General features: G+C 55.2%; 54 protein-coding genes and 1 pseudogene (2 of these 55 only partly in view). 13 read left to right on the top strand and 42 right to left on the bottom strand.

All coding sequences use genetic code 11. From position 1 onward, the window contains the following. From ABIE48_RS08085 to ABIE48_RS08060, 6 genes are all read right to left on the bottom strand, one after another. Positions 1-219, bottom strand: partial view of a LacI family DNA-binding transcriptional regulator gene (locus ABIE48_RS08085; RefSeq protein WP_192714821.1) — the 5' portion only. 819 nt of this gene lie to the left of the window's left edge; only the first 219 of its 1,038 coding nucleotides appear in the window; its start codon is at positions 217-219; its stop codon lies beyond the left edge, outside the window. A gap of 184 nt (positions 220-403) precedes the next feature. Beyond that, positions 404-1,117, bottom strand: coding sequence for a GntR family transcriptional regulator (locus ABIE48_RS08080; protein ID WP_076168559.1), 714 nt, complete (start codon positions 1,115-1,117; stop codon positions 404-406). A 10-nt stretch (positions 1,118-1,127) separates the two neighbouring features. Continuing rightward, positions 1,128-2,144 (bottom strand): sugar kinase, encoded by a 1,017-nt coding sequence (locus ABIE48_RS08075; RefSeq protein WP_192714822.1) that lies wholly within the window; start codon positions 2,142-2,144, stop codon positions 1,128-1,130. After that, entirely contained in the window at positions 2,137-2,892 is a 756-nt protein-coding gene (gene dagF, locus ABIE48_RS08070; protein WP_116231360.1) for a 2-dehydro-3-deoxy-phosphogluconate aldolase, read from the bottom strand. The genes ABIE48_RS08075 and dagF overlap by 8 nt, the downstream gene beginning before the upstream one ends. Before the next feature lies 1 nt (position 2,893). Further along, a complete protein-coding gene (locus ABIE48_RS08065) occupies positions 2,894-3,997 on the bottom strand; it encodes a DgaE family pyridoxal phosphate-dependent ammonia lyase (protein WP_192714823.1) in 1,104 nt (367 codons plus the stop codon). Then, complete coding sequence (locus tag ABIE48_RS08060) at positions 3,975-5,075, bottom strand: amidohydrolase/deacetylase family metallohydrolase (RefSeq protein WP_192714824.1); 1,101 nt, start codon at positions 5,073-5,075, stop codon at positions 3,975-3,977. The genes ABIE48_RS08065 and ABIE48_RS08060 overlap by 23 nt, the downstream gene beginning before the upstream one ends. 243 nt (positions 5,076-5,318) lie before the next feature. Here ABIE48_RS08060 and ABIE48_RS08055 point away from each other — a divergent pair, with 243 nt between their 5' ends. Further along, positions 5,319-5,816, top strand: coding sequence for an RDD family protein (locus ABIE48_RS08055; protein WP_192714825.1), 498 nt, complete (start codon positions 5,319-5,321; stop codon positions 5,814-5,816). An 87-nt stretch (positions 5,817-5,903) separates the two neighbouring features. Here the strand turns inward: ABIE48_RS08055 and ABIE48_RS08050 are convergent, their stop codons facing one another. Together ABIE48_RS08050 and ABIE48_RS08045 are read right to left on the bottom strand one after the other, a co-directional pair. Next, positions 5,904-6,557 carry a deoxynucleoside kinase gene (locus tag ABIE48_RS08050; RefSeq protein WP_192714826.1) on the bottom strand — a complete coding sequence of 218 codons (654 nt, stop codon included), beginning with the start codon at positions 6,555-6,557 and terminating at the stop codon, positions 5,904-5,906. Next, entirely contained in the window at positions 6,544-7,182 is a 639-nt protein-coding gene (locus ABIE48_RS08045; protein WP_145022203.1) for a deoxynucleoside kinase, read from the bottom strand. The genes ABIE48_RS08050 and ABIE48_RS08045 overlap by 14 nt, the downstream gene beginning before the upstream one ends. Positions 7,183-7,399: 217 nt before the next feature. Between ABIE48_RS08045 and ABIE48_RS08040 the strand changes: the two genes are divergently transcribed. The 3 genes from ABIE48_RS08040 (at position 7,400) to ABIE48_RS08030 (ending at position 9,314) form a co-directional block, all read left to right on the top strand. Then, positions 7,400-7,816 carry a BlaI/MecI/CopY family transcriptional regulator gene (locus ABIE48_RS08040; RefSeq protein ID WP_089546433.1) on the top strand — a complete coding sequence of 139 codons (417 nt, stop codon included), beginning with the start codon at positions 7,400-7,402 and terminating at the stop codon, positions 7,814-7,816. Positions 7,817-7,819: 3 nt separating this feature from the next. Beyond that, a complete protein-coding gene (locus ABIE48_RS08035) occupies positions 7,820-8,656 on the top strand; it encodes a M56 family metallopeptidase (RefSeq protein ID WP_192714827.1) in 837 nt (278 codons plus the stop codon). A gap of 103 nt (positions 8,657-8,759) precedes the next feature. Then, entirely contained in the window at positions 8,760-9,314 is a 555-nt protein-coding gene (locus ABIE48_RS08030) for a DUF2231 domain-containing protein (RefSeq protein ID WP_192714828.1), read from the top strand. A gap of 114 nt (positions 9,315-9,428) precedes the next feature. On the opposite strand, the gene ABIE48_RS08025 is transcribed toward ABIE48_RS08030, so the two are convergent. From ABIE48_RS08025 to ABIE48_RS07960, 14 genes are all read right to left on the bottom strand, one after another. Next, positions 9,429-11,057: a sulfatase-like hydrolase/transferase gene (locus tag ABIE48_RS08025; RefSeq protein WP_354518670.1), complete on the bottom strand. Its 1,629-nt coding sequence runs from the start codon at positions 11,055-11,057 to the stop codon at positions 9,429-9,431. A 166-nt stretch (positions 11,058-11,223) separates the two neighbouring features. Further along, a complete protein-coding gene (locus ABIE48_RS08020; protein WP_145022215.1) occupies positions 11,224-11,565 on the bottom strand; it encodes a DUF1801 domain-containing protein in 342 nt (113 codons plus the stop codon). A 37-nt stretch (positions 11,566-11,602) separates the two neighbouring features. Continuing rightward, positions 11,603-12,049: a YciI family protein gene (locus ABIE48_RS08015; RefSeq protein WP_192714830.1), complete on the bottom strand. Its 447-nt coding sequence runs from the start codon at positions 12,047-12,049 to the stop codon at positions 11,603-11,605. A gap of 119 nt (positions 12,050-12,168) precedes the next feature. Next, the gene (locus ABIE48_RS08010; RefSeq protein WP_192714831.1) at positions 12,169-13,431 is read right to left on the bottom strand and encodes an RNA polymerase sigma factor; all 1,263 of its coding nucleotides are present in this window, start codon (positions 13,429-13,431) and stop codon (positions 12,169-12,171) included. Then, positions 13,428-13,862: a YciI family protein gene (locus tag ABIE48_RS08005; protein ID WP_089546426.1), complete on the bottom strand. Its 435-nt coding sequence runs from the start codon at positions 13,860-13,862 to the stop codon at positions 13,428-13,430. Before ABIE48_RS08005 ends, ABIE48_RS08010 begins: the two co-directional genes overlap by 4 nt. Positions 13,863-14,026: 164 nt before the next feature. Beyond that, positions 14,027-14,854, bottom strand: coding sequence for an alpha/beta fold hydrolase (locus ABIE48_RS08000; protein ID WP_192714832.1), 828 nt, complete (start codon positions 14,852-14,854; stop codon positions 14,027-14,029). Positions 14,855-15,186: 332 nt separating this feature from the next. Next, entirely contained in the window at positions 15,187-15,774 is a 588-nt protein-coding gene (locus tag ABIE48_RS07995; RefSeq protein ID WP_192714833.1) for a hypothetical protein, read from the bottom strand. Positions 15,775-15,776: 2 nt separating this feature from the next. Next, complete coding sequence (locus ABIE48_RS07990) at positions 15,777-17,522, bottom strand: sensor histidine kinase (RefSeq protein WP_192714834.1); 1,746 nt, start codon at positions 17,520-17,522, stop codon at positions 15,777-15,779. After that, positions 17,519-18,199 carry a response regulator transcription factor gene (locus tag ABIE48_RS07985; protein ID WP_192714835.1) on the bottom strand — a complete coding sequence of 227 codons (681 nt, stop codon included), beginning with the start codon at positions 18,197-18,199 and terminating at the stop codon, positions 17,519-17,521. The genes ABIE48_RS07990 and ABIE48_RS07985 overlap by 4 nt, the downstream gene beginning before the upstream one ends. Before the next feature lie 280 nt (positions 18,200-18,479). Beyond that, positions 18,480-19,757, bottom strand: a complete 1,278-nt coding sequence (locus tag ABIE48_RS07980) for an erythromycin esterase family protein (RefSeq protein WP_192714836.1) — start codon at positions 19,755-19,757, stop codon at positions 18,480-18,482. An 83-nt stretch (positions 19,758-19,840) separates the two neighbouring features. After that, positions 19,841-20,932, bottom strand: coding sequence for a GerAB/ArcD/ProY family transporter (locus ABIE48_RS07975; protein WP_192714837.1), 1,092 nt, complete (start codon positions 20,930-20,932; stop codon positions 19,841-19,843). A gap of 51 nt (positions 20,933-20,983) precedes the next feature. Next, positions 20,984-22,201, bottom strand: coding sequence for a Ger(x)C family spore germination protein (locus tag ABIE48_RS07970; protein ID WP_192714838.1), 1,218 nt, complete (start codon positions 22,199-22,201; stop codon positions 20,984-20,986). 14 nt (positions 22,202-22,215) lie between these two features. Further along, the gene (locus tag ABIE48_RS07965) at positions 22,216-23,820 is read right to left on the bottom strand and encodes a spore germination protein (RefSeq protein ID WP_354518665.1); all 1,605 of its coding nucleotides are present in this window, start codon (positions 23,818-23,820) and stop codon (positions 22,216-22,218) included. A 275-nt stretch (positions 23,821-24,095) separates the two neighbouring features. Further along, a complete protein-coding gene (locus ABIE48_RS07960) occupies positions 24,096-24,482 on the bottom strand; it encodes a DUF5684 domain-containing protein (protein ID WP_076168600.1) in 387 nt (128 codons plus the stop codon). Between the two features lie 228 nt (positions 24,483-24,710). Here ABIE48_RS07960 and ABIE48_RS07955 point away from each other — a divergent pair, with 228 nt between their 5' ends. Continuing rightward, positions 24,711-25,337, top strand: coding sequence for a hypothetical protein (locus ABIE48_RS07955; protein ID WP_354518662.1), 627 nt, complete (start codon positions 24,711-24,713; stop codon positions 25,335-25,337). 12 nt (positions 25,338-25,349) lie between these two features. Continuing rightward, positions 25,350-25,568: pseudogene (locus ABIE48_RS07950) on the top strand (DUF4261 domain-containing protein); the annotation flags it as partial. Between the two features lie 96 nt (positions 25,569-25,664). On the opposite strand, the gene ABIE48_RS07945 reads toward ABIE48_RS07950, so the two are convergent. From ABIE48_RS07945 to ABIE48_RS07915, 7 genes are all read right to left on the bottom strand, one after another. After that, positions 25,665-26,294 carry a ferric reductase-like transmembrane domain-containing protein gene (locus ABIE48_RS07945; protein ID WP_192714839.1) on the bottom strand — a complete coding sequence of 210 codons (630 nt, stop codon included), beginning with the start codon at positions 26,292-26,294 and terminating at the stop codon, positions 25,665-25,667. Further along, the gene (locus ABIE48_RS07940; RefSeq protein WP_192714840.1) at positions 26,294-27,244 is read right to left on the bottom strand and encodes an FAD:protein FMN transferase; all 951 of its coding nucleotides are present in this window, start codon (positions 27,242-27,244) and stop codon (positions 26,294-26,296) included. Before ABIE48_RS07940 ends, ABIE48_RS07945 begins: the two co-directional genes overlap by 1 nt. Before the next feature lie 29 nt (positions 27,245-27,273). Then, the gene (locus ABIE48_RS07935) at positions 27,274-27,597 is read right to left on the bottom strand and encodes a hypothetical protein (RefSeq protein ID WP_145022252.1); all 324 of its coding nucleotides are present in this window, start codon (positions 27,595-27,597) and stop codon (positions 27,274-27,276) included. A 237-nt stretch (positions 27,598-27,834) separates the two neighbouring features. After that, positions 27,835-28,776 (bottom strand): ring-cleaving dioxygenase, encoded by a 942-nt coding sequence (locus ABIE48_RS07930; RefSeq protein ID WP_192714841.1) that lies wholly within the window; start codon positions 28,774-28,776, stop codon positions 27,835-27,837. Between the two features lie 198 nt (positions 28,777-28,974). After that, positions 28,975-29,973, bottom strand: a complete 999-nt coding sequence (locus ABIE48_RS07925; protein ID WP_145022258.1) for a type I glyceraldehyde-3-phosphate dehydrogenase — start codon at positions 29,971-29,973, stop codon at positions 28,975-28,977. Positions 29,974-30,000: 27 nt separating this feature from the next. Continuing rightward, positions 30,001-30,567, bottom strand: coding sequence for an NADPH-dependent FMN reductase (locus ABIE48_RS07920; protein WP_145022261.1), 567 nt, complete (start codon positions 30,565-30,567; stop codon positions 30,001-30,003). A gap of 21 nt (positions 30,568-30,588) precedes the next feature. Next, entirely contained in the window at positions 30,589-31,530 is a 942-nt protein-coding gene (locus tag ABIE48_RS07915; protein WP_192714842.1) for an alpha/beta hydrolase, read from the bottom strand. A 469-nt stretch (positions 31,531-31,999) separates the two neighbouring features. Between ABIE48_RS07915 and ABIE48_RS07910 the strand changes: the two genes are divergently transcribed. The 3 genes from ABIE48_RS07910 to ABIE48_RS07900 all read left to right on the top strand — a co-directional run bounded on the left by ABIE48_RS07910 (position 32,000) and on the right by ABIE48_RS07900 (position 35,547). Beyond that, complete coding sequence (locus tag ABIE48_RS07910; RefSeq protein ID WP_145022267.1) at positions 32,000-33,088, top strand: low temperature requirement protein A; 1,089 nt, start codon at positions 32,000-32,002, stop codon at positions 33,086-33,088. 391 nt (positions 33,089-33,479) lie between these two features. Next, on the top strand, positions 33,480-34,151 hold the full coding sequence (locus ABIE48_RS07905) for a response regulator transcription factor (RefSeq protein ID WP_192714843.1): 672 nt from the start codon (positions 33,480-33,482) through the stop codon (positions 34,149-34,151). Then, positions 34,141-35,547 (top strand): sensor histidine kinase, encoded by a 1,407-nt coding sequence (locus ABIE48_RS07900; RefSeq protein ID WP_192714844.1) that lies wholly within the window; start codon positions 34,141-34,143, stop codon positions 35,545-35,547. Before ABIE48_RS07905 ends, ABIE48_RS07900 begins: the two co-directional genes overlap by 11 nt. Before the next feature lie 89 nt (positions 35,548-35,636). On the opposite strand, the gene ABIE48_RS07895 is transcribed toward ABIE48_RS07900, so the two are convergent. From ABIE48_RS07895 to ABIE48_RS07880, 4 genes are all read right to left on the bottom strand, one after another. Beyond that, complete coding sequence (locus ABIE48_RS07895) at positions 35,637-36,092, bottom strand: GNAT family N-acetyltransferase (protein WP_145022276.1); 456 nt, start codon at positions 36,090-36,092, stop codon at positions 35,637-35,639. A gap of 158 nt (positions 36,093-36,250) precedes the next feature. Then, positions 36,251-38,050, bottom strand: coding sequence for an ABC transporter substrate-binding protein (locus tag ABIE48_RS07890; protein ID WP_192714845.1), 1,800 nt, complete (start codon positions 38,048-38,050; stop codon positions 36,251-36,253). Between the two features lie 180 nt (positions 38,051-38,230). Next, positions 38,231-39,688 carry a DUF4179 domain-containing protein gene (locus tag ABIE48_RS07885; RefSeq protein ID WP_192714846.1) on the bottom strand — a complete coding sequence of 486 codons (1,458 nt, stop codon included), beginning with the start codon at positions 39,686-39,688 and terminating at the stop codon, positions 38,231-38,233. Positions 39,689-39,715: 27 nt separating this feature from the next. After that, positions 39,716-40,195, bottom strand: coding sequence for a sigma-70 family RNA polymerase sigma factor (locus ABIE48_RS07880; protein WP_076168631.1), 480 nt, complete (start codon positions 40,193-40,195; stop codon positions 39,716-39,718). Between the two features lie 295 nt (positions 40,196-40,490). On the opposite strand from ABIE48_RS07880, the gene ABIE48_RS07875 reads away from it, so the two are divergent. After that, a complete protein-coding gene (locus ABIE48_RS07875; protein ID WP_192714847.1) occupies positions 40,491-41,294 on the top strand; it encodes a MerR family transcriptional regulator in 804 nt (267 codons plus the stop codon). Further along, a complete protein-coding gene (locus tag ABIE48_RS07870; protein WP_192714848.1) occupies positions 41,284-42,804 on the top strand; it encodes an alpha-L-fucosidase in 1,521 nt (506 codons plus the stop codon). Before ABIE48_RS07875 ends, ABIE48_RS07870 begins: the two co-directional genes overlap by 11 nt. Positions 42,805-42,940: 136 nt before the next feature. Here ABIE48_RS07870 and ABIE48_RS07865 read toward each other — a convergent pair whose 3' ends face one another. The 9 genes from ABIE48_RS07865 to ABIE48_RS07825 form a co-directional block, all read right to left on the bottom strand. Continuing rightward, entirely contained in the window at positions 42,941-43,393 is a 453-nt protein-coding gene (locus ABIE48_RS07865; RefSeq protein WP_192714849.1) for a VOC family protein, read from the bottom strand. A 172-nt stretch (positions 43,394-43,565) separates the two neighbouring features. Beyond that, positions 43,566-44,030: a MarR family winged helix-turn-helix transcriptional regulator gene (locus ABIE48_RS07860; protein ID WP_306433644.1), complete on the bottom strand. Its 465-nt coding sequence runs from the start codon at positions 44,028-44,030 to the stop codon at positions 43,566-43,568. Positions 44,031-44,120: 90 nt separating this feature from the next. Next, the gene (locus ABIE48_RS07855; protein ID WP_145022294.1) at positions 44,121-44,870 is read right to left on the bottom strand and encodes an SDR family NAD(P)-dependent oxidoreductase; all 750 of its coding nucleotides are present in this window, start codon (positions 44,868-44,870) and stop codon (positions 44,121-44,123) included. 335 nt (positions 44,871-45,205) lie between these two features. Beyond that, positions 45,206-49,036: a GH32 C-terminal domain-containing protein gene (locus ABIE48_RS07850; protein ID WP_483312649.1), complete on the bottom strand. Its 3,831-nt coding sequence runs from the start codon at positions 49,034-49,036 to the stop codon at positions 45,206-45,208. A 517-nt stretch (positions 49,037-49,553) separates the two neighbouring features. Next, the gene (locus ABIE48_RS07845) at positions 49,554-50,441 is read right to left on the bottom strand and encodes an ROK family protein (protein ID WP_192714850.1); all 888 of its coding nucleotides are present in this window, start codon (positions 50,439-50,441) and stop codon (positions 49,554-49,556) included. 101 nt (positions 50,442-50,542) lie between these two features. After that, a complete protein-coding gene (locus ABIE48_RS07840; protein ID WP_192714851.1) occupies positions 50,543-52,006 on the bottom strand; it encodes a glycoside hydrolase family 32 protein in 1,464 nt (487 codons plus the stop codon). Positions 52,007-52,159: 153 nt separating this feature from the next. Next, positions 52,160-53,758 carry an ABC transporter substrate-binding protein gene (locus tag ABIE48_RS07835; protein ID WP_145022303.1) on the bottom strand — a complete coding sequence of 533 codons (1,599 nt, stop codon included), beginning with the start codon at positions 53,756-53,758 and terminating at the stop codon, positions 52,160-52,162. 56 nt (positions 53,759-53,814) lie between these two features. Continuing rightward, positions 53,815-54,696 carry a carbohydrate ABC transporter permease gene (locus ABIE48_RS07830; protein ID WP_076168655.1) on the bottom strand — a complete coding sequence of 294 codons (882 nt, stop codon included), beginning with the start codon at positions 54,694-54,696 and terminating at the stop codon, positions 53,815-53,817. Between the two features lie 17 nt (positions 54,697-54,713). Next, entirely contained in the window at positions 54,714-55,610 is an 897-nt protein-coding gene (locus ABIE48_RS07825; RefSeq protein ID WP_354520600.1) for an ABC transporter permease, read from the bottom strand. A gap of 548 nt (positions 55,611-56,158) precedes the next feature. Between ABIE48_RS07825 and ABIE48_RS07820 the strand changes: the two genes are divergently transcribed. Both ABIE48_RS07820 and ABIE48_RS07815 read left to right on the top strand, forming a co-directional pair. Then, positions 56,159-57,199 carry a LacI family DNA-binding transcriptional regulator gene (locus tag ABIE48_RS07820; RefSeq protein WP_192715344.1) on the top strand — a complete coding sequence of 347 codons (1,041 nt, stop codon included), beginning with the start codon at positions 56,159-56,161 and terminating at the stop codon, positions 57,197-57,199. Positions 57,200-57,485: 286 nt separating this feature from the next. Beyond that, a protein-coding gene (locus ABIE48_RS07815) for a C45 family autoproteolytic acyltransferase/hydrolase (protein WP_192714853.1) crosses the window boundary here: on the top strand, positions 57,486-57,671 show its 5' portion. Its footprint extends 777 nt past the window's final position; 186 of the gene's 963 nt are visible here — the first part of the coding sequence; it begins with the start codon at positions 57,486-57,488; its stop codon lies off the right edge, out of view.

Genomic DNA, 57,671 nt, shown 5'->3' with positions numbered 1-57,671 from the left:
ATGCTGGGGAACGATACAGGCGATCCGCTTGGTCTCGACAGCCTGCTGCGGCGCGCCTTTCGGCGATCCGTGCCATTTGTACCCCAGCTCTTGGGCCGCTTCCCGGATCTTCTGCTTCGTTTCCTCACTGACCGGCCGGCTGGTGTCATTGCTGATCGCCCGGGAGACGGTGGAAATGGACACGCCCACCCGTTCGGCAATATCTTTTAGCTTCGCCAATCCAAGTCCCTCCTCTGCAAATTTTGGCTCCAAATTTTACAACTGCAAACTGATCATATCATAAACCCACAAATGCGTGGCGTCAAAATTCTACGCGGCGGTGTCTCCCCCAAAAATGAACCAAATGCAAAAAAGCTGTTCCGAAAAACGGATGAATCCGCTTCGAGAACAGCCCGTACTGCCGCTATCTGTCGTAGGTGACCACATAATTTTGAAGGCCGGTATGATAGTAACCGATGCTGTATTCGATCACCTGGCCCAGCTCGTCATAGGAGTAACGCAGCCTTTTGAGGACCGGGGTACCCCCGTCCAGGCCGAGCGTCTTCTGCACATGTTCCGGAGGGACGGCCACCGTAAACTCATCCCTCAGATTGCCGAGGGGAATATCCCGCCCTTCGAGCCATTCATACAGGGACATGGCGTTCAGGTCGTCCATATCCACCTCGCCGGCATCCGGGGTCACATAATGCGTGTAATAAATGTACGGCCGGTCATCCAGAAAATACACCCGTTCCAGCAGTAAGCTGGTCTCGCCCAGCAGCCGCCAAGCTTCCGACGATTCGTCATTGGTCACGCGCTTGACCTGAAGCCACAGCTTCCGGATCTGATGCCCTTCCTCCACCAGCACTTCCGTGAAATGCTTCCACTTGGCCAGCTTGGATACCGATGTATTGCGGATAACCTTCGTTCCCCGGCCGCTGCCCTTCTCCAGAAAGCCCTCGCTGACCAGCTCCGAAACGGCGGCCCGGATCGTAATTTTGCTGACCGCAAATTCCTTCTCCAGCTGCGGCTCCGAAGGGATATTTTCGCCTTTGGGGTACACGCCGTGCAAAATCCGTTCCTTCAAAATATGCTTGATTTGTATGTACAACGGCCTATCTTTGCGGGATAAGCTCACAGCAGCTCCACTACCTTTCTACGTCACCTGCGGATGCCGTCATCGCCTTGAGAATGTCCTGCGCGGTGGACATCGGCGTATCGCCCGCCACCGTATGGGCCAGCATGCCGGCGGCTGCCGCATAACGCACCGTCGTCTCCGGCGGCAGGCCTTCCAGCTCGCCATGGATGATTCCGCTGGCAAAAGCATCTCCAGCCCCTATTCTATCATAGACGGCAAACGTCAGCAGGTCCGAATACGCAAATTGTCCGCTGGTGAACATAAATCCTTGCAGCGAATGGGAATTGTCGCCGTTCACAAAGCGGTGGGTCCCGGCGACCGTGCGGATGCCGAACGTCCGCGAGGCCTGGGGGATCAGCTCTTCCAGCTGCTCCCGGCGCGCCTCCTTCTCCGTATGGAGGCCAAGCGTCAGCATGGCATCCCGCTCGTTCATCAGGACGACGTCCGACAGGCGGAGCATCTCCTCATAATGCGGTCGTGCCCGGTCATATCCATCTTCCCCCCACAGGGAAGGACGGTAGTTGCAGTCAAATATGACCGTGCCGCCCTGCTGCTTCACCGCACGGGCGAGCGCCTTCATATGCGCGCGCACCCCGTCGTTCATAGCCAGGGCGATCCCGCAGAAGTGAACGGCGTCCACCCGGCCCGCAATATCGGCGAAATCGTACGTTCCCACCGGAGCGGTGTTAAAGCTGCTCTCCAGCCGGTTCGTATACGTGACCCGGCTCGGCCGGGCACCAAAGCCATTCTCGAGAAAGTACATCCCGAGGTACTTGCCGCCGCGGCCGGCAAAGGAGAGGCCGATGCCGAGCTTGCGGAGATAGGCCGCCGCCGCATCGCCCAGCGGATTGTCCGGCAGGCGGGTCACGAGCATGCCTTCGTGGCCCATGCGTGACAGCGCGGAAGCCACGTTGACTCCGGTGCCGGAGAACGTGTAATGCAGCGTCCCGGACTGGGACAGCAGTTCAACTCCCGGAACCGTCAGGCGCATCATCACTTCCCCGAAAGCCGCGATGCGCTTAGGCATAATCGTCCGCCAGCTTCTTCATGATTCCGGTCAGCGTCCGGACATGCATGATGTTGGTATTGCCCGTATCTTTGTCGATGATGGAAGAATACACATGCGGAATGACCTGCGGCACGCCGCCTTCCAGCGCGATGCGGAGAATGGCTTCGAAATTGTCCATGTCGATGCCGCCGGTCGGCTCCAGGGCAAAGCCTTCCGCGGCGCATGCCTTCACGACTTCACGGTACTCATCCTCGCGCGAAAGCCCCTGCATCGGGAAATACTTGAGCGCATTCCCGCCCATATCGCGCACCAGCGCGATCGCTGCCGCTACAGGAATGATGGCGGGCTCGGACTGCGCCGCGCTGAATGGACCGGTCGAAATGTTAACATAGCCCGGACGGCCGCATGGCGATACAAGGCTGTTGATCCAGCTGTCCTTCGCCCCGAGGTTCGCCCGGGTCGCGCCGACCGCCGGGAAAACCTGATTGATGTGGCTGCCGGGATAATGCTTGGCGATCTCTGCCACGACCGCAGCCTGGCGGTTGTCCCCGGCCCCAAGCCCGATCGACACCGCCTCGTCGATCGCCTCGCCGTACTGCTTCATCGCCGCCACAGCTTCTTCCACGCTGGCGTAGTTCTTCGACAGGACGCCGACAAGCACATGGCCTTCGGCCGCTTCAAAAATCTCCTTGGCGTTCGCGATATCCTTCGCCAGCACGTTCAGGGCGACGCGGCCCTTATACCATCTCTTCTCTATGTGGGACATTTTATTTTCCTCCTGTCAATTCACGGATTCGCGATTCAATCACCGTCATGTCATCACCCATCAACGGCCTTGGATCGATGTCAAAATACCCCTGTCTTACGCCGTAATCCCGGGTATATATCGCAATGGCGCCCTGCCTCAAGCCGTCGTTCACATCCTTGGCGGTCGTTCCCGCCTGCTGCGGATCGATCTGCACCCGCGCCCGGTAAATGGCCCGGCCGGCCTCATCCTGCACGATCGTTACCCGGACCCCGGGAATGTCGTTCAGCGGCATCAGCACCTGCAGCGAAGCCTTCTCCTCCTCGCTCCGGTCGACTTTGACCATATATTCGTCCAGCGCCTGCAGCAGGCCGAACGACGTTTCCTTGCCCACCTTCATGCTTCGTCCGATACCGTGCAGCTGGACCTTCACCCACTCGATATATTCCCGTTTGCCCGCCACAATGCCGGAGGTCGGTCCTTCGATCGCCTTGGAGCCGCTGTAGATGGCCAGATCCGAGCACTTCACGTACTTTTGGAGGTCTTCTTCCGCCGCAGCGTCGACAATCAGCGGTACGCCTGCCCGCTTGGCGGCTTCCCACGCTTCTTCAACGGAGATCATGTTCTTTTGTACGGCATGATGTGATTTGACGTACAAAATGGCAGCCGTCTTGTCCGTGACCGCGTCTTCGATATGCTCCGCGCGTCCCTCATTGGCATATCCGACCTCGACCAGCTTGCCGCCGCCGAGGTAGACCATCGTTTCCACCGGAGCGCCGTACTGCACGTTATGACCTTTAAGAATGATAATTTCGTTTTTCGCGATCGGCTCCTTATGCAGCTGTTCACTCCGGCGGCGGTTTCCCTGCGTAACGATACCGGCCACCGACAAGGCGATGCCGCTGGACGCCGAGTTGACGATGACCGCCGCCTCCGAGCCGAGAACTCCGGCAATGTAATCGCCAGCCTTATCCACCAGGTCGGCGATTTCCACATAGCTCTGCCCGCCCTGCTTCATCGCTTCCATGACCGTGTCCGTCGGCGCGGATACGCCGAGAATGCTCATCCGTCCGCTGGCATTGATGACCCGCTTGAGCCCATACTTAGAAAACAATGAATTCCCCATGAATGACCACTCCTTTGGTAGTAATGACTTGCTTGGCCGTTCTGTGCACACCCTCGGAATCTACAAGCTGAGCGGATTCGCCGCTCACCGTAAAGAGGCTCAAATTCGCCGCATCCCCGACCTGTATCCGCCCGAGCTCGGGTCTGCCAAGCCACTGCGCCGCACGGACCGTGACCCTGCTGATCGTTTCCTCTAGAGAATACCCCAGGCTGAGGAACTTGGAAAGTACATTTGCCAAGCTGTACACGGGACCGTTCAGCCGGTTGCCCCGGTAAATATCCGTGCTGATCGTATCCGGATGAATGCCGTGCCGTTTCGCGTCTTCAGCCACCCGGAAGGAAAAGCTTGCCGTCCCATGCCCAACATCCAGATGGACGCCGCGCCGCACGGCATCGGTGAGCACTTTCAGCGGACTGCCGTCTGCGTCAAACAGATTGTTGCTCTTGCCGTTTAAATAGTGGGTGATGATGTCGCCCTTCTCCAGAAGGGGAATCACGTCCCGGATATCCGGCGGCGCCGAACCGATATGCACCATCAGCGGCAGGCCGGTATCGGCCGACAAGCCCCGGGCAAGGCGCAGCGGCTCGAGCCCGCTCTCCTTGACGACGCTCCGGCTGATGCGCGCCTTCAGCCCGACGATCAGCTCCGGATACGCCTGCACCGCCTCGACTGCTTTGCCGCGGTCGATCCATTCCAGCCGTGACAGCTCATCCACCCGCTGCAAGCCGATCCGCGAAATGTTCAAGAAGGCGAGCAGATTCGTCTTGGCTGCACGTCCGCTGGCGGCCAGATCGGCAATCCGGTCGGCCCCGCAGCTTCCCGCGTCGACGATCGTCGTGACGCCCTGCTTGACGCCGATTTCGTCAATGTCATCGCCGTAAGGGTCAAATTCGGGAAAGGCGTGCACGTGCATATCGATCCAGCCGCTCGACACGTAAGTGCCCCGGCCGTCCCATACCGCTTCGCCTTTTCCCTCGCCGGCAGCCGTTATGCCGGAGATGACGCCCTTGGTTATGACGATGTCGATTTCTTCTCCGCTCACAAGCTTCACTTGGCGGAGTACGGTAGTTTGCTCCATGTCATCACCTGTCTTTTTATTATAACGTTATAATGTTTAAGATAGCATGGAACCACCCACAAGTAAATATAACGTTATAATGTTTAAAGGAGGCGACGTTATCCAAAAAAATCAGAATGAAAGGTTGTAGATCCACAGCCCGCCGTCATAGATAATAGGATTAGACAAACCGCGTTCGACGTACATTGGAAGAAGCAGGACCGCCATCATCAGCTCCGTACGATACGGAAAGGGGAAACGGCCATGAAGCTGACCTTGGTAAGACTTACCGCCTACGGGCTGGATTTTATCATGCTTGCGCTTGTGCTCGTCGGTCTCCAGCTGGCGGCCTATCATCTGACCGGAGGATTCCCGTTTGACAGGCTGGTCAAGGGCTATCAGATCGAATGCTGGGTGCTCGCCACCATGTCCTTCCCCGTGTGGATGTATTTTATCGTGTCGGAGTATTTTTTCGGCGCGACGTTAGGCAAAAAGCTGCTGCGGCTCTCGGTGACCCGCAGGGACGGAGGGCGCATTTCCTTCATCCAGGCCGCCGGCCGGACCTGCCTCAAGCTGCTGCCGTGGGAGCTGACCCATCTGATCGTCTTGGTTCCGGACCCATGGTGGAACGTCCAGGAGCCGCCGTATCCCGCATGGATCCTGATCCCGAACGGGATGATCCTGTTGTATATCGTGTTCCTGCTGCTTAACCGTGGGAGACGCGCGCTTCATGATGTTCCCGCCGGTACTTTCGTCCGTTAACCGTTGACAGAGCTGGACAGCTCCGCTGATCGTTTATAATCTAAAAAACGGACCACGCCCACTGGCATGATCCGTCTTCCTTTATAACTATAATTTTGCCGGCGTGCCTGCAATCGTTCGGCCCACTTGCGTCAAGATGTCGGACATGGACCGCTCGTCGTGCACATCATAATCCTCGATGTTCAGGCGCAGCACCGGGCAGGCATGAAATCCGTTAATCCAGACGGTATACCGTTCATGCATTTCTTCCCAATAAGACACGTCTGTCTGGATTTCCATCTCACGGCCGCGTTCCCGGATTCGGGACAGAATGGACGGCAGGCTCCCTTCGATATAGATCAGGACGTCCGGATGCGGAAAATAAGGCGTCATTACCATCGCCTCGAAGAGGCTGGTATATGTACGGAAATCCGTTTCGGACATCGTCCCTTTATCCGAATGCATTTTGGCGAAAATCCCGGTATCCTCATAGATGGAACGGTCCTGGACAAAGCCACCGCCGAGTTCGAACATGCGCTTCTGCTCTTTAAACCGCTCGGCCAGGAAATAGATTTGAAGATGGAAGCTCCAGCGCTCAAAATCGTGATAGAACTTCTCCAGGTATGGATTGTCGTCCACCTGCTCCAGCGAGGTTTTAAAGCCGAGCGAACCGGCCAGCGCCGCCGTCAGCGTCGATTTGCCGACACCCACCGTGCCCGCCACCGTAATGACCGCATTATCCGGGATATTATATGGATTCATACACAAGCTCCTTTATTTGTGAGGCTATCGTTTCAAATTGTTCCTCATTCTTGACGAAATCAACTTCGTCCCCATTAATCGTCAGCAGCACCGTCGATGCACCGTCTGTGCCGGCACTGAGTTTGCCCATCGCGGCATCATAGTCTTCGATCAGCTGCTTGAGATAGGCGGGATCCATTCCTTCTTCAAAAGGGCGGCCCCGCCGGGCGATCCGTTGCAGCAGCGTATCCAGGCTGGCCCGGATATAGATAATGACGTTCGGCTTCGGCAGATCGCCGGTCAGCACCTGATAGATTTGCCGGTACTTCTCCCGCTCGACGCCGTGCAGCGTTCTTTCGCTGAAAATTAAATTTTTATACATATGATAATCGGAGATAACCGGCTGTCCCTTGCCGATATAGCCGTTCACCGTATGGGTGAGCTGCTTGTACCGGCTGCACAAAAAGAACATTTCGAGCTGAAAGCTCCAGTCCTCCATATTCTCGTAAAATGACTCGATGAACGGATTTTCCTCCACAATTTCCTTCACCACCGGAAAGCCCAATCTGTTAGCCAGCATCGCAGCCAGCGTGGTTTTCCCCGCTCCAATGGGCCCTTCCACGGCGATAAACGGCACCTGTTTCATGAATGGTGTGACTCCCTCCCTACGGTATGCCAAAAAAAACGACTTACCTATTGTATCACAGCAGCGTCCGTTTGCTAGAAGAACTTTTCTTGAAATCATATCCTTTAACTGCACAGGTTATGCAGGCGTTGAAGGCCTGGAGAGCCAGTGCTCCGGTCCTGGTTGACGGGCATGCCAACATAACACTATAATTTGTAGTGTAAAGGGAGTGCGCTGTATGAAGATGAACAAGTTCAATTATCAAGGACGGGGATTGGAGCGATTCTTCGGCCCGCTTGAAGCCAAGGTCATGGACGTGATCTGGAGCCGCCTGGAGGCGGTGACCATCAAGGAAGTGAACGCCAAGATCAGCGAAGACAAGCCCATGAGCTTCAACACGATCATGACAGTCATGAACCGGCTTGTTGACAAGGGAATTCTGCAGAAGAAGCTTCAGGGGAAATCTTACGTGTACAGCCCCGTTCTGACGAAGGAGCAGTTTCTGGAGGAACAATCGAAAGAGCTGTCCTACGATCTGGTTAAGGAGTTCGGTTCCCGGGCCGTCGCCCATATGATCGATGCGATGGAACAGGTGGACCCTGACCTGCTCGACCAGCTGGAGAAGCAAATCAAACAATGGAAAAAGGATCGGTAAGCCATGTGGGAAAAGCGATCGAAAGGGATGCTCGCCTTTGTCATGCTGACGGCCGGCTTGGTCTACGCGCAGATGACGCTGTTTGTGGTTCAGTTTATTTTCCATGTCCGCATGCCGGCGAACCTCTTTAATGTCTGCATTGAATTTTTGCGATTCATCGGGTTCCCGGTCCGGATCAATGTCATGCTGTTTTTGCTGCTTACCTCGCTCCTGCTGTCGCTTGCCGTCTGGCTCCGGGAAGGCATCGCTTCGTTCCGCTGGAGGAAGCTTCTGCACCGCTGCCTGGATCCCGACTTATCGCAGGCGATCGGCGAAGAGCACGGTCTTGGTCCCCAAGCTTTAACTGTGATCGATCATCCGGATCAGGTAGCCATGACGGTGGGACTGCTGCGGCCCCGCATCGTCCTGTCGACAGGCCTCATATGCGAGCTGAGCGAGAGCGAACTCGCGGCCGTCATAGCTCACGAGAAGTACCATTTGAGCGAGAGGCATCCGCTTAAAATTTTTCTGCTGACGCTGGTCGGCACCACGTTCTGGTACATACCGATCTACCGCTGGCTGATCGGCAAATACAAAATGCTGATCGAGCTGATGGCCGACCGGCAGGCCGTTCGCGCCACCGGAAGCGTCGCCGATCTTGGCAGTGCCCTGCTCGTGATGCTGAAGCGGGGGACATCCGCCACGCTGGTACCGAGCAGCGCGTCGTTTGCCGACAACGCGATCAATCTGCGCTTGAAGCTGCTGGTGGATCCGCACTTTAAGCCGCCGCTGCGTCCGCCGCTCATCCCCTGCATCGTCTCACTGATCGCATTCGTATTCGTCGTATTTGGCATCGGATAATGCGGTGAAACAACGCCTTGCCGTTTCATATCAGGCAGCGGCGTTTTTTCGGAAACTTGAAACTACATTATGTAGTGTTAGTTGAAATTGAGGAGGAATGGTGATGAATTATTTATGGGATAACAAGCATTTTATCATTACGCATTTTCCGATCGTGCTCCTGCTGTTCAGCTTGCTGTTTGATCTGGCTGCACTGATCTGGAAAAAACGGGAGTGGCATTCCGCAGCCCTCATCTGCCTCATCATCGGCACGGTCAGCACGGTCGCTGCGGTATTGACCGGACCGAAAATGATGCGCAATCCGAACGTAGAAACTCATGCAATGTACGGCGTCTATACAATGTATTTGGCGATCGCGCTGTGCATCGTCCGCGGAGCGATTGGGCTCTGGAAGAAGCGGGACGTCGGCAGAAACCCGCTGTACCTCGTGGTGACCCTCGCAGCCGTCGTCCTGGTGATGTATACCGCCCATCTCGGAGGAGAGATGGTGCACCGTCCATTCGAGCCCGGGCAGTTCCCTCAAGGGCAGATGGGCGGCGGTCAAGGCCAAGGAGCCTCGGCCGGGATGCCGGGCGGGCAGGGTGTGCCCGGGGACCAAGGCGGCGAGCCGCCGGCAGCCGGAAGCGCCAGCGCTTCCGGATCAGATTCGGCGGAGTAAGTTCCTATTTCCGCCAGGCTGCACTCCCCTTAACGGCAAAACAGCGGTCCCCGGTGCATCCGGTTGGGGCCGCTGTTTTTTGGTACGACGAATCCATGCCGTTGAATGTTCCGCTCACCGTGCCGGATGATCCGCTGCAGGCTGCTTGATCTGCTCTTTGCTTCCATCCTTCCCCGCTTTTCCGTTTGAACTCGGCTTGGCACGGGGGCCGGCTGGCCCATCATTGCCTGCCTGCTTTTCACCCGGCTTTGCTCCCGGCTTGGTTTCCGCTTTAGGCGGCGCTTTGGCCCCCGCGGGCTCCTGCTTCGACTGTGATTCCAGCTTGACGCCGGGTCTGGCAGGCAGACGCTTCACGTACCGGTCCGACAGCCCCATCCGCTTTTGAATAAATTCAAAGTCCGGTCGATACCGCTCGACGTTCTGCACCGGCAGCAGCGTTCGGAGATCGTATGCTTTTCCGTCCTCAAATCCGTTTTTTCCAGCGACAAACACGATGTCGTCATTAAAAAAGGAGCCGGCCGGCATGTAATACCGCGATCCGACAATATTGTGACCGACGTTGGCCAAATCGTGGCCGAATGCGGTAAATTTCTCCTGTTTCAAATCAATGCCCATCACATTGGCCACTGTGGGCAAAATATCGATCTGCCCTCCGGTCCGCTCGATCCTCTTTCCTTCGTGCTGGCCGGGCAGGTGGATGATCAGCGGCACATTGTACGTGCTGATGTGCTTATGGTACGGAATGCCGAGCGCTTTGCTGACGGTGGCGGGGCGATGATACCTTTTATGAAGGCCGAAATGGTCTCCATAGATCACGACTACGCTTGTATCCCAGAGCCCCGATCTTTTCAGCTTGTCGATAAAAGTCCCCAAGGCATAATCGGTATAGTTGACGGCCGTCAAGTAGTCCCCTAGGCGCCGATCGGCGAAGTCGTCGGGAAGATGAAGACGCTTGTCGGCTTCTTTAATTTTATAAGGGGAATGGCTCGTCACGGTGACGAATTGGGCGTAGAACCGCTTGTCCAGCTTTCGCATCGTTTTCATTTTTCGGATACCGACCCGGAACAATTCCTCATCCGATGCCCCGAACCGGCTGAATTTGACCTTGCTGAAATAGGGCTTGTCATAATAGGCGTGAAACCCCAGCGCCGGATACATTTGGTCCCGGTTCCAGAAGGTCACGTCATTGACATGGAACGTCGCCGTAACGTAATTATTCCTGCCCAACAGCTTGGCGAGGCTCGGCAGCTTTCGGTCGGCATACGTTGTAGACATGGCTGAGAACCCGATGGGGTAGATCGACGTGCTGGCGGCAAACTCGGCGTCTGACGTATTGCCTACTCCGATTTGCTGGAATATGTATGGAAAATACAAGCTTTCTTTGGACAGCTGTTTCAATACCGGCGCTACCTTCTGCCCCTGAACCGACGCATTCAGCACAAAATTTTGAAAGGATTCCAGCTGAACGACAATGAGATTTTTGCCCTTTCCGGCCCCCCAATAGGATCTGGCACTGCCCTCGGGAGGCTCCCCAAACGGATAAGTCCGGTCGAGCTCTTCGAGTTTTTCGGGAATCGTTTTTTCGCGCTGGGGCTTAACCTCTTTTTGTGTCAACGAATGCGGCTTGGTTTCGGGCTGCAGCTTGGCCGGAAGGTTCCGGTAGAGCAGGACCGCGCCTGCAATCAATGCAGTCGACAGGGCGGCGGCAATATAACGGGCATAACGAGACTTGAATCGGTTCATCAGCTCTTTAACCACTCCAAGAAGCAAAATATGGCGGTCAATCCTGGACCTGTTATAGGGTGTCCCATCCTGCCCGAATGAATCCCGGTTCTGCGAAAAAAAACAAAAAAACCCTTGGCATTCAAGGGTTTGGATTTCCATACCGCGTCGGGTCTAAGGATAACATTTACAGCGTTTCGGCAGCCTGGCTGAGCCAAGCCGACAGCTGACCGGCATCAAACGAGTCCCCTTTGCGCAGCTTCATCGTTTTTCTTTCCGCCGGTCCCTCAAACATGCCTTCCGGAAGGTCCAGCCCGTCCGCATTAAAGATCGTAAAGCTGACCGCATCCTTCGAGGCGGAGATGACGGCAGCGTATTTTCCGTTTTTCAAAAAATGGGGTTTCTTGTACTGGATGCGCTCGCTCACGTCCGGCAAGGCCTGATGGACCACTTCACGCAGACGGGTGGACAGCTCGTTTTGCCACGGTTCTTTCAACGCTTCAATATAATCGACGACTTCCTGACTCATTTATGATTCGCTCCTTTGTCAACGATGAATGGGTTGCTTATAAAAATTTCTGCATCTGATTCAGCATACGGACCTGCTCCTGCAGGTCGGCTTCCAGGGCCAACACCCTAGGATTCCGGTCTTCCTGAGCCCATTCCCTGAGCTCGCGGACATCTACTTCGCTGCCCTCACAGCCTTCGGGTACCGGCATCTTCATAGCCCATTCCACCGCCTCGTCCGCCGTTTCCGCCTCGATGACTACGTATCCCGCGATGAGCCGATGATCCACCGGGAATGGACCGGGGCAGACCTCCGGAATTCCGTCACGGCCCGTAAGCCTGATTCGGACCCCGCTTGAACTGGGCTGGAGCTCCTCGGCAGCGAGGAGCTTGCCTGCCTGTGCCAACGCCTTGCGAAATTCGGCCATCCCTTCCTCGAACCGGCGCGTGTGTAAAATACCGGCTTCCGACAACCCGTTTGCCCTAACGATCAACATAAATCTCATGAACGTTTCCCTCCTTGTTGGAGGAAGACTGAAGGCCACGATTTCCTGCCCTTCTTATTCTTCCACCTGCTATAACGACGAATGGGAACGTCCTTCATCGACATGCAGCAGCAAAATAATTAATTTGCTGAACCGCCGCACTCCGCGGCCCGCTTCAAGAGCAGCTGCTGCTCACGGCTATTGCGGGTCATGGCGGCCGCCCGTTCGAATTCGGAGCGGGCTTCGTCCATCCTTCCGAGCTTGGCCAAAAGGTCGCCGCGGACGCTCGGCAGCAGGTGATACTCTTTCAGGGCAGGTTCGTGCATCAGTTCATCGACAAGCTGCAGTCCGAATGCCGGACCGAAGGCCATCGAAATGGCCACCGCCCGGTTCAGCTCGACGATCGGAGAGGGCGCCACCCTGGACAGCGCCTCGAAGAGGGCAGCGATGCGGGCCCAATCCGTGTCCGCTGCAGCAGGCGCCTGCGCATGACAGGCGGATATCGCCGCCTGAAGCGCGTAAGGACCGAGCGGGCGGCCAAGCTTCCGGCACCGCTCCAGCGCCGCCAGCCCGCGGCGGATAAGCAGCCTGTCCCACTGCGCCCGATTCTGGTCCATCAGCAGCACCGGCTCGCCGGAAGAACTGACCCGGGTCTTGAAACGGGAGGACTGGATTTCCATCAAAGCCACCAATCCGTGAACCTCCGGTTCCTCCGGGGCAATCTCGGCTAGAACGCGTCCAAGCCGCAGCGCTTCCTGGCAGAGCAGCGGGCGGAGCCAATGGTCTCCGGTCGTCGCCGAGTATCCTTCATTAAACATCAGGTAGATGACCTCAAGTACGGCGCTCAAGCGCTCCTGCAGCTCCTCTCCTGCCGGAACCTCAAAAGGAACCTTCCGGCTGCTTAAGGTTCGTTTGGCGCGGACGATCCGCTGGGCGATGGTCGACTCTGCGGTCAGAAAGGAACGGGCGATTTCATCCGTGGTCAGGCCGCATAACAGGCGAAGCGTCAGCGCAACCCTGGCATCCTGAGACAGCACCGGATGGCAGGTCATAAAGATCAGACGGAGGAGATCGTCGCCGATCTCCCCGTCCATATTCCGCTCCAGGTCATCTTCGGTATACAATTCCGTTGTCTGTGCCATCTCCGCGTATTTCTCGTCCCGAAGCTTGTTTCTGCGCAGCAGATCGATGGCCCGCCGTTTGGCCGCCGTCATCAGCCAGGCGCCGGGATTGTCGGGAATGCCGCTTTCCGGCCACCGCTGAAGGGCGATCACCAGGGCGTCCTGGGCCAAATCTTCGGCCAGGCCCACATCCCGGACCATTCGCGTAAGACCGGCGATCAGCTTCGGGGATTCAATCCGCCAGATGGCGTCAATGGTCCGGTGCGTTTGGGATGAAGTCACGCTTTTCTTTGCTCCTCCAGCTGTTGTCTGAGCGCGTTCTCCTTGGCGATCGCTTCCGGATTATCCGTCAGGTCCTCCACCTCAAACACCTGTCTCAGCTCAATTTGACCCTGGCCAAAACCGTGGGGATCCGGCATCCGCAGCGCCCACTCGATCGCTTCCTCTCTCGATTTGACTTCGATCAGGGTGTATCCCGCGATCATCTCCTTAGCTTCGGTGAACGGACCGTCAACCACTTTCGGTTTGCCGCCGGGCTCCGGATAAGAAATGCGGATTGCACTGGAGCTCGGATGCAGGCCATCGCCTCCCAGCAGGACGCCGGCTCTGGCCAGCTCCTCGTTGTAGCGGTGCATGGCTTCGATTAACTCCGGACTTGGCAGAACTCCCGCCTCGGAATCCGTTGTAGCTTTGACGATCATCATAAATCTCATGTTTAATTCCTCCTTGGATTGGATGAAGCCGCCGCCGTGCTCTTCACAGCTTCCCTATTTCAGCTTCTATCATTTCGACGAACGGGAGAGACTGAAATCGACATCAGCGCTTCACTTTTTATTAATTTTTTAATTCTTTTGGTATGGAGCGTTCAAACATGCCTTTACATGCCGGATGCCTGCGCCTTGTCTGCAAAAAATGCGGACAGCTCCGCCGCAATTTTGGGAGCATCCAGTTTTTTCGTATGGCCGAGCCCTTTCTTACTCAGCAGGATGGCGTTAGGCAGCCCTTGAGCCAGCGCACCAGCGGTATGGCGGAGGGAGAGCGGACTGTCCGGCCCTTCCAGAACAAGCGTCGGCATCGTCACGCGGCTCCACTGTTCAACAGGCAGCGGTTTGCCGTCCCAGTAACCGTCAAGCAGCGCGGCATCATAGGGCAGCGTGTGGGCCACCGCCATCAGGTTCGCCCACACCTTCGGCATCATTCGCATCATGCTGACGACGAACCCGGGGGCTCCCATCCCTTTGGTCATAAAATACTTGATCGCCTCGGCGCGCCGCCCGCTGCGGATCAGCTCCGTCACCTGCGGTATAAAGTCCTGCGGCGGCTTCCGGTCCGAGTCATCAACCACAAACGGCGGTTCGTGGAGGGCAAGCTTCGTGATGGCCGCCCCTCCGGCGGCTGCCTCAAGGGCCAATACGGCTCCCGAGGACAGCCCCCAGACATACGCGGAGCCTCCGGCCGCTTCGATGACCGCTTCCAAATCCTCAATCTCGCGTTCCACGGAGTAAGGCTGGGAATCCCCGCTGTCTCCCCGCCCGCGGCGGTCGTAGTTATATACGGTAAACTGGCTGGACAGCAGCTGGGCCAGCTGAACCTGTGCCGGAAATTTGCGGTAGCTGAACGCTCCCGCCACCAGGATGAGCGCAGGTCCCCTCCCGGTCCGGTCGTAAGCGATCTTGGTTCCGTCTTTTGAAATGACAGTGTGCATGAGAATAATCTCCTTTTTCATGGTTTCTATATAGACGACGAACGGACGAAACCCGGATCGACATATCTTCAAAAAAAGTTTTCAACATGTTGTTCAGACCTTCCCTTTCCGAATGGTAATCACCCGCCGGTTGGATTCTGCACGCCTAATTGTTTTCGGCAGCGTATGCCCGATTTCCTCCCCTGTTCACGGAGTGCTGCCGCCATCCTAGAACCTTAGGGAATCCCTTTTTGCACGCAAAAAGCGGCCGCCGGGAAATCCCCTTCGGCCGCTTTTCTGATCAGTCAAACCATTACAATTATCCATTTCTAGTTTTCGAACGCTTCATCGGATCATTTCAACGTAATGGTCTTCTGCCAGGTTAATGTTTTGCCCTGATCGTTCGTGAATGCAAATTTCACTTGGCCTTCTTCTCCCTTCAATTCATCGGGATAGAAGAAGCCCATGAACTGGCCATCGCCGCTGATGTAAAACCCATCCTCTCCATTTTGCCCATGCTCTATGGCCTCCTGGAGCGTATTCTTGATTTGGTGCTTAGCCGATAACCACTGCATCTCTGTAAGCATATAACCTTCAGGCAGCTTGTTGATCGCGAAATCGAAGCTGTTGCCCGTTGTCGGCTTCGGCGTTTGATCTATAATGATCAGAATGGCTTTACCCGCGTCTTCCTCTCCGGATGGCCCGCCGTCTTTCGTTCCGTTATCCTGGGAATCGGCCGGCGTCTGCGCCTCCGTGTTACCGGCAGCGTCCGAATCGGCGCCGGAGCCTGCTGACGGCACCTGAGCCCCAGAAGAGCCTTCCTGACCTGCTCCGGCAGACGGCGATCCGCTATCCGGTGCCGCCGTATTTTTCGCCCCGCACGCACTGGTCATTAGTAATAACAGTAGTGCAGAAGCCAAATAGATCGATTTAATGGTCATGACTACGCGTCTCCTTTGGATTCGTTTAATGTAAAATAAAATGCAACGCCTTCGTTGGTATTCACGGCGCCAAAATTTGCGCCATGCAGCTCCAGAATATGCTTCACGATCGCAAGCCCAAGACCGGTTCCTCCCGATTTGCGGTCACGCGAGCGCTCGGCCCGGTAGAACTGGTCCCAGATCCGCTCTAAATCGCTTGCCGCGATATGCGGTCCGGCGTTTTCGATCACTGTCGTAATTTGCTCCGGATAAGACCGGTGAATCCTCACAGTAATCACGCTGTCTTCTACGGCATGACGGATCGCGTTGCTCAGCAAATTGAGCAGCACCTGCTCCATCCGCCTGGGATCCGCTTGCACCCATATTTCCAGGGAATCGGTCTCCAGCTTTAATTCAAGCCGCTTTTGTTCAAGCTGCCTTGCAAATGAAGCGGACGCCCTCTCTGCCAAATCCGGCAGGGACAGATTTACCGGATGCAGCTTCACAGCCTTGACTTCAAATTTGGTCAGCTCCAGCATATCCATGATAAGCGCGTTCATCCGATCGGTTTCGTTCACGATGAGCGACAGGTACCTCTCCCTTTTTTCGGCCGCGACTCCGTCCTGAAGCCCTTCCGCGAATCCCTTCACAATGCCGAGCGGCGTCTTCAGCTCATGCGAAATATTAGCGACCAGCTCCTTGCGCAGCTCCTCGGACCTTAGCTTCTCCGTCAGTTCCTCCTGAAGCCGTTCATTCGTGCGGTTCAGCTCACTCAAGGCCGCATCCAGGTTGTGGGATAACGAACTCAAGTGACGGGACAGTTCCCCGAATTCGTCCCTGGACCGGATTTCCGGCTGTCCGGTGAAATCCAGCCGCGCCAAGCGGGAAGCGGTCCGGCTCAGCGTGATGAGCGGACGGGCGATCATCCTGGAATAGATCAGTGAAAATAGAATCACGAGAACAAGAATAATCGGCGCGATGACAATGTAATATTTCTTTAAAATATCCACCGCTTCCCCGACGGGCTGCATCGATGTCATCGCCATCAAATACCGGCTCCCTCCTCCGTCTGTCAAGGGCTGCATCATGACCGCATACTGAACTCCACTCCAAGGATCTTTCCAACTCTGCTGAAACTTCGATCCGTTTTGCAGTTTTTGCTCATACGGAACCCCCTGGCCGTTCCAATCCTTTAGTACGTCATCGGCCAAAGCGTCCTGGTACAGCGGATTATATGACCGCTGCTCAGGAAGCATGAAGTCCGTCACCTTGCCGGTTACCCGTGTCAACCCCTGTTCCGGTTCTTGATCAACTGGTTGAAAATCAACAGGCTGCATAATGGTGTCGTCTTCGTCCATGAAAATGCCGTCGACCGTCAGCATCCCTCCGAACCGAATCCCGCCCGGAATCTCGTCGGTTGTCATCCCTTCCGCTGGAATAGGAAGGGTCACCACTTTGTTGGCTGCCTGCAGCACTATATAGTACGGATTGATAGCGTTCCGCTGAAACTGACGTGTCAGAACCCAGACACTCGCATCATGTTCGTTCATAAATTCACCGAGAAGCCGAGAGACCTTGAATTCGTCTCCTTCCGTCTGCTCAAACTGCCGGGCGAACTGATCCATCCCACGCTCCAAGGCCCCCAGTTTCGAGGATCGGTAAAACCGCTCGAAGAACAGTCCTTCCGCCAGCATCACCAGGGAAAACACCACCAAAATCAGCACGGATGTGACGGCGAACAGCTTGAACACAACGCTGCGTCGACTCATTCGTCCATATCGAATTTATAGCCCGCACGAATCAAGGTCCGGATATATCGGCCTTCGTCTCCCAGTTTGGCTCTTAATTTTTTGATATGGGTATCCACCGTCCGTACATCTCCCAAATAATCGTACCCCCATACCGCATCCAAAATCGATTCCCTGGCCAGAACCCTGCCATAGTTCTTGATGAGGTAAAGCAGCAGCTCGTACTCTTTCGGAGACAGATTCAATTTGACATTCTCTACGGTTACGGTATGTGCCGCACGGTTTACCGTTATTGCTCCATATACCAGCACATCAGGACTCAGCCCAACAGTTCCTTCCGTTCGTTTCATTAAAGCGGTTACCCGGGCGACGAGTACCCGGGGACTCAACGGTTTGGTCACATATTCGTCGGCTCCGAGCTCAAAGCCCATCACTTGGTCGTCATCATCGGACCGGGCGGTAATCATGATGATCGGTACATCCGACTTCTCGCGGATTCGGCGGCATACCGACCAGCCGTCCATTTCCGGCATCATAATGTCGAGCACGACCAGATCGACGGCTACTTCCTCGAACTTCTCCAGCGCGATTTTCCCGTTCTCCGCTTCATAAACGTCCCACTGCTCCTTTTTGAAATAGTCGGTAATAAATTCGCGCATCAGCATATCGTCTTCTACCAGCAAAATTTTACGTCTCATCCCGTTCACTCCGCATCTGTATCTATGTTGTGTGATGTCGCTGCTTATCCATGGATCGGTTTCGTTGATTCCATGTTATCACATGTTCTTGATCCGGTACGGGAATGCTCCGTATACATCGCAGCTTGGACCCTGCCTAACCTTTTTATTTCTCTCTACATCCGTCATTATAAAGGCACCCTGTGTACTTCGTGTGAACACGGAATGAACTTGGGGTGTCTATGAAAATAGCCGCCTTTGATCCATCATAGGCGGCTTTTGCAAATTTTAATATGAACCTTCAAACCATCAGCGGCAGTGCCAGCGGTTCTAACGCATGGGTTTCATGGATAAAGACGAACGCTTCGTAACGCATCGGCATGCGCGACGGAACGTAATTCCCCAGCTCATACCCGGGGTCATAGACGACGCCGATCGCCCGGTGACCGAATACCTCCCGCAGCTCCGGCTGGGTATCGGCGTCGAACAGCAATAGCATGTTCTCGCCTCCGCCTGCACGGGCCAGCAGGTCTTCCCAACTGCCCCGGATGGCGGCCGGAACTTCCATGACCTCCACGGGCGCACCCCAGGCCGAGCCTGCCAGTACATGCCCGTGATGGGTGCCGAAGCCGACGCTGAACGTCTGGGCCGGACGGTAATATTCGCGGACGAGCTGACCTACGTTGACCATGCCGTCAGCCGCCATGTCCGTTGCGCGGGCGTCCCCGATATGGGTATTATGCTCCCACAGCACAGCCTGGGCATCCGGCCCGTGATAATCGAGCAGCTGCCGGAGCGCCCGAACCATATGACGGTCCCGGACGTTCCAGGAATCGGGTCCTCCGCGGACCATGGTCCGGTAATAGTGCTCCGCGTCGGCGGCCGCCGTCGTGTTCATCATGGCGTTCAGCTCCGCTTCGCTCTGCGGATGGCCGAGCCTGGTGCGCTGCATTTCATGCAGCAGCGCCACGATCTCCTCCTCACAGCCTTCCCCGATCAGTCCGGCGGAAATGCCATAGGACTGCGAGTCGTCCCCATAAGGCTCAAAGCAGCCGAACGCCTGCAGCGCCGTATCCAGGAGAGGCGACTCCGTTTGCTTCAAATAATCGACGATATGCTGCATGGATTCCCACAGGCTGTATACGTCGAGGCCGTAAAAGCCGATCCGTTCCCCGGCGGGCCGCTCCAAGTTATAGCTTCTGAGCCATTCGATGAACGCTTCCATTTCCCGGTTGGCCCACATCCAGGACGGCCATCTGTGAAATGCCCGCAGCGCCTCTGCCGCCGTTTTGGCTTCGTTATCCTCCAAATCCTTGACGTACTTGTTGACTTCGTAGCAGGAAGGCCAGTCGCCCTCCACAGCTACAAACCGGATCGCCTTGCTTGCGATCAGCCGTTTTGTTATCTCAGCGCGGGTCGTATAAAATTCGGACGTCCCATGCGAAGCCTCGCCGAGCAATATTAACCTCGCATCCTTGGCGGCTTCGACCACCCGGTTTAAATCTTCCGGGCTGTGGTAAGGCATGGCCTCGCGGCGGATTCGCCGGGCTGAAGATTCCGATTGCAGCAGTTGTTCCATTTTTCATCCCCCTTTAGGACAGATACGGATAGGGTATCCACCTCCGCAGCGGGATTATGTGCATATCCCAATGAAATCTTCGCCTAGGCCGGCTTCCGCTTCTTTTTGCCAATCAGCATCGCAATGACCAGTATCCCGGGAATCACCAACTGCGTAATCGGCATCAGCTGCTCTACGGTCAGCTTGAGACCAGCCCTGAAATATTCCGTAAACGTGGGTGATAAATACGTGAGACCAAATACGGTCAATGCCAGCGGGATGATCCACAGCTTGTAGCGGATTCCGGTGATGCGCTGAAGGCCGATGCCTGCCCCAATCAGTAAGAAATTAGCCTTCATGCCGATGCCCATGAACAAGAGCAGAACAAACAGCGCGTCGGCTCTCTCAATCACGTTGGCCACCTCCATCATCTGTACGACCATAAACAGCGGATACGTGCCGATGGTGGCAATCTCGGGACCGAGAACGAGAATAACCAGCTGGTTTAGAACGGTCAAAAAAACAGCTGTAGCCAGAAAGGATACGATGGTGAGCCTGCCGAGATGTTTGCCCTTCTGAGCATATTTAAAATAAACCAGAAACAGGACCGTCTGCCCGAAAGGAAACGATACGATGTTAGGCATGGCCGCCCGCCACACTGGAGCGAATCCGTTCTCCAGGACAGGAAACATGAATTTAGTGTGCAGCAGCCCCGTCAAAGGGACCATGACTAAGATCAATACATATCCGAACGCCATGACATAGGCATAAATCACGCCCAGTCTGAAAGCCGCCCGTGGCCCAAGATAGGTGATGTACGACCCGATAAGCACCGAAATGAAAATAATGATCGACATCGGTGTCCGGTTCAGCATCGTTTGAACGGCCAATTCGCCGATATCGCGAAAATTTCGGGAGGCTTCATAAGCAAAATAAGCGGTAAGTGCAAACGCAGCAACCCATCCGAATATGCTGCCCAAGTAATGCCGGCACATCTCGAACAGATCCCTTTCCGCATCCAGGCGGTACATCAGCAAATAAACCAGAAGCAGCAGCAGCCCTGCCCCGGCGCCAAGAAGCATGGCGATCCAGGCGTCCTGCTTCGCCTCTCCCCCTAACAGGAACAGGGTAGTGCTTCCTACTTCATACAAAGACAACGATATGGCAATTTCAGAAGCACGGGTCGTTCGGATCATAGGATACTCCTTCTGCGTACTCAGTTCTCTTGGGCTGCCCGGAGACAAATATTACTTCATCAGTTGTATCGTCTTCTGGATAAGTCCCGGCCGGCGGATGGTTGCCTTGACCTGGACCTGAATATCCATGCGTTTAAATTGTTCCGGCCATGTGGCCTGCATCTTCCTCCACTCTTTGGGAAATCTGCGGTGAATGATGTCGGCGTAACCGGTCACGTCAATTCCCATCTGACGCACAGCATCCCAACCGGTAGACATCTGATCACGGACTTCCGCTTCGATGCTCTTCTCCATTTCACGGATGACCTCCGGTTTGGACAAGTCCTCGCTGCACGTGGATTCCATTAAATTCCCATTCAGTTTGACGTTAACCAGCATCGTATAATGCGTGCCGGCATGGACGGGCCTGAGCTTCGTTTTCGCAGAGGTGATGATGATCGAATTATGCTTGTTTTTCGCTTGGGGACAAGAAAAGGATAGTTCGGTCCCCTTCACTTGATCGGTAAGCCACGACAGTCCCATGCTTTCTCTGCCGCTCAGATACCCCGCCAATCGGTCCCCGTTGAATACGCCAAGGCGGGTCAGCCTCAAGGAAAGCGGAGGTGAGGTATCTTTGAGGACATCGAGCGAATGCAGCTTCTCCTTATTCTCCTCCGTGTCCTCACCCACAAAAGTAGCTACAGGTATGCCGATGCTTTTGGCATCCGAATGCAGGCTGAGCGCCAAATCAAAGATCGTTTTTTTCGGAAATATCGATATGAATTTTGATTCTTTTCCCATAATATCGCTGTAGCTCGCACCCGGCAGCTTTTCGGGAGGAACCATTTTCTTCAGCAGATCCTTCGCCTTTCCGTCGGTGATCAGCAGCTCTACGCTTTCACGCGATTCCGAATTGCGCAGGAACAAATCAACCAGCTCGCCAAGCCCCTGCTCTGCCGCTTCCCTGCCGACCACAATCACTTTGGCGTGAGCGACATACAGCTTTCGGGAGGCTTCCAAATTACTCTTCATTCGGGCGCCGAAAATAGTATCGGAAACCATGGAAAACACATAAATGGCCGGCTGTGAGCCCATCCCGGCCGAGCCGCCCGTACCGGAGGCCATGGAGGACGGGATGATCGTCTGATAGCTGATTTCCCATTTGTCCCCTACTCGGTCGATGCCGCCGGCTACCGTAATTCTCAGGTCGTTCAGCTCAGCCCGGTTCCAGCAGCCTGTCGTAAGCAATAGGCAAGCCATCAGCACCAAGCAGGCAATCCGTCTTCTCATCCCCATCCCCCTTCCTAGGCCAATGGATCCCTCGGGCGCCCGACCTCACGTTCTGCGAACGACTTCTTGTCTTTCGGCTGGCGCATCCGGTTCTGGTCCCCGATGCCTATTGGACGCGTGCGCAGCTTCCACCAGGGCGCCCGAATCATCTGGTCCTTTTGGTTCGTTTTGTTAAAAGGCGATGACGGCATGAGATAAGGTACGCCAAACGATTCGAGTGAGGCCAGATGCGCCATCAACGGAATCAATACCCCAAGCACCCCGACCAGCCCGAAGCTTCCGGAAAATATCATCAGTACAAATCGGAGAAGGCGGACGGACGAAGCAAAGTTAATCGCCGGAAGTGCAAAATTGGAAATCGCCGTAAAGGAGACGACAATGACGACGGCTGCCGATACCAGTCCCGCCTGGACCGCGGCCTGACCGAGCACTAATGCGCCGACGATAGAAATGGCCGGGCCGATCGCTCTCGGCATCCGGACGCCTGCTTCACGAATTACTTCAAAGGTCAGCTCCATCAGCAGCGCTTCGACCAGCGTCGGCAGCGGCGTAATTTCCCGCTGTGCGGCCAATGAAATCAAAAGCGGCATGGGAAGCAGTTCCTGATGGAAGGTGGTTAAGGAAATAAAAATCGATGGAAGAAGCAGGGCGGTGAAAAACGAGATCATCCGGACGAGGCGAAGAAAGGAAGAAATATCGAATCGTTGATAATAATCTTCGCTGGAGGTCAGGAAACGGTAAAAGGTAACGGGAGCCGTTAAAACAAAAGGTGTACCGTCCACAAAGACGGCGACCAGTCCCTCCAGCAGCCCGCCGGCGACCGTGTCGGGCCGCTCGGTATTATATATGGTCGGGAAGGGCGACTGAACGCCGTCCTGTATCATTTCCTCAATATACCCGCTCTCCAGAATCCCGTCGATTTCAATACTCTGGATCCGCGATGTCATTTCCTTGACGACCTCTGGGTTTGCGATCCCTTCGATATAGGCGATGGATACGTTGGTGCGCGTATAGGTTCCGATGACATACGATTCAATGGTCAAATGCGGTGATTTGATTTTTCGCCGGAGCAGGGCGATATTGGTCGTGATATTTTCCGTAAACCCTTCTTTCGGGCCCCGGATCACCGTCTGGGAAGAAGGCTCCTCTACTGATCTCCGGGAACCTCCATCGATATATACGGCGAAAGCTTCCCGCATGCCTTGAACGACAATAACGGCCCTCCCGTCCAGGACCGAATGGATTAAATCTTCCTGCGTGCAAATGACCCGAACATTCCCCATGGCCAGCTGGTTTTTGAGCCAATCGGCAGATGCCTTGTCCGCCCGAAGCAAATTATCTAACTTCAAGCGATTCAGGTTTTCCAGCAATTTGGAAAGGAGCAGCGGATCTACCAGGCCGTCGATATAGCTGACGATGACTTTATAGTCCGATTCTTGATCATCTGCGAGATGATGGATGACAAAATCCGTATTTTTGCCCATGGATTGTTTGAGCAGCTCTAGACTGTCGGATAGTTCTTCGCTCAGGGGCTTCCCCTTAGAAGAATCCTGATGTTGCTGCTCCCGCTCAGGCCGGGGATAGGTATACAGAAACTTTTTCAGCCGCTGAATAAACAATGGTAAAACTCCTTCGAGAAATGATTACCATTATTTTGCTGTTTCCCCTGTTTTTTATGCATCGGGCTCCCTTGCCCGGTAACATCTCCGATATCCGAAAATGCAAAACCGCCCCCTAACGGGAGCGGTCACGGTCATTGTGTGCATTTTTACCTCGATGATTTGGGCCCGACCCGATTACGAATCATGCCCTGCGTTGTTAAATTTTAGAATCACGCTTCAGTTCTGTCGGTATGTAAGCAAAGATCCGGTCAGAGCCCAAGAACGATTTCTGCTTAAAAAGCGGCTGTTGGCCCTGGGGGAACCGGCGGATTGTACAGCTGGTAAGTCGTCTTGCTGGAATAGCCCCAAACCATCCACAGAATCACATATACCGGGGACAGGAAAATGGCAAAAAGAACGTAGGCCCCGTTCTTGCCGAACGCGTTCAGCAGCTTCACCTGCCAGATAATAGCGAACACGATATTGGCAATCGGCACCAGTGTGATCAGGATCCACCATGCACTCTCCTTGATCAGCTTCAACTGGAGAATATAATTCAAAATCGGGACAAACGCAAACCACGCGATGTCGTCCCTGCCCGCCTTTTTGGCAAGCTGGAAATACGCGCCGCAAATGGCGATATATATTGCTAGGTACAGCACAATCATGACAACGATCATTAAACATCCTCCTGAAAATTGGGTATAGAGGTAAAAATGCACTTCTCTTTATTCGATGCGTTTCATCAAATCCCTTCTTTAATTGTGCTTTTTTCGACATAAAACTACGTCCCGGGACCGATGCGTTTTCGGAGCACTCCGATTTCAGCCGGGCCTTTTATAACTTATTGCCGGCCTTCGGTTTTATGACATCCAGCGAGAACAGTACAGCGATAGGAGAAGAGGAACATGACGAGTGAGGTAGCTCAGGAAGAACAAAGCTTTGGCTTCTCGCGGGTATATGCAGTCGAACTGAAATATCGACACAAGCCGGAAATCGACCGAAGCCGTTTGTTTGCAAGCATGGAGCGTTACACCGGCTCCACCCAGCAAGCCGGAGAACGCGAACATGCCGGCCTTGCGGTGTGGGAGCCGGATGAGTCCGGTCCGGATAATCTGCTGCACTTTTTTCACCTGGATTATAAGGTTGCCTATTCGGAAGGCGAGATGCCGGCGCAAACCAGCCTGATGCCGGTCCAAAACCGCCCGGTAGACGACTACGCCACCGCCGTTCAGCAGTCCTGGCTGCTGCTCACCGACCTGATGGCTTCGGGACTTATGCCCCAAGACAGATTACAGCTGATGACCGGCGCCCTGCGGGCCGTGCTGGAGGCGGCTCCATGCGACGCCGTCTATTTCCGGGCCAGCGACAAGCTTGTCGAGCCGCAGGCGTACCTGGCGGCGGTGGAACAAGGAGAGCTGCTGTACGGCGCGATGAACATCCGCTTTTATAACGTGGAAGGGACCGGGAGCGGGCGCAATGAAGGGCTGATGGATTCGCTTGGGCTGGCGGCGCTCGGGATTCCCGACGTCTAATGCCACTTCTTTGACCTCGACCCTTCCAAGCTGGCCGGCCAGCTGATGGATGTGGCGTACTATTTATTCCGGCAGGGAGACGTGATCGAAGACGGCGAAACGATCGGCTTCACCGAAGAGATGCGCTGGCGCTGCGAGCATCAATATGCGCTGGCCGAGCCACAGCGCGTCGTGCTCGACATCGATCCAGGCGCCCCCTACTACGCCGGACGGCAGGAGAACAGCCGCTAAATGGCCCGAACCCCACGAATATGAACTCTTGATAACATCCGAATAACGCTTGATCATGCTTAACAGGCGGAGCGCAGAAGCACTCCGCCTGTCCTATTAGCGTGAAGAAGGAATTTGTTTGATGCGGGTTTTCCCGCCTTCCTGCACCACGATCAGTCTCCCTCCGCCCTTTCTGCGAGAAGCGGCGACCCGGTTCACCAGCAGGATGAGCACCGTCACGCCGGTCACCGCATAGAGCACAATCACGGGAGCCTGCCGGCTGTCCGTTCCCAGCATGATCCCATGGACCAGCGCCATCAAATAGGTGGGCATCGCCAGAAAGTGAATTAAGCGCCATGCCTTTTTGCCGAGCTTCTTCATCAGATCCGAGCTGATGATCAGCAGCAGCATCAAGTACAGCGACAAAATCCCCAGCCCCACCCACAACCGGTCGCCGCTCGCCTTAAAGGGGATCAAAAGATCCGCCAAGGAATACCCGGCATACCGGTCGAACAGGAGAACGAGTCCGTGAACCATGCCGAATAACAGACCGAACCAGCCGCACCATTGATGCACCATGTTCAGCTTCGCTTTAACCGGCCCTTTGGCCCACGCCCCTCCCTGCAGCAGTCCTGCCGCAACAGAAGCGAACAGGAGCATATAAGAGGTCAGACCCGCCGCCCTCGTCGTGACCCACACCGATAAAATTTGACTGATGCCGCTGCCGAAATGATGAAAGACCGCCATCATCCCGCCTCCTTTCCATTCTCCTGTCGATATGCTTCGATGAATCCCGCCGTACAGACGGAGCCGTCTTCGCAGACGAGTACAGCCGCCGCGGCGGGATGTTTGCGTTCAAGCCATGCCGTCCCGGCCTGCAGGCCAAGGATCAGCAGGCATTTGGCATAGACCTCGGCCGCCGTCAGCGACGGGTGGATGACCGTCGCCTGCACCACATCTGTCAGGCTCGGCATCATCGTGCGGGGATCGAGGATGTGATGCCGCTCTTGTCCTTCCCCGCCCAGCCATTTCCGCTTTAGCCGGCTGCTTGTGGCAACGCCCGCGTTACTGCGGATGACGAGCGAGTCAATGTCGCGGTCCAAAGCGAATGGATCCGCTATGTTAACCTGCTGCGGACGGTCCTCCCCGCCCCACAGCATCATGTCCCCGCCGGCGCTGACCGCCCCGTGCGCAATGCCCTTTCTGCGCATCATGCCCGCGAACTTCTCGGCGCTCCAGCCCTTGGCGATGCCGCCGAGATCCACCGACCATGCCGGAGGCAGCTCGATGCTGCGAAGCACCGGGTTCAGCTTGGCCCCGATCTTCGGGCCAAAAGCGCCCAGCAGCCTTGCATTAGCCTCCGTTCGGTCGGGTGCCTGTGAAGAAAACTCCTCCGCGGCTGTCTCTCCGAAACTTCGGCCGTAGCCCAGATCAGTCAGGAGCTGTCCGAGAAAAGGGTTAAACAACCCGTCGGCCCTATGGTAATAATCCACCGCCACGCTGACGGCTTCGAACAGGATCGGCGTCGCCATAAACGGCCTGCCTGCTGAACGGTTCAGCCGGGACAGCTCGCTGCCCGGGTCGAAGCGGGTCAAATGCTTTTCTACAAAAGCAAACCAGGACTCCGCTTCCCTCTGCTCCGCCTCAGACAGTCCATGCGTGACGAATTTTGTGTTCATCGCTCTGAATGTATGCATCTTCAATCACCTCCGTCCACCGCCTGCCGCTAGGAAGCGTGGGTGCGCATGGAGCCTTCACCGCTGCTGCTTTGCCCGGAGTCGAAGTCCATGCCCGACCGGGAGCGGCCGCCCATAAATCCGCGTTCCTGCCCGGAGAACCCTGCGTCCCCGCCGGAAGCTTCGTCCCGCCATTGGTTCTCGACGTCGCCGCTCGAGTCGTCTTGTCCCGCTCCGAAGATCGGGGAAGCGCTCGCTACATTCCCTGCAGCAGTGTCGGCCGGATTAAATTTGGAGATATATCCTACGAAACCTGTAAACATGACCACACCCGCCATGCCTGCCGTCCATTTGATCCATTTGGAATTTGCCATATACAGACCACCTTGTTTCAAGTATGTTCATTCCCGTTATGCTGTCATTGTACGGGGCGATGGTGAAAAGATGGTGAAAAGCCAAAGTCTCACAATAAAGTCTAGCGTTCAGGCAGAAGATGGCCAAAAAAAAGATGACCCCCGTCCTTGCAGGGATCATCGATGGCCGGCGATACTACACAGCCCTATATTCGAATGCTGATTGTTTCACGGTATCGCACACCGCCTGTTTCGCGGTCAATTCCATACTTTCTCGGTCGTAACCGGCTCTAACCGGGCCTCAATGTCACCGCGCTGCGGTTCAAACCATTCCGGCAGCATCAGCTTGCGTCCCAGCGCATCCGGGGCTTCGTCCCGGGCGAATCCAGGAGGATCCGTCGCAATCTCAAACAGGATTCCGCCGTGTTCCCTGAAATAGATGGCTTTAAAATACTGGCGGTCCTTTATCGGAGTGACGTCAAAGCCATTGACCGACACGCGTTCCCTCCACGCTTCATGCTCCGCGTTATCGCTTGCCCGCCAGGCGATGTGATGTACGGTTCCGGCAGTGCCATGTCCCGCTTCCATGTTCACCATACGGACATCGATCAGGTTGCCGAGCTCAGCCGTCGCTTGAAAACGGGCGTATCCGGCGTCTTCCCCGATTTTGGCCAGTCCGAGAAGGTTCTCCAGCACGTCGATTGTGTCGGCATATGCCTCGCTGAACAGAACCGCGCCGCCTAATCCCTTGATAGCCTGGTCATCCGGAATGCTTTCAAGCGGGCTTGCGCCCCTGGCTCCGTCTTCCCGCTCAACCAGTTCCAGGCGCAGTCCGTCCGGATCCGAGAATTGAAGATAGCTCTCGCCAAACCGCTTGCTGCTTGCTGCATCCCGTCCGAACCAAGCAAGCCGTTCCTGCCAAAAATCGATGGATCCCGGTGGAATGACAAAGGTCACGATGCCCACCTGACCGCCCCCAATCTGCCCTTGCCGGGCCCGAGGATAGGGAAAAAAGGTCAGGATCGTTCCCGGAGATCCCGCCGGGTCGCCGAAATACAGGTGATATACCGTAGGATCATCGAAGTTGACCGTCTTCTTCACCAAGCTGAGTCCGAGGATGCCGCTGTAGAAATCAATCGTTTCCTGGGGATTTCTTGAAAATGCCGTAATGTGATGAATACCTGCCGTGCGTGTGAACATCTGTATCGCTCCTTTAGGATTTTGGGATCCGGGTTTTTATTTCGAATTTATTTATCTTAAATTAAAGATAAATGATGTTCTTCTCATTGTCAATCCATTTTTTCGGAGCGAATCCGATCCGTCCCTTTCTCAAGCAAATTAGGGCCGCCGGCACTCACCGGCAGCCCCTGTCCTCTGTAACTGCAATCCTATTTCATGCTATTTCCCTGCCAAATAAGCAGCAACTTCCGCCAATCTGGAGGCATAACCCCATTCGTTATCGTACCAAGTGGCGACGGACAGCATTTCCCCCTGCACCTGGGTTAACGGCAGGTCGATAATCGAAGAGTGCGGATCGGCAACGATACGTGACGAAGCCCATTCCCCTTCCAAAACGTCGAGCACACCCTTCAAATCGCCTTCGCTTGCGGCCTGCCGGAACATATCATTGATCTCCTGAACGGTACAAGACTTCTCCGTGATCAGGTTCAGCTCGGCAATGCTGCCCGTACGCGTCGGAATGCGGTACGCTTTGCCGGTAATTTGCAGATCGTTCCAGATGAACTTGAGCGCTTTGGCGGCGCCGGAAGACGACGGAATGATGTTTTCGGCCGCAGCCCAGGAATCACGGCGGTCCTTCATCGGCTGATCGGTTAACGATTGCGTGTTCGTATACGAGTGTACCGTGGAGAACAAGCCGTATTTGATACCGTAGTTTTCCCGGACCAATTTGACGACCGGAGCCAGCGCATTCGTCGTGCAGCTCGCCATACTGATGATTTTATGCTTTTCCGGATCGAAGCTGTCGAGATTGATTCCTTTCAGCAGAACGGCGTCGCAGTCATCAAGCGTTTTGCTTGGTCCGCTGACCAGCACCCGTTTGGCGCCCCGCTCCAGGTGCTGTTCGGCCACAGGCCGCGTCACGGCCCGCCCGGTGCAGTCGACGACCAGGTCGACGCCGAGCTCACCCCAATGAGGCACTTCCTTGGCCGAATTCAAATACCGAATATCCCGGCCGCCGATCACGATCGCGCCCTCGCCGCCCGATACGTTCTCAGGCCAGCGCTTGTAGTTGGTGTCCACTTCAAACAGCGCCGCCAGCGTCGCTTCATCTTTGATATCGGAGATGGAATAAGGAACAAACAAGTTTTGTTCCAACGACGCCCGAAGCAGCTGTCTTCCGATCCGACCGAATCCATAAACCGCAATGTTACCCATAATAGCCTCAGCTCCTGATTAAAATGGTTATTGCCCGTTCATCTGCTGTACCTGATCGACCCATTGGATGAACGACCGCACGTAACGCTGTACATACCTGCGGGTCGTTTCATCGGTCAGCTTACCGCTCTCCGGATCAACCTTCTCCATCGCCTGCGATATATACATTTTTTGAAACGGCATCACATAAGACTGAACGGCGTCCAAGGTTTGCCGGATTTGCTGCTGCGACAAAATCGTCCCTTTAACGCCCGGCGTCGCACCGATGACCCCGGCCGGTTTATGAATGAGGACCGCCGTTTTGGTCGGGGTTGAGGCCCAGTCCAGCGCATTTTTCAGCACACCCGGGATGCCCGAGTTATATTCCGGGCTCACGATGATGATTCCGTCCGCCTGTTGAACCGCTTCGCGGTAGCGTTTGACAGACTCCGGGCTTTCCTCCCGGTCCAAATCCGCGTTGTACAAGGGAAGATCCGCAATCGAGATGAATTCATATTGTGCGGAATCCACAAGCTCCGGGATCGTATCCGCAATCATCCGGTTATACGAATGCTCCCTTAAACTCCCCACCATAATGCCTATGGTTGTCGCCATTTGCTATTTTCACCGCCCCTGCTATTCTTTGAGCCAAGCGTTCGCCAGCGCGATCGCGCCTCTAGCCGCCGCTGTATCCGCAAGGGCATTCAGCATGACGAAGTCATGAATGGCCCCCTGGAAACGGGCAGCGGTCACCCGGACGCCGGCTTCGCGCAGTTTGTTGGCGTAAGCTTCGCCTTCATCGCGAAGAACGTCCGCTTCAGCGGTAATGACCAGTGCAGGAGGCAAGCCTTCGAGCTGTTCGCGAGTTGCCCGCAGCGGGGAAGCATAGATCTCCTCTTTATCGCTCGGCTTCGCAATATACTGCTCCCAGAACCAGGCCATAGCGTCGCGGCGCAGGAAATAACCTTCCGCAAACTGATGATAGGACTCCGTATCGTTGCCTGAATCCGTCACCGGGTAGAACAGCAGCTGTTTATGAATGGCGGGACCCTTGCGTTCTTTCGCCATCAGCGTGATCGCAGCGGTCATATTTCCGCCAACGCTGTCCCCAGCCACGGTAAGGCGGTCCGTATCCAGGCCGTACGCCTCGCCATGTTCCGCAATCCAGGTCAGAACCGCGTAGATTTCTTCGATCGCCGTGGGATATTTTGCTTCCGGAGACAGGCTGTAATTCGGGAATACGACGCAGGCCTCGGCACCGACTGCAAGCTCCCGAATCAGGCGATCATGGGTATGCGCATTTCCGAACACCCAGCCGGCGCCATGGATATAAAGAATGACCGGCAGCTTATTTGTAACGTTTTCGGGACGAAGCAGTCTGACCGAAACCTGTCCGCTCGGCCCTCCCTCAACGGTGATATCCTGAATTTCAACTGGCAGCTTTAGGACGTTTCCTGATTGAACCTCGTCTACGGCTTCGCGCCCTTTTTCCGGTCCAAGATCAAACAAATACGGCGGATTGGCGGTATCTTGTGCAAATTTCAAAGCAGCGGGTTCCAAAACAACCTTCTTTGTCATATGTATTCCCTCCCATAATTTATACTACAATGCGTAGTTTCAAAAAGCATGAAATCACCCGGTAAGGACCACAGCATCCCATGATGCCCGTCCATCAGGCTAAGGACCGTCCAATGTTGATCCGATGCTCCGTGCAGCCAAGAAGCGTAGTGGCAATCGACAAACGATGTTTGACGCATAACATCCCTTTGGCAACGTTAGAATAGCACATAATGTTTTTTGTGTATATAAAATTCTTATTAACTGAGTTTTTCTCTCTAATGTACAAAAAATCAGTAAAAAAGGCCGTTGTATTTACCCCTGCTTAACAATCCGGGACTTCGGTTACAGCCTGCAGTCCTATTTCCAAAAATGTAGTAGACCGGGATTTGAAAATTGATATAATAAATTGATTCTTCGGATGAGCGGCGGATTCGCTTGTGACTCATTTGACGGCATTCATCACATCAAGGAGGGGATCTATAAGGCTATGATTGAAAAAAAGGTGACCTGGCTGGAGCTGTTTTACGATCTTCTCTTAGTCGCAGCCGTGTCCAAAGCAACGCATGTCCTGCTGCATGCGGAACACGGGACCATTCCCTTGGAGTACCTGAGCAAATTCGTGCTGATTTTTATCCCGATCTGGTGGGGTTGGGTAGGACAAACGCTCTTTGTGAACCGGTTTGGCCAGGATATTTTAATTCACAGGGTCTTCATGATCCTTCAGCTGTTGTTCGTTCTCGTCATGACGGCGAGTTTGTCCCCAGATTTTGACCAATACTATGTTCCCTTCTTTGTAGGATACATAGGCTCAAGGGTGCTGACGGCCCTGCAGTATCTTTTGGTCCACCGGGCCAAAGCGGCGCATCAACAAGTGACCGCCTCCTATTTGGGCACCCACTTTTTGATCGGCATTCTGATCTCGGCCTGCTCGCTGTTCTTCGACTCCTGGATCCGGTATGCCGTCTTGTACGTGGGGATCGCCGTAGATATTCTGCTTCCCTTAATGGGGCGCCGGCACTTGGTCAAAACGCCGATCAATACGCACCACTTGTTCGAACGCTTCGCACTGTTTACCTTGATTCTTCTAGGCGAATCGGTCGTCAGTATTCTGGCCGTGCTGCAGTTTAACCACTGGGATCTGCCCTCCGTCTTGTTCGTCGCCTTTACCAGCCTGCTGGTCATTGCCATGTGGTGGCAGTACTTTGATAACATCGACAAAAAGGTAAGCCGGGAAATCCACACGGCCGGCCAAATGATTATTTACGGCCACTTATTCGTGTACTTGTCGATGAGTATGATCGCGGCAGCCATTCAGCTGTTATACAAAGACCAGATGGATTACTCCTTCTTGCTGGCATTCGTGTTTGGGTCCGTGCTCCTGTATTTCTTATCAACCTCTGTGGTGTTTCACCGGTACAGACACAAACATTTGCGGCTGAAGCCCTATCATCTGGCTATTATGCTGGGGATTCTTGCTTGCTGCTTCGTGATTGACCTGATCTTCCCCGTCCCCAATTACGCCATCGTCGGAGAGATCATGATTTTCTTCATAGTCTACGCGAAGTTAACGACATAACCCGTCGTATCATCAAAAAGCGCATCTCTCCGTTGTATAACGGGGGGTATGCCGCCTTCGTCATCAGCCCCAAACCTTCAAGAGCTCCAAAGCCTTGGGTTTTGGGGCTTTTGTGATATGCAGAGTCCTCAAAATCGTGCGTAGCCGCCAAACCATTGCTTGCACCCAAGCTGGAAGGGCAGGTTGAAGCACCGGCCGGCCCCCGATTCTTGACTCGGTTTGTCCGCCGGAAGTATGCTCTTATTAAACTTTAACTCCGGCACTATTTCAGGAGCTAGATCGAATGAACTAAAGAAAGAAATATATCAGGCCGTATTAAACTTTTCTAACAGGAAGCTTGATGCAAAACTTTAGTTCAATCTATATAGATGCGGGAAAGGATCGGATATGGATGAAAATATTGCTGGCAGAAGACGATATGCGGCTGGGAGAGCTGGTCGTGCACATGCTGAAGAAAAAAGGCGGCCATTCCGCGGATTGGGTCACCACCGGCAGGGAAGCCTGCGAGTATGCCGAAGCCTCCAATTACGACGTCCTGATTCTCGACTGGATGATGCCGGAAGGCGACGGCGTCTGGGCCTGCCGGCAGCTGCGGAAGGAAGGATACATGGGCGCCATCCTGATGCTGACCGCCAAGGACGGACTGCAGGACCGGATCAATGGACTGGACGCGGGCGCCGACGACTATTTGGTCAAACCGTTTGAAATCGAGGAGCTGCTTGCCCGGCTCCGCGCCCTGTCGCGGCGGAATTTTGCGCCCATTCAAGGTGAGGAAGTTCAGGTTCCCGGCCTTATCCTGAACCGGACCAACCAGACGGCAAGCATCGCGGAAGAGCTCGTCCAGCTGACACCGCGGGAGTTTCAGCTGCTGGACCTGCTGATTCAGAACAAGGGCATCACCTTGACCCGGGAAGTCATTTTGGACCGGATTTGGGGACTCGACGCCGATGTCGGCCCCAAAGCGATCGACGCCATGATCAAGCTGCTCCGCAAGAAGCTCAGCGGACTGGATCAAGAGCTGATTCAGAGCATCCGGGGGGTCGGCTATAAAATTGAAGCCTAAATGGAAATGGAAATCCCCCTTCGCCTGGCCCCGGCAGGGGAGTGACCTGTTCAAAAGAACCCAGAACCGGCTGACGCTGCAGTATACCGCGGTGCTTATCGCTTTTCTCGCCCTGTTCATCGGAACGGTGTACGGGCTGCTGTATTTTCTGCTGATCAACGACCAGAAAAGTCAGCTGAACGACTGGATTCAGGATATGTCCTATGCGTTTCATGAATCGATGGAGCATACCGGCTCCTATAATATTGAAGGTAATCTCGGCAGCAGCTATCCATCGTTAGCGAACCAGACGGTGGGCTGCTTCAAGGACCCTCATGGGAATTTTCTGTACGAAGCGCAGCAGCGGATGGGACTGAGCGCAGCGGTCGGCAGCGCGGTGGCGGAGTGGACGCCCGAAGGCGATCAGACGGAGTACAAGACCGTTACGATCAAGGAAACCGGCCGGGATGCAGGGCCACCAAGACACGGGAACGATCCCCGCAAGGCGGCTCCCGGAAATGTCCGCATGCTTCTTGCCGGCAAGGCCGTTTACGATAACGGGGTCTTTATAGGCACGCTGTACGTGGCCAAAGAGGTAGGCAGCCAGTACCGGCTGTTCGGCTGGCTCCTGCTCGTGCTGGTCGGGCTCGCGCTGCTGTTCTGCGTCCTGGCCGTGTTTCTCAGCCGGAACATGTCGGTCAAGGCGATGGTTCCGATCGCCCGCTCGTATACGAGGCAGCGCGAGTTCGTCGCGGACGCCTCACATGAGCTGCGCACGCCGCTCAGCGTCATCCTGTCCTCCATTGAGGTGCTCGAAATGGAAAACAGCCTGAAGGACGATCCGTTCAGCCGGAGGGTGCTGGACAACATGCGGGAAGAAGCCAAGCGGATGACCGACCTTTCCAGCCACCTTCTGACGCTGGCACGCTCCGATTCGGATGAGGTTCAGCTGAGCATAACTGATTTTGATCTGGCGGCTGAAGCCTCACGGACGGTAGCATCCCTGCTTCCTTTGGCGCAGGCCAAGCAGATTGCGCTGAAGCTACATGCGGAGGACGGCATGACGGTTCATGGCGATGCCCAGCGCCTGCAGCAGCTGATGGTCATCCTGCTGGACAATGCCATCAAGTACACGCCGGAGGGCGGCACTGTCTCCCTTGCCCTGGAGATCCGGGAGGACAAACGGAGAATGCTGCACATGACCGTCAGTGACAACGGAATCGGTATACCGCCGGAGGAACAGCCGCACATCTTCGAACGCTTTTACCGCGTGGACAAATCCCGCGCGCGGGAGCTGGGCGGCCACGGCCTCGGGCTGTCCATCGGCAGATGGATTGCCGAAGCCCACGGCGGCACTTTGAGCGTGCAAAGCACGCCCGGCCAAGGCAGTACCTTCACCGCTGTCATTCCTTGCTAAGTCTTCCGGCACATGAAGTAAAGGACATGCTCAACCTGTCGATGACAGGAAGCATGTCCTTTTTTCACATCAAGCTCCGCAAGTTTAGGTTACAGCTCTCGGGTCATAAAAGTACTGAAAGGATCGAGCGTATAGTCCGCAAATGGGCCGCACTCCTCAAATCCGAAGGTTGCGTACAGCCGTCTGGCCGGCTCGAACGACGCCATTGAGCCCGTCTCCAGGCTCAGCCGCCGGTATCCCCGCCGCCGGGCCTCCTCAATGATATGGGCCAGGATGGATCGGGCCACGCCTTTACGCAAGTGGGCGGATGCGGTCCGCATTGACTTGATCTCGCCGTGGCTGGGATCAAGCTCCTTCAGCGCCCCGCAGCCTAGCAGCTCTCCCTGTTCCCATGCGCTCCAGAACGTCACATCAGGACGCCGCAGCCCGTCCAGATCTAGGGCGTGTACGCTCTCCGGCGGCGACTCCTCCGCCATGCCTTGAAGATGCTCGCGGATCAACGCGGCTATTTCCGGCCCGCTTAAATCGTCCAGCATAATTTTCATACCGTTCACCTTCACTCCGTTAGTAAGTTTCATCTCATGTGCTGTGATCATTGTACAGCCGGACGAGCTTCAGAAAAAGGCAATCTTTCCGGGAAACCTTTCCCCTTTCGCCAGATGTCATGTTTTCCCGTACAGCAATCGCGATTGATCTCCCGCTGTTAACCTTCCCCTTTAAACCAGATGTCCTTAAAATCCACCCACCCGGCGGCATTCAACCGAACGCCCTGCTGCGCCGGATGGGACAGCACCCGGGCTTCGTTGTAGGTCAAAAAGACCGCCATGTTGCGCTCAATCAGCCAGGTTTCCAGCCGCTGAAACGCCTCGTCCCGGGCTTCCGGTTTCGCCTCCTGAAGCAGCTGCCCCACAAGCCGGTCTACTTCCGCCTGCGTTCCGGGATCCAGCATGCTGCGAATGAAGCTGTACCGGGACAGTAAATATTCGATCTGCCGGAGCAGCCCCTCGCTCAGCAGCGCCTCGAACAGGATCAGGTCTGCCTCCCAGATCCGCTCTTCCTTCATTAATTCCTCCCAGGGCACAATATGCACGTCCAGCCGGATTCCGGCCTGACCATATTGCTGCTGAAGCCAGTAAGCCGCCTGCTCATGGCGACGATACGCATACAGCTTCAGAGCCTCTCCACCGTACCCGGACCGTTTCAATTCCCTCGATGCCTCTTCCGGATCATACAGCGGATCAGCGGCATCCGGCTGCGGCTCAAGGTGAAACCCGAGGCAAGGGGAAGCATGCGGGTAACCCAGCTCCCGGACCATCCGGCTCCGGTCAACCGCGAGTGCAAGCGCCCTGCGGAAGGAACCGGTTTGCAAAACCCCCGGTTTCGCAAGGTTTATCGTCAGCATGCTGCATCCGGTGACGAGACGGCTGCGCGGCCACGTCTTCAGCTCTTGACGGCGCGCTTCTCCCGTCTCGACGACCAGTACGCCCGGATTGGTCTCCACCGTCCATTCTCCGCCGGTGTCCGGGATGATCATTACTTCGATTCGATCGATCAGGCCCCGGGCCGCATAATAATCCGGGAAAACCTCCAGCACGCACATCCCCAGCGTAAGCTTAGCGATCCGGTAAGGCCCTGCCCCGACGGGCAGGCTGCCGGGAACCGTTCCGGCCCCGGACTCCCCGCTGGCGCGGGAAAGGATGGCTGCCGCCGTATGCGACATAAATAACGCAAACAGGACGTTGGGCTGACGCAGCTCCATGCGGATGGTGTAACGCGATTCCGCGCAGATCTCAACGATGTTCCTGCACAGCCAGGAATGATTGTTGGATTCCTGCTGCACGCGCAGCAGGCTGTATTTGACGTCATCGGCCGTAAGCTCCGTGCCGTCGTGAAATGTCACGCCTTTTCTCAAATAGAACGTCCAACAACAGGCATCAGCACTAGATTCCCAATGATGTGCGACGCCCGGAATAACCTTGCCGGTGTCCATTTCCAGCTCGACCAGAGTCGCATGGATTTGGCGGATCAGATGGGTATCGAAAGCATACATTGCGTCCGCCGGGTCAAGCGTCACGATCGGCCGGTATATCGGCAGGCGGAGCGTCTCCACCATACGGCCCTCCCCGGTCGTTTCCGTCCGGTATCCGAAATAGCCGGTCAGCCAGTCCATAAACCGCTGCATCACTTCGGGTTCGCCCGCCTGCTCTTTTACCCATAGAAGTGCGCCCTGCACGTCTCCCTGCTTCACGTATTGCTGTGCTTCCCGGATCACAAGCTCCCGCTTGTCCACCAGAAACGTCAGCTCGGACCGATGGCCCCTGCCCTGCCCGGCTGCATACCGGATCAGGCCGGCGTCCGCCATTTTGCGCAGGATCAGCCTGGCGTTGCGGGGCGTGCAGTACAGGGCCTCGGCCAGCCCGTCGATCGTCACCCGGAACGGCTCCCCTTCCTTTTCACCGGAATAAGCGCTTCGCAGCCGAAGGTAATCTTCTGCCAATCTCACCGGACATAGCCCCTTTTGTTCAGTTGAAAAAATAGTATGCATCCAACATACAAATTTTGCTGGCGCATTTCAACCCCACCGGCCGGGCTTTTCTAAGGGAACAAAAAGGCAGCCTTCGGGCCCCTCAGCCTTCAGACTGCCTGTCTATATATTTTGTGGTTGTACACGGTTGTACGCTAGCTACTTCAGCAGTTCCACCGCCTGCGTATCGCGATTCGGCATCCATATCTGCTTCACCTTAATGGTCAGCGGCTGCGGATAGTCTACCGCATCCTTGCCGAAGTTGTAATCGTAATCGTCTCCCATCGTGTCCTTCTTGTTGGACCAGCTATGTCCACCTTGAGAATATCCTTCAGGAGACTGCCTTTTGTGGACGTTGCCGTCGGCATCGGTGAAGCTGTCATCCAGCGACAGCGACAGGCTCTCGCCGGCATAGGCGTTTTCGAGCTCGCGGTGAATCAGCACCTCGCCGGGGCCAGCCGGCCGGGTGTATGAAATCAGGGTAAACCGGTCGTCCGGCGCCTCCACAATCTGCTTCTTCTTCAGGTCGATCACGATTTGCATCTGGTCCTTGTCTACCGCAGCAGTGCCCTCCGTCTTGAGCCTAATGGAATCATACTCGGCGTATTTCTGGCCGCTGCCGTACATCAGCATCGCATCTGTACCTTCCGTGAGGGCCTCCGAATTGTCCCGAGAGTACCACTTCGGATAATACAGCTTTTCGATGTCGTCCCCGACTTTCCCGATGAGCACCGGACTGAGCAGCCGGAATACTTGTTTCCCATTCGCCTGATCATAGTCCAGGTCGACGTACGTGTGCAGCGGCGTATAGATGACCTGAGTCACATGAACCTGCTGGCCGTCTACTGTCAGGGTCCGGTCTGGGTGCAGCACGCGCTCTTTGTCCTTGAACATGGCGGGATCGAGCTCAAACGAAATGTCGAAAGCCGTGCGGTATTTATTGGAGCTGGACATCAGCGCTTCGTTTGACGTCTCCGTCAAGATCACATGAAACTTGGCATCCTTGGTATATTGAACGGACGGGTTCAGGGGCACGGTGTAAATAAAATGATTGGCTCCATTCGCCGGAATTCTGTTGCTGTTGCTTCCCGCCAATTCCACCGACGCTCCTTTGGACGGGGCTTCCACGCCGCCAAGTTCAAGGGCTACGTCCGCGTTGATGACCTCTTTATCCGTTTGGTTGCGGACACCGAACAACACATAAGCCATCCGGCCATCCGTGACGGCACCGTCCACCTCTACGCCATACCCTTTTTGTTCGACGCTTTCGGCAATCGGCTTGACGAGCCCCTGGTCCATTGCGCTCGCCAGACCATCCAGATAGGTAGAGCGGTACGGATCTAAGGCGGACTGACTTGGTATCCCCGCCGTCTGCTTCGGCGCCGGCTCAGCCCGATGGGCCAAGCTGCCGATCGAGAAATTGATAATTAGCAGGGCCGCCGCGAGAGCCATAACCGTCCCCGTACTCCAAAAATAGAAACGCCGCTTCTCACGCATTTTTCCTCTCTCCATTCCTTTGCGCATAGCCAAAGTCAATTTCATCTCAGGCAACGTTTCCGCATGCTTGTTTACTTCATAGGCATCCTGCAGCAGGATGCGCTGTTCTTTTTCGGGCATAACCTCTCCCTCCCTTCTGCTCAGCCTCTACATATATTTCCGGAGCTGCTTCAGGCCTTCCCGCAGCCAAGTCTTGATCGTTCCTTCCGGCTTGCCCAGCACCTTCGCGATTTCCACGGACGTCATGTCCTGGTAATATTTCAGCATGACGACATGCCGGTACTTCGGCTTCATCCGCTCCAGCGCGCGCTGCAGGTCGATCCGCTCGCTGCTTTTCATCTCCTGCACGGCGCCTTCCTGCGGCTCTTCCACCGGAAACACCCGTTTCTTCCGCCGCAGCTCGTCCATGCAGCAGTTGATCGTGATGCGGATGAGCCACGGGGTGAAGGACTGCGGGTCCTTCAGCTTCTTCCGCTTCACCCACGCCCGGTATGACGCCTCCTGCACGGCTTCCAGCGCATCGGCTTCACTGCGCAAATAACTGTAGGCGATGGAATACAATTTTCGCTGCTCGGCGGTCAGACGCTCAAAAAACGCTTCTGCTTCCGTCAGCGTGGTTCTATTCATATGGATCTCGCTCCATGTACTATCAGCATTCAGCGTCCCCACTCCCCCCTCTGTATCTCTACAACCCGTTCACCGACGGGCCTCTTGGCGGCCGCTCTATAATATAGACGCGTGAGATTGGAAAATCGATTGAAATATTTTTTAAGTAAAGGAATCTCGGGAGCATGTCCCGCTCCAGTACGACGAAGTCTTGGCTCGAATGAAGTATGCGCGTCCGTTACGCACGATTTCTTTCCAAAAAACAGTTGCTCATTACGTAACGTCATGTGATGTAATGAGGATGGAGGTGTGATGCATGCATAATGACGACACAACTTATTTGGTCGGAGAAATATCCGCAGCTACCGGCGTAACGGTACGGACCCTTCAGCACTATGACAATATTGGACTGCTGCCCACAACCGGCCGTACGGCAGGCGGACGGCGGTATTATACGAAGGACGACCTCCTCTGCTTGGAGCAGATCATTTTTTACAAATCTCTAGGGCTCTCTCTTCAAGAAATCCGCGACAAAGTCATCCAGCGTCCCGACTCATCGCAGATCGAACAAATTCTGCAAGAGCAGGAACTGGCGCTTTACCGAAAAATAGAAGAAGCCTATGCAGGCATCGCCGCCATCGAGGCCCACCGGACGGCGGTCGCGGCCGGAAATGATGCGCCGTGGCAGCTTTTGGCCTTTTTTATCCGGTGTTTCAACAACAGCAGCCTGGTCGATTGGAAACAATATGCTTTTAGCGAAACCCAAAAAGAAATTTTCGGCAGACGATTTGCCACGGAACAAAGTGCATTCGATTTGTATCATACCTGGAGACGACTGGCTTTAAAAGCCGTTACGCTGGAGCTGGCAGGCGCAGGGCCGGAAGAGTCCGCTGCACAAGAGCTGGCCAAGGCTTGGTGCACCATGGTGCAAGAGGCAACCGGCGGAGAAAGCGAACAAGCGGATGCGTTTGTACAAATGCAAGGTGAACGGGCATCTTGGCCGGAGGGCGACCGGGAACTTTTCGAGGCATCCCAAGCTTTTATCAACAAGGCGGTAAACCATTATTTATCGGGTCAATCATCAGGCTACAAGGACGGAGGAAGCAGCCGTGAATCTTAAAAATTACGAGCCCACCCGGGAATCCCTCAACGGTCACCCGCTTCCGCAATGGTTTGACGAAGCAAAATTCGGCATCTTTATACACTGGGGTCCCTATTCCGTACCTGGTTTTGCACCCGTAGGTAACTTTGCGGATACTTTAAAGACCGATTATGATCGGGCAATGCTCGTCTACCCTTACGCTGAAGGCTATTGGAATGCGATCAAAGACCAGACCACACCGTCTGCGCGTTATCATCGAGCCGTATATGGCAGCATGCCCTACCAAGGATTTAAACCGCTGTTTATGGACGGGGTGAAACAATGGCACCCCATAGCTTGGGCTAAAATTTTCAGGAATGCCGGTGCAAAATACGTCGTAATCGTATCGAAGCACCATGACGGATTTTGCCTATGGCCAACGAAGGTGACCAACCCGCATGAGCCGCACTGGTTTAGCGAGCGCGACATCATCGGCGAATTAGCAGACGCTGTACGCAGCGAAGGCCTGCGCTTTGGCATCTACTATTCGGGTGGGATCGACTGGACTTTTCGGAGAAGGATTTCAAGAACGTTTATGGACTACTCCTTTTCCACACCCGGGGGCGGTTATGCAGCATACGCCGACGCCCAGATCCGCGAACTGATTTCCCGATACCGCCCTGATATTCTATGGAACGATATATGCTGGCCAGGGAACGAAGACTCCCTTTTTCGATTGTTCGCCTACTACTATAACGCTGTACCCGAAGGCGTGGTCAATGACCGCTGGAAGCATTCGACTTCCGCTAACAAGTTGTTAAGTCTCAAACCTGTACGCGCAGTGATGGACATAATGATCAAACGAATGATCATGAACAATCCGGATATTCATTCTGCCCTGGCGCAGCCTGCTATCCCTCATAGCGATTTTTCGACTCCGGAATATACCAAACACAAGGAAATACAACCTGGAAAATGGGAGATGACACGCGGAATCGGCCATTCATTCGGCTACAACCGCAATGAGCAGGATGCAGACTATTCATCCTTTGAAACCTTGCTAATCGATTTTATAGATGCCTTGTCCAAAAACGGAAATTTGCTGCTGAATGTAGGTCCGCGTGGCGAGGATGCTCAAATTCCTCCCGAGCAGTTAAGCCGGTTGTCCAAATTCGGGGATTGGTTACAACGGAATGGGGAGGCCGTATATGGTACGCGTCCCTGGATCCGTGCGGAAGCGGAAACGGAGACCGGTGAAACGATCCGATTTACTAGGAAAGGCAACCAACTGTACCTGATCATCTTAGGTCGTCCAAACGGAATAACCGTCAAGGTAAAGGAATTTTTCTGCGAAGGTACAGCAAATCTGCTGACGGATGACAGTCCGGTTCAGCTAAAGCGGGAGGGCGAAGACCTGAACCTCATTTTCGAACACCGGCTTGAACATATTTTCGTTCCTGTCATCGTAATTGAAGGTGAGCATGACGGTGGAATGAAGCGATCACCTGCTGTTGCCGCGGGTGCGGACCTTACAGGCAGTGAGGGATGAATGGTAAAATCATCCCAACGCACTAAAAAGCAATATTTTACGAATGCGTAAGGCTGTCGGGAAAATTCCCAACAGCCTTTTCAAACCATATTATTCAACGCGACACTCCCTCATATTCTTCAAAACAAACATATCATCAATCATTCGTAACCTCGTTACCCTTCTTCATCCATTCCACCATCTCCAAATAGTGCCGGTTATACATAATCCCCAGCACGTTGCCGAAAGGGTCCGTCACCGAAGCCGTAACGAATCCCTCGCCACGCGGAGTAATCGGTTCGTATTGCTTCGCTCCCTTCTCCAGCAATTTCGTAAATGTGGCTTCCACATCATCAACATGCCAGTACATGATGGCACCCCCTGGACCCGGCACCGCTTGCGAAGGAGCATAACGGCGGCTGATCAGACCCAGCTCATGCTGGTAGTACCCAACCCGGAACTCGGCATAGGCGAGCTCGCCAGACGGTCCGATGCGTTTGAAATACGGGGAGATACCGAGCACCTTCGAATACCACGACACCGCTGCCTCCATATCGTCTGCCCAATAATTAATCGTCGCCATGCCTCTTAACGTTTGTTTTTCGCTCATATTCATTTTCCTCCTTCGTTAGTTCCCTCATCTTCTAAGGCCATTATAGGAGGCAAAAGCTGACAACTGTGAGTCATGGTTTTAATAAAGCAAAAAACACCTCCAGGAGATGTCCATATCTCACGACATGGCTGTCATCACGTGAAGGTGTCACGTTGCGGCCCGGGGATTTTCATAAAAACCCGGTCAGCTTTTCATAGATTTTCAGCAGCTGCTGCCTTTCTTCCTCGGTCAATTTTTCAAAAAGATTTCTGCGCAAAATTTGCCCGTCCTGATTCGCCTTTTGAACGATGTCGAGACCCTTGTCCGTAATCCCCAAATAGATGATACGGCGATCCTTCTCATCGACGATTCGAACGGCTAACTGCTTCTGCACAAGTTTTTCCGATAGATGGGTCAGCGTCGGGGGGGTCAGCCCCAGAGCCTTGGCGATATCCGAGGGCCGGCTGTTCCCGTGGTGCTGCAGGTGAGCCAGAACGAGAATATGGGAAATTCCAAGGTCCTCGTTGAACAATTTGCCCCACTGGATGATGAGGTTGTTCGTCACTTTATCCATATTGTGAATGATTTCAAAAATCGTCTGTTCTTCCATCAGGCAAATCCCCGCTTTCTGCAAGTCAAAGCCTCTAATCTGCATTAGAGGCCTTCATTATCATACATGCTTTTCAGCCGGGAATCCACCGTTCCTGGCCGCCCTGAAGCCTACGGCGCAGGACGATCCCGTTTTTTAACGCAATTTAATGGAGCCCCCGTCCACCATAAAGGTTTGACCTGTGATATAGTCGGCGTCGCTGCTGGCCAGAAACACCGCGACACGGCCGATGTCCTGCTCGGGATCGCCGAGCCGGCGCAGAGGAATTTTATTCAGCATCGCCTCGTATAGCTCCGGAGCATTCTCGCGCCACTGTTCCACGCCCGGCGTCAGTGCGATCGGGGAAATCAGATTGACGTTAATTCCTTCCGGACCCCATTCATTAGCCGCAACACGCGACACGCCCCGGATCGCTTCTTTCGCGGCAGCATACGACGTCTGCGTGACCTGCCCGTCAATGCCAGCACCGGACGCAAAGTTGATGACCTTGCCTTTTGTTTTCTTCAGTTCCGGATACGCCGCCTGCATGAAATGAACGGTAGGATAAAAGCCTGTTCCAAATGATAAATCAAAAAGCTCCTGCGTTGTTTCCATAAAAGGGGCCTGTCTCGATACATGCGCATTATTCACCAGAATATCCAGCTTGCCGAAGCGCTTGACCACGTCGGCCACGATTTCATGCGCGCTCTCCTGCTTGGAAATATCCTTGATGAACAGCATTCCCTCTGTATATTGGTTAATCTCGGCGAGCGTCTCCTTCCCTTTCGCCTCATTCACGTCGACGATGGCGATATGTGCGCCTTCCTTAGCCATAGCCAGCGCCATGCCTTTGCCGATGCCTGATGCACTGCCGGTAATGATACCGACTTTCCCTTGTAATTTCATGCTGCTTCCTCTTTTCATTATATATTTAGTCATCTAAATATTTTATACCTAAATAATAACAAACCTCAATATGGCGTGCAAGTTGGTAGAAACTGCATCGCTCATAAAAAAGTCTATCGAAGTAATGTCATAGAAAACTGACCGCCTTTTATCAAGAGTTATTCTGGTGGTTAGAGATTTTTTCTCTCTGCTGAAAATCTATTAATCTAGAGAACAAAGCAACCGCACCCCGTACATCGGGTTGCGGTTGCGTGACGGAATATCAGCTCAGCGTTGCCCCTATTTGCGCTGTCTGTTCTGCGTGGGCAGTCGATAAGCCCTTTTGCTGCTGCAGTTTATTTTCCCGGATGAAGATCGGCATCCGGCAGGACCTTCCAGCGCTGCCGCGGCTCGCCGGCGGCTGGGTCGCCCAGCTGCAGCTTTGTCCCATCGGCCGATACCTCCAGGGCCTGGCCGTTATGCACGGAGTATACCGTAACGACAGCGTCTTCTTGGTACTCCACTCGCCAGCGCTGGTTGTTGTAGCCGAGGTAGTCGTACAGCTGCAGCCGGCCCAGCCCCGTGTCGAGGTCCAGCGCTTTGCCCGCTTGGGTCCGGATGGACCATGTCCCGTCCCCGTTAGGAACGAAAACCCATGCCTGCGGGGAAGCCCCTTCAGGGCCGGCCACCGTTACCGGTTCGCCGTTTTGCGATTCCGCAGCAAACAGTGCCAGGCCGGAGGCTGCGTTCACCAGCGTCGTTACGGCAAGCTTGGCATCAGCCATCCCGCTCACCGTCACCTGCTGGTAAAACACCTGCCCGCCGAACACGTTCACGCCGAAGTGCCCCTCAGCAAACGTGCCGTCCTTCACGTCGAAGACTTGCACCCCGTCCACTTCCGCCCGGATCTGAGGCCCCTTCGCCTCAATGCGGATATGGTACGTTTTTCCTGGCTGGATGAACCTGGGGACCTTGGCCAGCACCTGCCTGTCCTCAAACCGCCCGTCTACTTTATAGAAGAGTCGAATGGCCTTCAGGTTCGGATCGAGATTGAAATAATACCCGCTGCGGCCGTCAGCGCTCGCCCGGAACAGGATCGAGCCGGCGCCTCCCGTCTCCCCCAGCGTCATGTCGGCTTCCAATGCAAAATTCCCGGCCTGCTCCTGCGCCATGTAGTTCGCATCGCTTGAATAGCTGCCCCGGATGCCGCGTTCGGTCACAACCCACCGCGATGCCGACAGATCCGGCTTCCAGCCCGTCAGGTTCGTCGTAAACGTCCCGTCGGTGACGTTTACGACGCAGCGGGCCGAAGCCTTCCCGTTCGGCGACACGGCCGTAATGACGGCCGTTCCCGCCTTATTCGCTCGAAGCACCGCTTTCCCCGGAGATTCCCCCTGATTGGAGGAAGTCACCTGCACGACGCCGGGATTGCTGGACTTCCATACCAGCGGCGGATGGCTTGCTCCAGAGGATTCCAAGTAAGATGCATACAATTTCTCCTCATCACCCTTAGACAATTCCAGCTCTTTCCGGTCCAGGATGATCGAGGAGTCCGTCTTCCGCCCTTCACGCCATACATTGTCCAGCGCATGCACCTGCAAGGACGCGAGCTTCACTTTACCTCCCTTGGTATAGAAGCTCATGCTCCGCCGGGCCGGATCCGGAAAAATCAGGTCGGAAAAGACGGCCCTGCCGTCATTTCCGAACACCTCCACCGAGGATTCATCCACAAGGATACGCAGGCGGATGCGGCTGCCGTCCGGCTGGAGCACGGCTTCATGCCTCGTTTGCAGCAGGCTCGAGTAATCGGTAACGCCGGATGACGAGCGGTCCACAAATAGTTTCTGTTCGGCAGTCTTGTACCCGATCATCGTCTTCTGCCCGCCGCCTTCGCGGACCGTAAATCCGAATTCAGCTGCGGCTCCGCTTTGCGGCAGCTCGATGTCGGCTTCGATTTCATAGGCGCCTGCTGAAATTCCTCCAAGCACGTTCGCTGCCGATTCGCTAACCTCACGGTTTTTCACGCTGAACAAGGTGCTGCGCAGCCCGACAAGCTCCCGGATCGGCGACTGGAACAGCCGGATGCCGTTGTCCGTCGTATGCAGCGTGACCTCCCGCGGTACGGTCATTTGCCCCTTCCAGCCTTCGGTCGGGAAGCTGAACGGATAATCCCAGTTCGTCATCCAGGCGAGCAGAATCCGCCGCCCGTCCGGCGTGCCGGAGAAAGACATTGAGGCATAAAATTCTTTGCCCCAATCCGTCTTCAGCACGGTTCCCGCCGGATTGTCGTTCACGAATTTCCCTTCCGGTGTCAGCTCCCCGATAAAATACTCCGCGTCCGAGCCCTGCGTTTTCGGATTCGCGCCGGTGCTGATCATCAGCACCCATTTGCGCCGGTCCGTGCCGTCTACCGGAAGCTGAAACAGGTCCGGGCACTCCCACACCCCGCCGCGTACGTACTCCCCGTATCCGAAATTGTCGGTCAGCGTCCAGTCGATCAAATTGCGGGAGGTAAAAAAACGGATGTGATCGCCGCCGGAGACGACCATCACCCAGCGGCCGTTCGCCTCATCCCGGACGACCTTTGGATCACGGAAGTCCCAGCCGCCCGGGTCGGCACCGTTTTTGCCGGGATTATCGATCACGACCGGGTGCTCCGCCGAGTACTGCCAGGTCCGTCCCTGATCGGTGCTGTAGGCCAGCCCAATCTTTTGGTTGCCATTCGGCAGATCCGGCGAATAGGAAGTATAGTACGCGATCAGCCCCTTGCCGCCTGAGCTTCCGAACAATCCGGAAGCATTCGTCGTGTCAGCTACGGCCGAGCCTGACCAGACATGCCCCAGATCGTTCCAGGGCAGGGCGATCGGCAGCTGCTTCCAGTGCAGCAGGTCACGGCTGACGGCATGCGCCCACTGTCCTCCATCCTGATGGAACAGATGGTATTCTCCTTCAAAATAAACGAGGCCGTTCGGGTCGCTTGCCGACCCCCGGATCGGGCTGTAATGGTACTCCGGCCGATACGTTTCCGTATAGTATTCGGAGTCAAGCGTGACATAGGCATCCTGGACGTATGCCGTGCCTTCTCTTACAACCAGTCCGGTATATCCGGCCGAATAACTGTCGTCCGTCACGTCCACGGCGGCGGGAGCATATCCGTCCACAAACACCTGAATCCTCGGCCCGACGGCCTGAATCTCCAGATGATGCTTGGCGTTTGACAAATCGGGGTAAACGCGGCTCGAGGCGCCGATGAGGGTTCCGTCCATTTTCCGCAGCAGCACTTGTAACCCGCTTCCTTGGTGCCGCAGCACAGCTTCATATCCTGCGGTTCCCTCCGCATTTGTCCGAATCAGCAGTCCCGCGGATGAGGCTTCACCCAGTGTGACATTGCCTTCATAGACGGCGTCCGCAGCAATATTCTGGTAGACCCGTACTGCGGTTTGTCCGGTCGTTCCCGTTCCTTTAAGCCCTTTGAGATCGGGCTGCCAGTTTCCGGTTGAAGCGAGCACGCCGTCCAGATTGCCGGCAAGGCTTCCGACCTTCACATTCTGAAATACGGCGGAACCGTCCCACACATGAAGCCCAAGATATCCAGAAGCATAGGCGGTATCGACCGCACGGATGACCGGCTGATACTGGCTGCCCCAATACACCTGCAGGCTCGTTCCCTCAGCCTTCACTTTCAGGTGATAGATTTCGCCGACCTTCAGCGGCACCTGACGTTCTTCCTGGAGCCCTCCTCCGGCTGCATTTTTCAAGCGGATGATGCCCGACGGCACGATTTGCAGCATGTATGAAGACCAGCCGTCGCTGCTAGAGCGGAAAAGAAGCGAAGCATCGGCCTCGGCGTTTTGGATCATGACATCGGCTTCGTAGATAAAATCGTCCGCCTTCGTGCTGGAGACCGCCATCACGTTCTCCTGCGGATCGGAAGCCAGCTTCAGCCCCTCCGCCGTCTGCTCAAGCTTGCCCTTCCCCTGGACCTGCCAGCCTTCCAGGTTCGTATTGACGCCTGCTGCCATCGTGTCCGCCTCCTTCGTTAATGCAGCTGCCGCGCCGTTAACTTTAACTTCGGAATCTGCAGGCATCGCCCATCCCCGCCCTTCGTCAGACTCATACAGCAGGATGGACGCACATGCCAAAATTCCGGCCAGGCACGCGGACAGCATCTTTCTTGCTGATCTCATCAACACTCCTCCTTATCATCAGAACAATGTGTAAAAATAACATATAAACGAAGACAAGCTTATACATGAAACAAATCTGTGCATGAAAACAAACCTGTGCATAAAGACAAGCCTGATGCATGAAAAAACAAATTATTATTGTAACCGCTTACACAACGAGGCGTTAAACTGACGTTTTCCTTATAAACAAACAGTGCAATGCTCTCAAATCGGACAAGAACGATGTCTGAACTGAGCTAGGCTGGACTTAGGTTAGAGAGAATCCGAACAGGATATGCCGAGTAAATTCAAGGTTCGTCCTTGGCTTGTCCTTGGCATTGTCCTTGGCATTGTCCTTAGCTCGTCCCAGTCTCGCCAAACCCTGTCCAGCATCATCTCAGTTGTTCCTCCCAGCCTAATTCGGCTCAGCACGAGATATACCGTTTATACCGTCGCCCGCTTTCGGGCAGCCGGCCTATACTGCGGCTGGCTGCCCCCAAGCGAAGGCGGGATTGAACCAAAGTTTTCCTGCAGGCTCCTACACCTTCTGACCGGATGCCTCCAGCGCCTGAAGCCCTAGCGCAAGTGCGCCGTATAATCCGGCTTGGCCGCCGAGTCCGGGCGGAACGATGTAACCATCGATTCCGTCCGTGAGCTCCAAGGCGTCCACGTAGCCGTTCAGGCTCCGCTGAACCTCTTGGCGGATCAGCGGGAAGAGCTGCGGCTGCTGCATGACGCCCCCGCCCAGGATGACCTTCTCCGGCGAGAGCATCAGAACCGCCGTCGTGACTGCCTGGGCGACATAATACGCCTCGAAGGTCCAGGCCGCGTGATCCGCGGCAAGCTGCGGCCCCTTCACTCCCCACCGCGCTTCCAGCGCCGGCCCGGCGGCCATCCCCTCCAGGCAGTCCCCGTGATACGGGCACGCCCCTGGGAAGCCGTCCTCCGGATGACGGCGGACCGGAATATGCCCGCCTTCCGGATGGACGAGCCCGTGAACGGGCCGGCCGGCGTACACGCCGACACCGACGCCGGTGCCGATCGTGAAGTACGCGCAGCTGCCCAGCCCGCGGGCCGCTCCCCACAGCGCCTCGCCGCAGGCGGCGGCATTTACGTCCGTGTCCCAGCCATAGGGGACGTCGAAGTACCGCTTCAGCTCCGCGAGCAAGGGATAATGCGCCCATCCCGGCTTAGGGGTGGTCGTAATGCTTCCATACCCCTGGCTGCCTGGGTGAAGGTCGATCGGGCCAAACGATCCGATCCCGATCGCTTCCGGCCGGCGATCCTTGAAATAAGCGATGACCAGGGGCATCGTTTCCTCAGGCCGTCCCGTCGGAAAGCTGATGCTCTCGCTGATTTGCCCGTTTTCGTTTCCGATGCCGCAGACGAATTTCGTTCCGCCCGCTTCAATGGCTCCGATGCGCATGATGATGTGCCTCTCTTTTCAAATTTTTATCGGTCGATGGATTAGGGTTCTCCATCGGATCAAGGTTCGTATTTTAAAGTACTTATTTAAAAGGTTGTTATTTAAATAGATAGATCGTAAATGTCGAGCGATTCGACGAGCGCCTCCTCATCGTCTACCTTGAGGGACAATCCGGTGGATGCCTGATCCGGATAGATCAGGTCGGTGAGAACCGCACGGCCGCCGCCCGCGAACACCTCTACCGAAGACCGGTCAATTAGAATTCGCAGTTCCACCGTTCCGTCCGCCGCATCGAGAACGGCTGCATGCCTGCCGGCAAACAGCGGATGAAAGTCTGCCACTCCCGCCCGGGTCCGGTCTATATAGACTTCACCGGCCGCTCCGCTGTAACCGATCACCGTCTCCTGACCGCGGCCAGCCCGCACCTTCAGCTCCAGCGATTGGGCGGATCCTAAGCGAATCCGAATCTCTCCGCTCTCCAGCTGTAAATCGGCCAGCTGCGCGGAGGCCTGAGCAGCCGTTACCCGCTTCAGGGACAGAAGCTCCTTGCGGTATCCCTCCAATTCCCGGGCGGGCTGCTGGATCAGCTCGGCCGAACCGTGTCGCATCTCCAGCTTGAGCTCCCGCGGCACGGTCATCGCGCCCCGCCACACGCCGGTCGGCGTCTGATTGGCATATTTCCAGTTGCTCATCCAGCCGACGAACAGGCGCCTGCCGTCCTCGGCCGGCACGTCCGACCAGCTGACGCCAGCGTAGTCGTCCCGGCCATAATCGATCCATCTCACACGGGTCTGCGATACGGCATCCGGCGTAAAGCGTTCCCCGTCGAAGTCTCCGGTAAAATATTGTGTGCGCGACCCCTCCGCCAACTCCGGATGATCGCCGATGCTGACGAGCATCACCCACTTCGTCTGACCCGGGTCCCCGTCCACCGGCAGCGGAAACAGGTCGGGACACTCCCACACGCCGTCATGGCTGCCGATGCCTTCCCCGAATTCGCTGGACAGCGTCCAGTCGATCAGGTTCGGCGAACGGTACAGGCAGACGGTCTGTCCGCAGGCAACAATCATCACCCACTGTGAGGAAGCCTCATGCCAGAATACTTTCGGATCGCGGAAGTCCACGAAGGTATCATGTGACAGCACCGGGTTGCCGGCATACTTCGTCCAGGTCCGTCCCGCATCCGTGCTGTATGCCAGGCTCTGGCGCTGCACCGGCGCTCCACCATCCGGTCCTTCGGCATGCTGCGTAAAAATGGCGACAAGCCCCGGCTCCCCGCCGAAAAAGCCGGTCGTGTTATTCCAGTCGACCACGGCGCTGCCGGAGAAAATCGTGCCAAACTCGTCCGGCGCCAAGGCGATCGGGAGTTCTTCCCAGACGACCAGGTCCCGGCTGACCGCGTGTCCCCAATGCATCGGTCCCCAGGTGTTCCCGAAGGGATGATGCTGGTAAAACAGGTGGTATTCCCCCTGGAAATAAACCATTCCGTTGGGGTCGTTCATCCAGTGTTCTTTCGGGGAAAAGTGATACGCCCCGCGGTAGTTGTGCGATATGAATGTGGACATCAGCTGTGCTCCTTTGAATTACATGTTTTATTTGCAGCGGACCCGGCCGCATCTTTGCCCAAAGGCATCTGGCGGCCGCATCCGGATTCTGCACTGCTAACGTTTATGCGCCAAGCAAGTGCGGATATGTTGTTTTTGATTTTTAATTAACCTTTATTGCGCGCTGCGGTCATACCCTGCCTGCTTGATCTTCAGCCAATCCTGCAGCCCCAGCCGGTTCAGCTCTTTGAGGTAGGCATCCCACTCCTGATCGACTTTGCCGTTCTGGTACCACTCGGTGCGCTTCCGCTCCAGGTAGGCGAACATGTCGGTCTGGATGGTGGACAGCCGGTCCAGCTCATCGATGGAGAAGAAGACGTTCGGATACGTATTTTTCGCCTTCATGTGCGGCACCATCACGTCCTTCAGCAGCTTGAGGCGCCATGCCGCGTCGTCCGGCATCGTCGTGTATTTGCCGTAGTACTCGTCGAGGATGGCCAGCGGACCGGCGATGCTCGTCTTTTGCCGCAGCTCCACTGGGGCTGTGCCTTCCAGCGGCAGATGCTTCAGCATGCCCTTGGCTTCGTCGAATTCGAAAATGTTCTGCTGCGTCTGATCCCCGTACGTCCCCCAGTTATCCTGGACGGACTGCAGCGGATCGTAAAGCTGATCGACCCATTTGGCCGTCTCCTCCAAATGTTTGTTGCTGCTTGTGATGACCATGCGCCCGCGGTCCAGGCCGATGCCGTTCGTGCGGGTCACGTTGACTTCGCCGCTTGGTCCTGCCAGCGGAGACATCACGTCATACGTATCGTTCATGCCGGTGATGTTGGCCTTATCCCATGTAAAATACAGTCCGTACCGGTTATCCTTGCCTTTCGCCAAATAGGTGTTCCAGTCCTGCTGGAAGGACTCGATATCGATCAGCCCCTCCTGGTACAGCTCGTGAATGTACTTGATCGCTTCCTTATAACCTTCTTCCGCCGCAGTGAAGACAACCTTGCCGTCATCGGTCACGACGGTGTGGTCCCAGTTCTCCCCGAGCCCGAAAGAACCGTACAGGAAGGCCAGATCTTCTCCGCCCGGCTTGTTGATAAAGGAGAGCGGAATTTCGTCCGCCTTGCCGTTGCCGTTCGGGTCCTGCGTTTTGAAGGCGATCAGCACCTTCTTCAGCTCCTCGGTGGTCTTCGGCATGGACAGCCCCAGCTTTTTCAGCCACTCCACGTTGATCCACGGCAGGTCGTCCACGGACTGAATCCGTTCCTTGCCGGAGCCTAGCTCTTCAATCCAAGGGAAAGAATAGATGTGGCCGTCAGGCGCGGTAATCATCTTTTTATATTCCGGCGCCTGCTCCAGCACCTTTTTGAAGTTCGGCATATGCTGCTCGATCAGATCGTCGAGGGGAATGATTACCCCGTCCTTGGCCAGCTTCAGCAGATCATAATCGCCATATCCGGCGTCAAAGATCGCATCCGGCAGATCGCCGCTCGCCACGGCCAGGTTTCTTTTCTCCGCAAAAACGTCGTTCGTGTAATTTTTCCAATTGATATGAATGCCGGTCTTCTCTTCCAGCCGCTTATTGATGAGCTTGTCGTTCGGGTCCGCAGGTGCCAGCGGCGAGCTCTGCGTCAGAAAATTGAGGGTGACTTTCCCGTCAGGCGACTCCTTGGCGTCTCCGCCGCTTCCTCCGCAGCCGGACAGCAGCAGCAGCGCCGCAAGCGCTGAAACGGATGCTGTCATGGCAGCAGCCTTGCGATTTCTCTTTTTGTTCATCGTTATGACCTCCATAGGATTAGAATGGATCAGTGCCATGTATGTTCAGGCCGTCCCTATTTCAGGGAACCGACCATCACACCTTTTTCGAAATACTTTTGGAAAAACGGATACATTACGAGCAGCGGCAGACTGGAAATGACGATCGCCGAATATTTGATCATTTCCGAGAGGCGCTTGAGCTCGTTCATCGCCAGCTGGTCGCTGATCATGCCCGGCGCCGCCTGGTTCTGGATCAGGATCGAGCGCAGCACGAGCTGCAGCGGATGAAGCTTCGCATCCTCCAGGTAAATCATCGCGTCGAAATAGGAATTCCACTGCCCGACAAAAGCATAGAGAGCCAGCACAAAAATAATCGGTTTGGAGAGCGGCAGCACGATCCGGAAAAAAATGCCCGCCTCCGTCGCGCCGTCGACGTTGGCCGCCTCCCTCAGCTCATTCGGCACGCCCTTGAAAAAGGTCCGGGACAGGATGATGTTCCAGACATTGACCGCACCCGGAATGATGATGGCCCACACCGTATCCAGCATGCCAAGCTGCTTGACCAGCAGATATGTAGGAATCAGGCCCCCGCCGAAAAACATCGTGATCACAAACAGCGTCATAAAAATTTTCCGGCCCGCCAGCCGGGAATCAGACAAGGCATAACCTGCGCATACCGATACAGTCACGGTAACGAGGGCAAATGCAGCGGAGTAAAATACGGAATTGCCGAAGCCCCGCAGCATAGCCGGGTTGGACAATATTTTCCGGTAGCCCTCCAGGCTCCAGTCCGAGATGCGAAACGACAGGCCCTGATTCAGCAGCACGGTCGGATCCATAAATGACGCCACCACGACATAAACGAGCGGTACGACGATCAGCAGCACCGCCACCGTCAGGAACAGGCCGTTCAGAATCAGCAGAAAACGGTCGAACGGCGAATGTTTAACAGCCATAGTTGATAAGCTCCTTCCTAATAAAGTCCTTCGCCCTCATTAAGCTTCTTGACGATAAAGTTGACCGTGAGCAGCAGCACGACGTTGATCACTGAGTTGAACAAGCCGACCGCCGCAGAATACGCATAGTCGCCGGACTGCAAACCGACCTTGTACACGTAGGTGGCGATGATCTCGGAAGCCGGAAGGTTCATCGAGGTCTGCATCAGGTACGCTTTTTCAAACCCGATCGACATGATGCCTCCCGCCGCCAAAATGAACACGATGGCCATGATCGGCCGGATCGTCGGCAGGTCGATGTGGCGGATGCGCTGGAGCAGGTTCGCCCCGTCCAGGCTTGCCGCATTGTGCAGCTCCGGGTCGACGTTTGCCAGAGCAGCCACGTAAATGATCGATGCCCAGCCGGCGCCCTGCCAGATGTCGGAGAGGATATAGATCCAGCGGAAATATTTCGGCTCGGACATAAACATCAGCGACTCTCCCGTGATCCATGTCAGCAGATGGTTGACCGGTCCCGTCGGGGACAAAAAGATGAACAGCATGCCCACGATGACAACCGCCGAAATGAAGTTCGGCGCGTACAGAAACAGCTGAACGTTCTTCTTCACGCCCGCCCTCCGGACCTGATTGAGCATGAGCGCCAGCAGGATCGGCACGGGAAAGCTGAAAATCAGTCCGAAGAAACTGAGTTTAAGCGTATTCATAAATATGACGTCGAAATTGGGCGAGGAGAGAAACTTCTCAAAATGCTTCAGTCCGACCCATTCGCTGCCCATGATGCCCTTGATCGGGCTGAAATCCTTAAAGGCGATAATCGCCCCGTACATCGGGACATATTTGAAAATCAGGGTCAGAATAAGCGCCGGAGCCAACAGCACGTACAGAAAATAATGCTTTCTGACCGTCTGCAGCACCTGCCCCGCAGAGCTCTTCCTCCTTACTGCCGCCGCCCTTGGATCCACTTCTACCGTATTTTCCAAAACCGTGACCTCCGTTCTTTGCACAAAAAGTTTACATGCCGCATACCGTAAGGGCTTACATTCGCACCTGCACCGTATCGCTGCTTTTACAATTTAGCAGACGATGTAATCTTCGTCAATAACTTTTGTAAATATTTATTTGTGCAATTGACCAATATAATTTGTTCATATAAGTTCATTATTTTGCTGAAATGTCACTTTTTCCGTCAATTCAGGGACCAACTATGTCTTTTCAAAGCGTGGTCTGTCGGTTCCGATTCTGCTGTGTGTATAATAATTGCCTATGTAAAGCCATTCATCTGTGTTGCATGTCATTTTGCACAATGAAGGCATTATATATTTGTGCATTTGTAAAGTTAACGTTGCTATTTGAAGCAATCTGGTATACATTGGTCATAGGATACCTGAGATCGAATGCATGCAGGTTTATGAGGAGGAACTTGCTTCCGTACTAATAATCGTTAGAGGTGAACATCGAATACATGGGGAAAGAGAAAGTCACCATTCAAGATATCGCCGATGCGCTGGGCATTTCCCGGAACACGGCGTCCAAAGCGCTGAACGGCAGCGACAGCATACCGGGCGAGACCCGCAACCGGGTCATCAAGAAAGCAATCGAGCTGAAGTACAAGCAATTCGCATATATGGAAACCGAAAGCCTGATGCCGAAAAACCCGGGCAATATCGCCCTGCTGACGCAAAACATGCCCAGCATGTCGCATTTTGGGGCCAAGCTGATCAGCGGACTGGAGAAACGCATCAGCGGCGAAGGCTACAATTTGTCCATCCATATCGTAAGGGACATCGAGCGAAGCTCCCTCCAGCTTCCGAACAATTTTGAAGCGTCCAAGGTGGACGGTATCATCTGCATCGAACTGTTCGACATGGAATACAGCAAGCTCATCACGAGCCTGGGGCTCCCGACCATTTTCATCGACTGCGCGGCGGACATGTCTTATCCCGACCTTGAAGCCGACCTGCTTCTGATGGAAAACGAACACAGCACCTATTTCATGACCAAACGGCTTATCGAGGACGGCTGCAGCTCGCTCGGTTTTATCGGCGACTACAACCACTGTAAAAGCTTCAACGAGCGCTGGGCCGGCTTTAACCGGGCCCTTGCGGAAGCGGGAATTCCGCTGGACCTCAGCCAGTGCGTTCTGGAACCGGACCGCGAATTTTTCTCGGAATCCGACTGGATGGAGCAGCGGCTGGACAATATGCCTGACACGCCCTCGGGCTTTGTATGCGCGAATGACTTTATCGCGGTCAACGTGATGAAAGCTTTGAAGAACCGTCAGATCGCCATTCCGGAGAAAATCGTCGTGGCCGGATTCGACGATGCGCCCGAGTCGCGCATTATCGAGCCTCGTTTGACGACCGTGCACATCTATAGTGACGAGATGGGCATCACCGCCGCCAATATGCTGCTCTCCCGGATTAAGGAGCCGGAGCAGCCTTACCAGGTCACGCATATCCAGACCAAGCCGCTGTTCCGGGAGTCGACGCAAGCCGTCCAATAATCCAGGCTCCAGGCAGCGTGGCATAAGAACGAGCCAAGAGAGCAGTCTGTTTCTCCTGAATGCCGCAATCGAAGAACCAATCCGGTTACATCCTACGAATATCCGCAGTCCGGCGCTTTGCAGTACAGCAGCCGGGCTTTTTTTTTGATGAAAGTCATACATTTGATCCTATCGGCTGTTGGGCTATCCAAAGACCGCACAAATGAACAGGCGGAATGGACTCGATTGAGATAACGTAACAGGTGAAGGATTTTTCAAACATGATTCATGAAAAGGAGATTCAGAGATGGTAAATGAAACGAAACCGTTTTGGTTTAAGCGGCTGCCGGTCCTTGCATCGCATCCTGCGGTATGGGCTTCCCATATCGCCCAGCACTGGAATATGGAGGCGTTCCGTCCCCAGAACCCCATGGATCCCGAGAAAGTACGGCTTGCTCTCCGTCATTTCATGCCCGAACTGCTCCCCGAGTAC

The sequence above is a fragment of the Paenibacillus sp. OAE614 genome (assembly GCF_040546645.1).
GTDB lineage: Bacteria > Bacillota > Bacilli > Paenibacillales > Paenibacillaceae > Paenibacillus_AQ > Paenibacillus_AQ favisporus.
Note: the sequence above shows the minus strand (reverse complement) of the source record. Positions and strands in the feature narration are given on the sequence as shown.

Coding starts and splice junctions, on each gene's coding strand:
- ABIE48_RS07880 (WP_076168631.1), bottom strand. CDS start 40,195: ATGAATAGAACCACGCTGACGGAAGCAGAAGCGTTTTTTGAGCGTCTG.
- ABIE48_RS08060 (WP_192714824.1), bottom strand. CDS start 5,075: ATGGAGCAAACTACCGTACTCCGCCAAGTGAAGCTTGTGAGCGGAGAA.
- ABIE48_RS08045 (WP_145022203.1), bottom strand. CDS start 7,182: ATGAAACAGGTGCCGTTTATCGCCGTGGAAGGGCCCATTGGAGCGGGG.
- ABIE48_RS07975 (WP_192714837.1), bottom strand. CDS start 20,932: ATGATCCGAACGACCCGTGCTTCTGAAATTGCCATATCGTTGTCTTTG.
- ABIE48_RS08005 (WP_089546426.1), bottom strand. CDS start 13,862: ATGAGATTTATGATGATCGTCAAAGCTACAACGGATTCCGAGGCGGGA.
- ABIE48_RS07995 (WP_192714833.1), bottom strand. CDS start 15,774: ATGACCATTAAATCGATCTATTTGGCTTCTGCACTACTGTTATTACTA.
- ABIE48_RS08075 (WP_192714822.1), bottom strand. CDS start 2,144: ATGCCTAAGCGCATCGCGGCTTTCGGGGAAGTGATGATGCGCCTGACG.
- ABIE48_RS07845 (WP_192714850.1), bottom strand. CDS start 50,441: ATGCGCATCGGAGCCATTGAAGCGGGCGGAACGAAATTCGTCTGCGGC.
- ABIE48_RS08040 (WP_089546433.1), top strand. CDS start 7,400: ATGAAGATGAACAAGTTCAATTATCAAGGACGGGGATTGGAGCGATTC.
- ABIE48_RS07960 (WP_076168600.1), bottom strand. CDS start 24,482: ATGATCGTTGTCATGATTGTGCTGTACCTAGCAATATATATCGCCATT.
- ABIE48_RS07990 (WP_192714834.1), bottom strand. CDS start 17,522: ATGAGTCGACGCAGCGTTGTGTTCAAGCTGTTCGCCGTCACATCCGTG.
- ABIE48_RS07955 (WP_354518662.1), top strand. CDS start 24,711: ATGACGAGTGAGGTAGCTCAGGAAGAACAAAGCTTTGGCTTCTCGCGG.
- ABIE48_RS08000 (WP_192714832.1), bottom strand. CDS start 14,854: ATGCACACTGTCATTTCAAAAGACGGAACCAAGATCGCTTACGACCGG.
- ABIE48_RS07940 (WP_192714840.1), bottom strand. CDS start 27,244: ATGCATACATTCAGAGCGATGAACACAAAATTCGTCACGCATGGACTG.
- ABIE48_RS08050 (WP_192714826.1), bottom strand. CDS start 6,557: ATGAATCCATATAATATCCCGGATAATGCGGTCATTACGGTGGCGGGC.
- ABIE48_RS08020 (WP_145022215.1), bottom strand. CDS start 11,565: ATGAGTCAGGAAGTCGTCGATTATATTGAAGCGTTGAAAGAACCGTGG.
- ABIE48_RS07885 (WP_192714846.1), bottom strand. CDS start 39,688: ATGCCCGAAAAAGAACAGCGCATCCTGCTGCAGGATGCCTATGAAGTA.
- ABIE48_RS07925 (WP_145022258.1), bottom strand. CDS start 29,973: ATGGGTAACATTGCGGTTTATGGATTCGGTCGGATCGGAAGACAGCTG.
- ABIE48_RS07850 (WP_483312649.1), bottom strand. CDS start 49,036: ATGAGATCAGCAAGAAAGATGCTGTCCGCGTGCCTGGCCGGAATTTTG.
- ABIE48_RS08065 (WP_192714823.1), bottom strand. CDS start 3,997: ATGGGGAATTCATTGTTTTCTAAGTATGGGCTCAAGCGGGTCATCAAT.
- ABIE48_RS07820 (WP_192715344.1), top strand. CDS start 56,159: ATGGGGAAAGAGAAAGTCACCATTCAAGATATCGCCGATGCGCTGGGC.
- ABIE48_RS07875 (WP_192714847.1), top strand. CDS start 40,491: ATGCATAATGACGACACAACTTATTTGGTCGGAGAAATATCCGCAGCT.
- ABIE48_RS07970 (WP_192714838.1), bottom strand. CDS start 22,201: ATGAGAAGACGGATTGCCTGCTTGGTGCTGATGGCTTGCCTATTGCTT.
- ABIE48_RS08025 (WP_354518670.1), bottom strand. CDS start 11,057: ATGAACCGATTCAAGTCTCGTTATGCCCGTTATATTGCCGCCGCCCTG.
- ABIE48_RS08030 (WP_192714828.1), top strand. CDS start 8,760: ATGAATTATTTATGGGATAACAAGCATTTTATCATTACGCATTTTCCG.
- ABIE48_RS07910 (WP_145022267.1), top strand. CDS start 32,000: ATGATTGAAAAAAAGGTGACCTGGCTGGAGCTGTTTTACGATCTTCTC.
- ABIE48_RS07830 (WP_076168655.1), bottom strand. CDS start 54,696: ATGGCTGTTAAACATTCGCCGTTCGACCGTTTTCTGCTGATTCTGAAC.
- dagF (WP_116231360.1), bottom strand. CDS start 2,892: ATGTCCCACATAGAGAAGAGATGGTATAAGGGCCGCGTCGCCCTGAAC.
- ABIE48_RS07860 (WP_306433644.1), bottom strand. CDS start 44,030: ATGCAGATTAGAGGCTTTGACTTGCAGAAAGCGGGGATTTGCCTGATG.
- ABIE48_RS07945 (WP_192714839.1), bottom strand. CDS start 26,294: ATGGCGGTCTTTCATCATTTCGGCAGCGGCATCAGTCAAATTTTATCG.
- ABIE48_RS07865 (WP_192714849.1), bottom strand. CDS start 43,393: ATGAGCGAAAAACAAACGTTAAGAGGCATGGCGACGATTAATTATTGG.
- ABIE48_RS07935 (WP_145022252.1), bottom strand. CDS start 27,597: ATGGCAAATTCCAAATGGATCAAATGGACGGCAGGCATGGCGGGTGTG.
- ABIE48_RS07840 (WP_192714851.1), bottom strand. CDS start 52,006: ATGTCCACATTCATATCGCACAACTACCGCGGGGCGTATCACTTTTCC.
- ABIE48_RS08015 (WP_192714830.1), bottom strand. CDS start 12,049: ATGAGATTTATGTTGATCGTTAGGGCAAACGGGTTGTCGGAAGCCGGT.
- ABIE48_RS07985 (WP_192714835.1), bottom strand. CDS start 18,199: ATGAGACGTAAAATTTTGCTGGTAGAAGACGATATGCTGATGCGCGAA.
- ABIE48_RS07980 (WP_192714836.1), bottom strand. CDS start 19,757: ATGGAACAACTGCTGCAATCGGAATCTTCAGCCCGGCGAATCCGCCGC.
- ABIE48_RS07895 (WP_145022276.1), bottom strand. CDS start 36,092: ATGAAAATTATGCTGGACGATTTAAGCGGGCCGGAAATAGCCGCGTTG.
- ABIE48_RS08035 (WP_192714827.1), top strand. CDS start 7,820: ATGTGGGAAAAGCGATCGAAAGGGATGCTCGCCTTTGTCATGCTGACG.
- ABIE48_RS07855 (WP_145022294.1), bottom strand. CDS start 44,870: ATGAAATTACAAGGGAAAGTCGGTATCATTACCGGCAGTGCATCAGGC.
- ABIE48_RS07930 (WP_192714841.1), bottom strand. CDS start 28,776: ATGTTCACACGCACGGCAGGTATTCATCACATTACGGCATTTTCAAGA.
- ABIE48_RS07835 (WP_145022303.1), bottom strand. CDS start 53,758: ATGAACAAAAAGAGAAATCGCAAGGCTGCTGCCATGACAGCATCCGTT.
- ABIE48_RS07920 (WP_145022261.1), bottom strand. CDS start 30,567: ATGGCGACAACCATAGGCATTATGGTGGGGAGTTTAAGGGAGCATTCG.
- ABIE48_RS07915 (WP_192714842.1), bottom strand. CDS start 31,530: ATGACAAAGAAGGTTGTTTTGGAACCCGCTGCTTTGAAATTTGCACAA.
- ABIE48_RS07905 (WP_192714843.1), top strand. CDS start 33,480: ATGAAAATATTGCTGGCAGAAGACGATATGCGGCTGGGAGAGCTGGTC.
- ABIE48_RS08055 (WP_192714825.1), top strand. CDS start 5,319: ATGAAGCTGACCTTGGTAAGACTTACCGCCTACGGGCTGGATTTTATC.